The following is a 57,671-nucleotide window of genomic DNA, read 5'->3' on the forward strand; positions in this document are numbered from 1 at the left end:
ATCGACCTATCACATGGTCGGGGCCAGCATGTTCGCCGCGCTGCCCGACGCGCTGGATGCGATGCTGCCGTCGATCCAGGCGGTGCACTGGGGCGCGGTCCACCTCCCCGGCGTGGCGCGGCAGGGGCCGGCCTTCCTCCGCCGCGCCCGCGCCGCCGGGGCGTTCGTGACCTGCGACCTCACCGCCCCGCGCGAAGGGACGATGGAGGATCTCGCCCGCATCCTCCCCTTCGTCGACCTGTTCATGCCCAGCCTCGCCGAGGTGGTCCGGCTGCACGGCGACGACGATCTCCATGCCGCCGCGGCGCGCTTCATGGCGATGGGGGCCGGCGGCTGCGTGTTCAAGCTTGGGGCTCAGGGATCGATCCTGCTGGCGCCGGGACGCGAGGTCAGGATGGCCGCGCTGCCGATCGATCCGGTGGACACCACCACCTGTGGCGATTCGTTCTGCGCCGGCTTCCACGCGGCGCGCCTGAACGGCCTCGACGAGGAGGATTGCCTGCGCTTCGCGACCGCCACCGCGGCGCAGGTGGCGATGGGGGTCGGCACATTGGGCGCGCTGTCCGACTTTGCGGCGACCCGCGCATTGTCCCGCCAGATCGGACCATTGCCCTAGCCCTTCGCTGGGGGATAGGAGCGAGCGGCGAGCCGATCGCCACGGGGAAGAATGCATGGCGCGAAGCAGGACGTCGAAGACCGGCACGGAACAGGATGTGTCGCTCGACACCAAGCTGGCGCCATCGCAGGATCGGTCCAAGGTAACGTTCGAGATCATCCTGAAGGCCGCGGGCGAACTCCTGGGCGAAGTCGGGATCGAACGGCTGTCGACCAACATGATCTGCGAGCGCGCACGGCTGACCCCGCCGGCGCTGTATCGATACTTTCCCAACAAATATGCGATCCTGCGCGAACTGGGCGAGCGGCTGATGAAGGCGGAGGACCGGATCGTCTTCCGCGCGCTCGCCACCCGGCAGGTGGCGCTGGACCAGCCGCTCGACCGTTTGGTGGAACGACGCGCGGAATTGCTGACGAAGGTACGCCGCGTGGCGCGGCGCGTGCCGGGCGGGGAATGGATCCTGCGCGTCATGCGGGCGGTGCCCGTCCTTCAGGAGGTGCGCATCCAATCGACCCGGTCGGTGGCGGACGAGGTCTTCGCGCGGCTGCACGCGGAACATCCCGCGATCGACGAGCGCCGGCTGCGTGTCGCCACGCTGCTCAGCACCGCGCTGGGCTCCGCGGCCAACGACCTCGCCTGGGACGAGCCCGGGATGGAGGCGGAGATCAGCATCGAATTCGCGCGCATGATGGCGCTCTATTATCGCAATCTCGCCGGGATCGCGGTCGAGCAGGTGGTACGCCCCGGCACCACGGACTGACGGGCATTCCCGCTGGCGTGCGCCCGCACCGCCCATGACCGTGACGGCGATGCTCCTGCCGGTCCGGGCGGCGCTGCCGTTCGCCGATCCGGCCGGGATCATGGATTCGCGTTGTTACGCCAGTTCGCTGGCCACCAGAAAGCCGGACGTCCCGCCGAGGCCCGGCCCCGGATGGGTCGACGCGCCGATCTGGTGCAGGTCGCGGATCGGCGTGGTGTGGTTGGCCGGGCTGGCGGCGGGACGCCACAACAGGAACTGATCCAGCCCGCAATCGCCGCCATAGGGGTCGCCGTCGACCAGGTTGATGTTCAACCGCATCAGGTCGGCCGGGCTGATCGCATGGCGCGCGAGGATGCTGGGCCGCAGGTTGGGGATTAGCGCGCACAGGCGATCGACGATGCGATCGGCATAGGCCTCGCGCACCGCGTCGGTCCAGCGGCCATCTTCGGACACGGAGATCTCGCCCAAGGCATCACCGGCGAGGCATCCGTCGCGCGGCAGCTCCTGCAACTGGATCCAGAAGATCCAGCGGCCCGGCGGCGCGCGCGTCGGATCGACCGCGACCGGCTGCGCGACGACGATGCTGGCCTCCGCCGGCAGCAGGCCGCGCTCCGCCTCGTTGACGGCGCGCGACACGCTCTCCAGCCCGGATGCCAGATGCAGCATCGCCACCTCGCGCAGCGCGGGATCGGGCCATTGCGGCGGCTCCGACAGCGCCAGGTGGATCTGCATCTCGCCCCGGCCGTAACGATAGGCGGCAGCGTCGGCGCGCGCCTGCGGCGGCACCGCGGCATCGGCCAGCAGCCGGTCGTAGAGCTGCGTCGGCGTCACCGACGCGACCACCGCGCGGCGCGCGCGGATCGTCTCGCCGCCGGCCAGCACCACGCCCGTGGCACGGCCTTCCTCCACCATGATCCGCTCGACGTCGGCGCCGGTACGGACCGCGCCGCCCTTCTCCGCGATCAGCGCGGTGAATGCTTCGACGATCCGCGCGCTGCCCCCCTCCACCATCGGGCTGCCGACCGCCTCCAGCGAGAAGAGGACGAGCCGGTTCATCAGCGCCGATGCCGGGCTTTCTGGCGCAAGTCCGACGTGCAGTACCCAAGGCGCGAACAGCGCGCGCGAGAGCGGCGACGCGAACTCCGCCGCCAGCCAGTCGCGCGACGAGCGCAGGAGGCCGCCGACCGCGCGCGCCAGCCCCTTCGCGCCGCGCCGCCGCAGCTCGCCGAGCAGCAGCTTCACCGTCGCCCACGACCACAGCCGCCCGCCGAGCAACCCGAACACCAGCGGCGCCAGTTGCTCGACGTCGCGCATCGCGCGGTTATAGGCCGCGCCATCACCCGGCGCAGCGGCCTCCAGCGCGGCGATATTGGCAGCGCGATCGGTGCGGAAGATCAGGCTGGTGCCGTCCGGCCGCAGCACCGCGGTGGGCGTGGCACAATTGCGGAACACCAGCCCGTGACGCGCCAGCTTCGGGCCGAGCTGCGCATAATGCGGCGCGGTGACGAACAGCGGATACAGCGTCGACAGCGTATCGTGGCGGAAACCGGGGAGCGTCAGTTCCTCGGTACGGATACATCCGCCCGCCGTCGCCGCGCGCTCCAGCAGCAGCACCTTGCGCGCGCGCAGCGACAGGAGCGCGCCGCAGACCAGCGCATTGATCCCGCTGCCGATGATGACGACGTCGGCGTCCGCCTGCTCCGCCACCGCGATCAGCCCTGTCCGGCGAGCAGCGGCATCAGCGGCACGCGCCGTTCCGGCCCCAGCATGCCATAGCCGCCATCGACCGCGGTCTCGCTGCCGGTCATGTAGCTGGCGCCATCGGACGCGACGAACGCCACCACGCGCGCGACCTCCGCCGCATCCGCGACGCGACCGATCAGGTTCAGGTCCTTCGACACGCGGTCGGCATGGGCGCGGTCTCCCGCCGTCAGCCCGTCGAACGGATCGGACCAGATATGCCCCAGCGTCACCATGTTCACGCGGATGCCGTCGGCGGCGTAATCCAGCGCCTGCGCCCGGGTCAGATGCGCCAGCGTCGCCTTCGACACGGGATAGGCCCAGCGGCCGACATGCGCGAAGCGGCCGCTGATCGAACCGATATTGACGATGTTGCCGCGCGTCGCGGTCAGATGCGGGCGCGCGATCTCTCCCAGGATCGCCGCCGACACGGCATTGACGTTCAGCGTCTCCAGCCAGGTCGACCGCGGCGTGGCAGGACCGCCGTCACCATAGGAGCAGGCGTTGTTGACGACCACATCGAGCCGTCCGAACGCATCCGTCGCCCGCGCCACCAACGCCGCGAGCGCGGCATCGTCGGTGATGTCGGTCGCCACGAACAGCGCGCCCTCGCCCAGTTCGGCGGCGATCGCGGCGCCCTTCTCCGGGCTGCGCGCGGCGATCACCACCCTGGCGCCATCGGCATGCAGCTGCCGTGTGATCGCGGCCCCGATCGAGGCGGCACCGCCGGTCACAATCGCGACCTTGCCATCGAGCTCAGCCATCGTGTCTCTCCTGTCAGGCGTGGTTGGGAAGGCGGTCGCCGACCGCGGCGGGCGGCGCGGGCAGGATGCCGTGGCGCCGCATCAGGCGCGGCAGCAGCCCGGCGTAATCGGCGGCATCAATCGCGACGAGCCAGTGCTTCAGCCGCGTCGCCAGCGGCAGTTGCAGGTCGATCTCGTCCAGCAGTTCGTCGATATGGTGGATCGAGAAGGGGATGATGTTGGTCCCCTTCGAATGCTTGCCGTCGGTGCGCGCCTCCATCCAGGCGAGGCGCTCGTCGATATAGGCGTTCTGCGCCGCCGCATCCGGCAAGGCGAAGCCACCGCGCAGCAGGTCCGCCAGCCACAGCGCACCGACCTCAGCGTTCAGCTGGCTGAAGAAGGAGGAATTGTAGCCGTTGAACGCCAGTCGCGGCTGCCCGACCGGCATCATCGAGCGATACAGGCGGAAATTGCCGCGCGCATCCGTCACCCGCGCCAGCACGTCGGCGGGCAGGAAGTCGCAGCGCTGGTGCCAGCCGGTGCCGCAGACGATCACGTCGGCGGGCACGACGCTGCCGTCGCTCAACGTCGCCTGACCGGGGCGCAACGACGCGATCTCCCCCTTGTCAAAGCGGATCGACCCGTCCGCCACGCCTTCGTAGAAGCCGTCGGTGACGAGGCTGACGGTGGAGCGCGCGATCGTCTCCAGCTTGCCCTCCGGCTCCAGCCCGACCGACTTCAGCCCCAGCTGGCGGCTGATGACCGATTGCACCGATCCCATCATCGCGTTGCGCACCGGGCGCCCGGGGCCGTGCAGGAACTTCTCGAACCCCTTGATGCGGATATAGGGGAACAGCCCCTCCCCCATCCGTGTCAGGAACAGGTGCTTGAAATTGAGCACCTTCGCCAGCTTCTTCGGGATCTTCCAGATCAGGTGGCGCGCAACGACGCGGGTGGAAGCGGCGACCTGCGCGATCGCCACCGCCGCATCGCAGGAGGATTTTCCATAGCCGATCACCAGCGCGTGGCGCCCGCGGACCAGCTCGATATCGGTAAACTGGCTGGTGTGGAGGATATGGCCGCCGCCGGTGCGAAACGCCTCGCTGCCGCTGAAGGCCGGAACCGCGGGGATCGAGAAGATGCCGTTGCACACGATCAGATAGTCGACACGAACGCTCGCCTGCTCGCCCGTCGCCGTGTCGCGCGTCGCGATCGTCCAGCCGGTCGCATCGGGGGTGGCGGACGTCACCTCCGTATCCAGCCGGATCGCGTCGCGGATGCCGAAATGATCGACATAGGATTCCAGATAGGCCTGCACCTGCGCGCCCGTCGGCCATTCCGGATAGGAGGCGGGCATCGGGAAATCGGCGAAGGCATAGGTTTCGCGCGGATTCTGCGTCGTCAGGCCGGGGTAGCGGCGTGCGGCGGACCAGACGCCGCCGACATCGCCCTCCTTTTCCAGCACGACCACGTCGAAGCCGAACTGGCGCAGCGTCTTGGCGGTGACCAGGCCGGCGAGGCCGGCGCCGACGATACCGATGGTGCGGATCATTGCATGCCTCCCGAAAAGTGGATGATGCGACAGCGTAGAAAGGGTCGGGCGCGGGCCGATATGCAGCCAGCGCGGCGACTGTACGCGCGCTGCGGCGGAGCGCCGGTCATGCCGCCGCCACCGCGCAGGCGAGCGCGGTGCCGTTCTCGTCCGCCAGCGCCGCCTCGCGCAGCGCGGCGATCCGCGACGCCGCGTCGGGATGCCGGAGCGCATCCCGCGCGGCGGCGATCACGATCGCGAAATGCGCCAGACCGCGCTCGAACGTGTCGGAATAACCCTTGATGAGCGACTGGCAGGCGAGGATCTCCACCGCCGCCGCGCGATCCGTCCGCGCCGCCTCGCGCGCCAGCGCCAGCCAGTCGGCGATCCGCGCCTGTTCCTCGGCATAGCGCAGCGTGCCGGCGCGCAACTGGCGCAGCGCCGCCAGCAGCCGCAGCGCGATGAACCAGCGCAGGCCGGTGGTCCGCACATGCCGCCCACGTCGGAACAGCGGCGCCAGCCACCGCGTCAGCCGCGGGCTGGCGAGCACGAAGGCGCCGATCCGGCGCGGCATCGTCTCGCACACCTCCTGCAAGCGCGGGTGCATATATTCGGTGACGGTCAGCAATTGCCCCGGCGCGAGCCGAATCTCGCGCGCGACGCGCGCGCTGCGCGTGGCGCGCACCTTCAGGTCGGCGACGCGGATCGTATCCTCATAGGCCATCCACAGCGCGAGGTGGCGCGCCGCCGCTGCGGTCAGCGCGCCATCCTCCGCGTCGAGCGCGGCGATCTCTTCCAGCCGGTCGAGATAAAGCGCGGCATAAGCGGCGTCCTGATAGTCCATCAGTCGCCGCACGCCCTCGGTCGCCAGCGGATGCGCGGCGTCGGGCAGGCTCGCGGTCAGTCGCTTGTGGAGGGCACGGCCCGCCGCGGTGGTCGGGCCGGCGGGCGATGCCGCCTCCGTGGCGGGCGCCTCCCCCTCCTGCGCGCGGGTGAAGCCCAGGCCGAAGCCCTTGAGGTTCGCCTCCACCGCCTTGCCGCCGTGACGGATCGCGTCCTCGAACGCGCTGTGCGGGAACGGCAAGGCGTCGCTCCCCGCCAGCGCGCCGAGCATGATCGAGCTGATGACACTGCCCGACGCCTGTGCCGCCGCCGCCATGTCGAAGCCGATGAAACGCGCCGCGCGCCGCTCCGCCGCATCCAGGATGCGTGCACTGGCACCGGTGCCGTCGCCCGGCGCCGACTTTTCGGAAATCGCATAGACGCGGTGGGTCGATCCGATCAGCGTGGTGCGATCCGCGCTGACGAAGCCGCGCAGGATCGCCCGCCCCGCCTCCATCAGTTCGGACGCGATGACGATATCGACGTCGCCCGGCACCGGCATCATCGCCAGCACCGGATCGGGCCGGTTGGCGCCGCCACCGCCGGCGCGCACCAGTTCGATGTAATAGACGGTCGATCCGGTGCGCTGCGCGACGCCGGGGACGGAGGTGCCCTGCGCGATATAGCCCTGCGCGCGGGCCACCTCCTGCACCCATTCGGCCAGCACGCCGCCGCCTTCGCCGCCCAGCGCCAGAATGGCGATGGTGATCCGGTCGCGATCGGGCAGGGTCAGTTGCATCAGAAGGCCCTCGCGGCGAGATGACGGGCGTGGCGGCGTTGCAGCCATCCGATCGCGGCTCCGCGCCAGCGCGCGCCCCAGCGTTCCCATCGGCCCGGATTGACGACGACGCTGGCCTTCCAGAACGACGGGCACAGCACCGCGGCATGCGCGACCTCGCCGCAATGGCCGCAGCCGACGCAGCTGTTGTCGATATGCGTCACCGGATGGGTGCGCAGCGGATCGGGGTTCGGCCGGATGCTCAGCGACGGGCAGCCGGACAGGCGGATACAGGCATGGTCGCCAGTGCAGGTATCGGCGTCGACCCCGAACCGTTCGCGCACCACGCGCTGCCCGGCCTTCGCGGCCTTCGCCAGCAGCGGCTTTACGCGGCGCTGCTTGTTGAGCATGCATTCCGATTGCGCGACGATCACCTTCGGCCCCTTCTCGGGGCTGGTCAGCGCCTCCTTCAGCGTGTCGCGCATCCGCGCCACGTCATAGGTATGCGTCAGCGTGCGCGTCCAGCCGACGCCCATGCCGCGCACCGCCTTCTCGATCGGATGATGGGTCGTGCGGATGTCGTTGTCGGCGCGTGAGGAGAGGATGTCTTGCCCGCCGGTCGCGGCCGAATAACCGTTGTCGACGATGATCGTGACGGTCTCGTCCTGGTTGAAGACGGCGTTGCCGATGCCGGACGACAGGCCGTTGTGCCAGAAGCCGCCGTCGCCCATCATCGCGACCGCGCGCTTGCCCGCCCCCTCCCCCACCGGCTTGAACGCGGAGGCGCCGGCGGTCCCCAGTCCATAGCCCATCGTCGTGTTGCCGATGTGGAACGGCGGCAGGATCGAGAACAGATGACAGCCGATATCGGCCGATACGTGCAGATCGCCCAGTTCGCGCTGCACCAGCTTCATCGCGGAAAAGATTGGGCGTTCCGGGCAGCCCGTGCAGAAGCCCGCCGGCCGCGGCGGCACCGCGGCGGCCAGATCGGGTTCCGGCACCGCGGCGAGCGCACGGGCGGGCGCGCGCTCCGGCGCCCAGCTGCGCAGGAAATCAGCCAGCCCCGCGCCGATCACCTGCCCCGAATATTCACCCGCGCGCGGCATCACATCCTTGCCGACGATCCGGGTCGACAGATCGGCACGGCGCAGCAGCGTGTTCAGCTCATGCTCGATGAACTCCGGCTGCCCTTCCTCCAGCACCAGCACCGCTTTCTTGCCGGCGCAGAAGGCGACCACCTCCTCCGGGATCAGCGGATAGACGACGTTGAGGCAATAGACCGGCAGCGTCGCCCCGCCCCAGGCATCGGACAGGCCCGCCAGCTCCAGCGCGCGGTTCAGCGTGTTGAACAGGCCGCCCTGCACGATGATGCCGATGTCGTCGCGTTCGGGGCCGAACCATTCGTTCAGCCGACGATCGCGGACGAAGGTCTGCGCGGCGGGCCAGCGCTTTTCCACCTTCTCGATCTCATGCTGGAAGATCGCGGGCGGCAGGACGATACGGTCGACGTCGCGGCGCGGGTTCGCCGCGGCCTGTCCGACGGTCAGCGACGGGCGACGATTGTCTTTCGCGACGAAGCTGCCGGTGACGTGGCAGCTGCGCACCCGCATCTCGATCATCACCGGCGTGTTCGACGCCTCCGACAGCTCGAACCCGGTCTCCACCATGTCGACGATCGTGGTCAGGTTGGGGCGCGGATCGAGCAGCCACATCTGCGACTTCATCGCGAAGGCATGGGTGCGCTCCTGCATGATCGAGGAGCCTTCGCCATAATCCTCGCCCACGATGATGAGCGCCCCGCCGGTGACGCCACCCGAGGCGAGATTCGACAGCGCATCGGACGCGACATTGGTGCCAACGACCGATTTCCACGCCACCGCGCCACGCAGCGGATAGTTGACGGACGCGGCCAGCATCGCGCCCGCCGCCGCCTCGTTCGCGCTCGATTCGAAATGGACGCCCAGTTCGCGCAGCAGCGGATCGGCATCCGCGAACACGTCCATCAGGTGGCTGATCGGCGACCCCTGATAGCCGCCGACATAGGCCACCCCGGCCTGCAACAGCGCCTTGGTGACGGCGAGGATGCCCTCGCCCTCGAACGTGGCGCCGGCGCCGAGGCGGAGCTTCTCCACCTCCTTCTTGAACGAGCGTTCCGCCATCGCCTTACGCCGCCACGAAAGCGAGGACGCGCAGCGGGCTGCCCGAGCCGCCGCGAATCTTCAGCGGCGCGGCCACGATCACCGCGCCGGTCGGCGGCAAAAGGTCGAGGTTCTCCAGGCATTGCAGGCCATAGCGCCCCGCCCCGTGGAACAGGGTGTGCGCGGGATAAGCAGGGTCCATCAGATGCGCCTGACCCGCATCGGTGCCGATCGTCTCCACCCCGAAGCCGATCACGTCGCGCTGCTCGATCAGGAAGCGCACCGCCTCCGGATCGGGGCCGGGCGTGTGCGCACCGTCCTCGCGCCGGTTGGTATAGGCATCGCCGGTCAGCTTCGACCAGTCGGTGCGCAGCAGCACCCAGCTTTTCGCCGGGATGCGGCCGTGCCGCTCCTCCCACGCCGTGATGAAGGCGACGGTCAACGTGAAATCCGGATCGGCTGCGGCTTCCGCGGATGCGTCGATCACCACCGCAGGGCCGACGAAATCACGCGGCGCGATCGTGTCGACGGTGTTGTCGGGCAGGTCGGCGCCGGTCACCCAATGCACCGGCGCGTCGAAATGCGTGCCGGTATGCTCGCCCGTGGTGAAGTTGTTCCAGTGCCAGGCGACCCCGCGCTCGTCATAGCGCGAGATTTCCTGCCGGCTGAACGGCGCGGTCTGGCCGAACGGCTCCGGCAGGACCAGCACCGGCGTGTCCTCCGACAGCGACTGGGTGAGATCGATGGTGCGGATCGCGCCGTTCGCGACGGCGGCGGCGAAGGCGGAAAGCGTCGCGTGGGTCATGGCAGCCCCTGATGTCCGGATGTCGACTCGGAAGCTGCCGCAATAAACGTGCACATGCAATCAAAAAAGATTGCAGATGCAAGGTTGCGATGACGCCGGACGACCGATAAGCGCAGGGACGCAAGAGGATAGCATCGTGGACCACCGTCTTTTGGGCGATCCGGGCACTCCCGCCTTCCGGGTCGATCTCTACCCCTTTTATCTCGTCAACCGGCTGGCGGGGCGATACAATGCGGTGATCGAGCCGCGGCTGCGCGCGATCGGCCTGGATATCCCCAACTGGCGCGTGCTGATGATCCTGGGCGAACAGTCGCCGCGCGGGGTGCGCGACATCGCCGACGCCGCGGTGATCCCGCTCTCCACGATGACGCGGATCGTGCAGCGCATGGCCGTCGCCGGGCTGGTCGACGCCCGGCCGAGCGAGGAGGATGCGCGCGTCACCTCCGTCGCGCTCAGCCCGCATGGCGAGGCGAAGCTGGCGGAGGCGCGGGAGGCGACCTCGCCGGTCTATACCGATGTCATCCGGGGGTTGTCGGAGCGCGACTTCGATCGGCTGGTCGCGCTCCTCGACCGCCTATACCGCAACCTCGACGGCGTATGACGCCGACGATCGGAGGAACAGCCGACACAGGCTTGCACGGTTGAACCATTTGCTTTAGGCCTAAAGCAAATGGAGGTGCGGTCGATGCGGGTGGCATGTCTGGGCGGCGGTCCTGCGGGGCTCTATTTCGCGATCTCGATGAAGCTGCGCGATCCGGCGCACGACGTCGTCGTGGTGGAACGCAACAAGGCCGGCGATACGTTCGGCTGGGGCGTGGTCTTCTCCGATCAGACGCTGGGCAACCTGCGCGCCAACGATCCCGTCAGCGCCGCGACGATCGAGGCGGAGTTCGCGCATTGGGACGATATCGAGGTGGTCGTCGGCGATCATGTCGAGCGATCGGGCGGGCACGGCTTCATCGGGATCGGGCGCAAGCGCCTGCTCAACATCCTGCAGGACCGCGCCCGCGCGTTGGGCGTGCGGCTGGAATTCGAAACCGAGTTCGACACCGACCTGTCGCGCTGGGCCGACTACGACCTGATCGTCGCGGCGGACGGCATCAACAGCCGCATCCGCACCGCGCATGAGGATCGGTTCGCCGTCGACGTGGATACGCGCGCCAACAAGTTCATCTGGCTGGGCACGCCCAAGCTGTTCGATGCCTTCGCCTTCCTGTTCGAACAGACGCCGGCGGGCTGGATCTGGGCGCATGCCTATCGCTTCGACGAGACGCGCTCCACCTTCATCGTCGAATGTTCGGAGGCGACATGGCGCGGGCTGGGCTTCGACCGGATGGAGCAGGCCGATGCGATCGCGGCCTGCGAACGCATCTTCGCGCGCCACCTGGACGGCGAGCCGCTGCTGACCAACGCCGGACATCTGCGCGGGTCGGCGGCCTGGATCAACTTCCGCCGTATCCTGTGCGAGCGCTGGTCGTTCGACAATGTCGTGCTGCTGGGCGATGCCGCGCATACCGCGCATTTCTCGATCGGATCGGGCACCAAGCTGGCGCTGGAGGATGCAATCAAGCTGGCCGAGGTGATGAGCCGCCCGCATGTCGCGAGCGATCGCGCCGGCATGGCCGCCGCGCTGGCCGAATATCAGGCCGAGCGCCATGTCGAGGTGCTGAAGATCCAGAATTCGGCGCGCAATTCCACCGAATGGTTCGAGACGCTGGACCGTTACATCGGCTTCGCACCGGAACAGTTCGCCTATTCGCTGCTCACCCGCTCGCAGCGCGTCAGCCATGAAAATCTGCGGCTGCGCGACCCGGCGTGGCTGAACGGGATCGAGCGCTGGTTCGGCGCGCGCGCAGGCGCGAACGACGATGCCCCCGCCGCGCCACCGATGTTCGCGCCCTACCGGTTGCGCGGGCTGGCGCTGGCCAATCGCGTCGTCGTCTCCCCGGTGCTGACCTATGCCGCGGGGGCGGACGGCGTGCCGAACGACTTCCACCTCGTCCATTACGGCGCACGCGCCATGGGCGGCGCCGGGCTGGTGGTGACGGAGATGACCGCGATCGCGCCGGACGCGCGCATCACGCCGCATTGCCCCGGACTGTGGAACGACGCGCAGGTCGCCGCCTGGCGCCGGATCGCCGACTTCGTCCACGCCCGCTCCGATGCCGGATTGTGCGTCCAGCTCGGCCATGCCGGCCCGCGCGGTGCGACACAGGCCGGCTTCGTCCGCCCCGACCGCCCGCTGGAGCGCGACGGCTGGCCGCTGCTCGCCGCCTTTGCCCAGCCCTATCTGCCGGACGGACAGGTGCCCGCGGCGATGACGCGTGCCGACATGGACGCGGTGCGCGATGCCTTCGTCACGGCGACGCGGCGCGCGATCGACGCCGGGTTCGACATGATCGAGTTGCAGGCGGGGCACGGCTTCCTGCTATCCAGCTTCCTCACCCCGCTGATGAACCGCCGCCGCGACGATTACGGCGGCACGCTGGAGAACCGCCTGCGCTTCCCGGTCGAGGTGGTCGCCGCAGTGCGCGCCGCCTGGGGCGAGGAGCGCCCGCTGGCGGTCAGGATCTCCGCCACCGACTGGGCCGGGGATGCCGGGGTGACGCCGACGGAAGCCGTCGCCATCGCCGCCGCGCTGCGCGCCACCGGGGCCGATATCATCGACGTCTCGGCGGGCGAGACCGCCCCCGATGCGCGCCCGGTCTATGGCCGCATGTTCCAGACGCCCTTCTCCGACCGGATCCGCAACGAGGGCGGGTGCGCGACGATGGCGGTCGGCAACATCTTCGAGCCGGATCACGTCAATTCGATCCTGGCCGCGGGGCGCGCCGACCTGGTCGCGCTGGGCCGCCCGCACCTGGCCGATCCGGTGTGGACGCTGCGCGCCGCCGCACAGGCCGGCCATGACATCGCCGTCCCGCCCGCCTATGCGCTGGGCCAGGCGCAATGGAAGCGGACGCTGCAGCGCCAGGCGGAAGCGTCGTAACGCCGCCGTCGTTCGGGGACCGGAGAGGGAAGGAAACGCCGCGTGGTCGCACGCATTCGGGAAAAGCACGACGGCGCGCTGGCGGGTCGGATGGACATTCGCGTCCTGCTGCGCCTGCTGAGTTGCTCGATGACGATCGAGAAAAGGCTGCGGCGGCGGTTCATCGACCAGTTCGATACCACGCTGCCGCGGTTCGACGTGCTCGCCGCGCTGGAACGCCAGCCGGAGGGCGTGACGATGAGCGACCTGTCGCGCGCGCTGCTCGTGTCCAACGGCAATGTCACCGCGCTGGTGCGCCAGCTCGAAAGCGATGGCTATGTCAGCAGCCGCGCCGCGCCCGACGATCGGCGCCGCTCGATCGTGGCGCTGACCGAGCGCGGGCGCGATCATTTCGCGGATCTGGCGACGGCGCACCACCAGTGGATCGCCAACATGTTCGCCGGCATGTCGCCGAACGATCTGACCGCGCTGTACGGCCTGCTGGCGACATTGAAGGCATCGATCGGTGCCGAGCATGAGGAATCGGCATGACCTTCGTTTCGTCGCACCCCGTCCGCTTCGCGCATGTCGATGCGGCGGGGATCGTCTTCTACCCGCGCTATTTCGAGCTGTTGAATGCCGCGGTGGAGGATTATTTCGCCACCGTCGTCGGCGTCGATTTCGCGGACATGCACCTGCGCCGCGGGCTGGGCGTGCCGACCGTGAAGCTGTCGACCGAGTTCGTCGCGCCGAGCCGGCTGGGCGACGTGCTGGATTTCGTCATCGAGGTGGTGCGCGTCGGCCGCAGCTCGATGGAGGTCGCGGTGGAAGTCCGCTGCGGCGACCAGACCCGCCTGCGCATCGCGGTCGTGCTGGTCTGCATGGAGCTGGCCACCGGACGATCGACCGCCTGGCCGGCGGACATGCAACCCGTCGCGACCCGATCCGCCGGCGTCCCCGCCGCCGCCTGACCGGCTTTTCCCGCAGCGGCCGGACAGCCGCCGCATCGCGCGCATAGCCGCTGCCGGGCGGCGCACCCACAGCGGACCATCGGGGTGCACGAACGGGTGCTGCCCGCGTCCGGGGAGACTGCGCGCGATGACGTCCACCACAGCACACCGGCTCGTCCCGGCGCTCTGCGTCTATCTGGGCGGGTTCGTCATCGGACTGACGCTCGTCAGCTTTCCCGCCAGCAGCGTGGTGCTGCGCCAGCTGCACCATTTCTCCAGCGAGCAATATGGCGCGATCTATCTGCCGCAGCTGGTCGCCTCCGTGATCGGCGCGCTGGCGGGCGGGGCGCTGGCGCGGCGCGTGTCGTTGCGCGCGATGTTCGCCGTCGCGCTGCTCGCCTTCGCGCTGGCCGCCGCGCTGCTCGCGCTGTCGGCACAGGTGTCGCCGGGGCTGGCGCTCGCGCTCATCATGGCGGGGACGGCCTCGTTCGGGTTCGGCTTCGGGTTCGGCGGCGGGCCGCTCAATGCCTTCGCCGCCTTGCTGTTCCCCCGGCATCAGGGCGCGGCGCTGACCGCACTGCACATGTGCGCGGGCAGCGGCCTGACGGTGGCACCCGTGCTGTTCGCCGCGCTGGCGGGGCATGGCCTGTGGTGGGTCGGCCCGTCCGCACTGGCCGCAACCAGCGGTGCGCTGTTCCTGCTGACCATGACTGCCACCTTCCCCGCCCCGGCGCAGGACGATGCCGCGGCGGCGGATGCCGTTCATCCCGGCCGGACCGCGCTATTCTGGCTCTGCGCGGTCATCGCCATGCTCTATTCGGTGGCGGAAGGGACCTTCTCCAACTGGGCGACTGTCTTCCTGACCGAGGAGCGCGGGCTGTCCGCGGCCGATGCGGCGCTGGCGCTGACCTGCTTCTGGGCCGCGCTGACTGGCGGGCGGCTGATCGCGACGCTGCTGGCGGCACGGCTGACGCCCGCGGTGTTCCTGATCGCGCTGCCCTGCGCGATGGCGGCGGCGTTGCTGTGGCTGCCGGGCATCGCGGACGCTGCGCAGGCCTATGGCGGGTTCGCGGCGGCGGGGCTGGCGTGCTCGGCCTTCTTCCCGATGCTGGTGGCGTTCACCGCCGCACGCGCGCCGCAGGCGATCTCCTGGATCGCCTCCATGCTGACCGCGGCGATGATGGTCGGGGTGGGGCTGGGATCCTATGCGGTCGGCGCGTTGCGCGGCGGGGCGTCGATCGCGTCGCTGTACGGTTATGCCACCGCGGTGCCGGTCGCCTGTCTGCTGTGCGTGGCGCTGGCGGTCGCGCTTAGCCGTCGATCGCCCGCCTGAACCCCGCCGCGAAGGCACACACCTGCGTCGCGATGTCGGCGACCGACGCCCCCTCGGCCGACAATCCCGCGATCCGCTCCACCAGCGCCGACCCGACGATGACCGCATCGGCATGCGGCGCCAGGGCCGCGGCGCTGTCGGGCGTGCGGATGCCGAAGCCGACGCCGACCGGCAGGTCGACCAGCGCCCGGCAGCGCGCCGCCAGACCCGCCACCGCCGCGGCATCGGGTGCACCACCGCCGGTCGGGCCGGCCTGCGCGATGCAGTACGCGAAGCCGCCCACCCCGGCGCACGCCAGCAGCGCGGCGTCCGCCACCTCACCGGGGGGCACCAGCGGCACCAGCACCATGCCGGCGGCCTCCAGCAACGGCAGCAGCGCCCGCGTCTCGCGCAGCGGCCAGTCGGGCACGATCAGCCCGTCGACCCCGGCGGTCGCGAGCGCGGCGACGACCGCCGCGCCACGCGACACGATCGGGTTGGCATAGCCCATCAGCACCACCGGCGTGGTGCCATCGTCGCGGCGGAAGCGGCGGACGACCTCCAGCGTCGCGTCGAGCGATCCGCCGGCATCCAGCGCGCGGCGGTTGGCGCGGCGGATCGCCGGTCCGTCCAGGATCGGATCGCAGAACGGATAGCCCAGCTCGATCAGGTCCGCGCCGCCCTCAACCAGCGCATGCATGGATGCGACCGTGGCGTCCGGCGACGGATCGCCCGCCGCCAGATAGAAGATCAGCGCCGTCTGCCCGGCGGCGTGGCGGGCGGCGAAGCGGCCGGCGATCCGGGTCATGCCCGCTCCTCAAACAAGGCGAGGTCCTTCGCCCCGCCGGCATTGACCACCGCGACCACCGTCGCATCGGGAGGCAACAGCGCAGCGGTGCGCCGCGCCTGCGCCAGCGCAAAGGCCGCCTCGATCGAGATCAGCAGCCCCAGCCGCGTCGCGGCATCGCGCAGGCTGCGCACCGCCGCCGATTCGTCGACCGCGACCGCGGTCACCCGCCCCTGCCGCACCCATGCGGCCAGTTCGGGCGGCGCGGCGGGATAGACCATGCCGGGCGCGAAGGGACGTGCCTCCGGCAACTGGCCGTCCGCGTCCTGCGACACCAGCGTATGCGCGCCGTGCAGCACGCCCGGGCGCCCGTTGGCGAACGCCCCGCCGCCCTCGCCCGGCTCCGCCAGGATCAGGCGCGCGGGCGTGTCCAGAAACGCCGCGAACAGCCCCATGGCGGTGCCCCCGCCATCGAACGACGCCACCGCCGCCGCGGGCGGTCGCCCGCAACGTTCCGCCAAATGCCGGCGCACCTCCTCGCCGATGGCATGGTGGAAATGGCGCACGATCGCCGGATAGGGATGCGGCCCGATCGGCCCGCCGGCGATGTAGAAGCAGCGGTCCGCCTGCCCCATCCAGTGCTGGATCGCGCCGCTCATCGCCTGATGCAACAGGCTGGCGTCGCCGGGGATCGCGACCACGGTCGCGCCCGACGCGCGCATCCGGTCGGCCATCAACGCCTGACGACGCGTCGCGCCATCGGGGATGTAGATCGTCGCCGCCAGTCCCAGCCGCGCGGCGGCGGCGGCGATCGCGACGCCATTGTCGCCCGATCCCGTATCCGCCACCACCGCCTCGAAGCCCATCCGTCGCGCGAGCAGGCATTGCCCCAGCGCGCTGTCGCCGAAGCTGCCGCCCGAACTGGTCAGATCCTCGCGCTTCAGCAACACGGTCGCGCCATCGGCGTCCAGCCGGGCGGTCGTCAGCGGGGTCGGCCGCCCGACATGATCGGCCAGCAGCCGCGCCAGCTCCGCCGCGAAGCCGCGATCCGCCACGGCCGCGCGGAACGCGGCGTCGAGCCGGTCCAGCACCGGCAGCAAGGCGGGGGCGACGAACTGTCCGCCGAACGCCACGTCACCGTCCCCGGCAGAATACCAGCCGTCCGCGGCCGCATCAGACACGATCCCCATGGCGTGGATAGAACAGCATCGCCGGCGCCGTTCCAGCACCGCAGCGCCGCCGCGCCATTCCGCCGCACCCGCGGGACAATGCCCGCCACGCCCGGATAATCAGCGGCGCAGCGTCACCGAGGGAAGTTCGTCGAAGCGTCGCCGGTATTCGGCGGAGAAGCGGCCGAGATGATTGAAGTTCCACTCCAGCGCCAGCTCGCTGACCGTCGTCGGCGCGGTGGCCGCGAGCAGCGCCTCGCGCACCCCCTCCAGCCGGCGGTTGCGGACATAGACCTGTGGCGAAGCGCCGACGAAGCGCTCGAACCCGGTGTACAGCGTGCGCGCGCTGACCGCGCTGGCGGCGATCAGCGCCTCCATCGCGATATCCTCGCGCAGGTTGCGCTCGATGAAATCGAGTGCGCGGCGGACATGGCCTGGCACCGCCGTTGATCCACTCGCGCGACAGGCGTCGGAATAATTGCTCGGCTGACCCAGCAGCAGCAGGGTGATCAGCGCATTCTCGATCTCATCGGAGACGTGGCGCTCCCCGATCATCCCGGCGTCGCCCTCATGCCGGTCGAACAGATAGCCGCACAGGCTGACCAGCGATGCGCCCGGCTCGCTGGAGAGGTCGATCAGCGGATCGAACACCAACGGCTCCGTCAGGGCACGGCCCAGCAGGCGCGATGCCTGCCGCTCGACCGCACGGCGCGCGATCTTCACCATGCGCTGGCCGCAATCCTCCGACCACAGCGACTGGATCCGCTCGGTCGGCGATACGATCGCGGCGGTGCCGACGCGGTTGCGCACCGTGCGCCCGCAATGATCCAGATCGGTCCAGCCCGACAGCGGCAGCTCCAGCATGTAGAAGCTCTCGAACAGGCCGGGATCGATCTCCACCTCCGCGCCATATTGCAAATAGTTGAGCGATATATTCGACAGCAAAGCGCGATGATGGCGCGCGTCGACGCGGTCGCCGCGATGACGGCCGAAGACGCGGTGCTGGCAATAAGAGCCGGACAGATAACGGGAAAATTCCGCGAGATGGCTCGATCGGAATCCCATGTGTCCGCGCAACGGCAATTGCGATTCGTCAATCGACATCAGCACTCCCCCCACCCAGGAGAACGATCCGAAACGACTGTAACATGGATGCCTTTATTTCAAACATAAAATATATCCATGGCGATCAGCGTCGATAGAGATCTTTCAGCAAGTGGTAGGCCGCCTCGTACCGCGCCGTCATCGTGGCATAGCGGGCGGCGCGCGCCGGATCGGGAACGAAGGTCCGGGTAACGTCCACCAGCGCGCGCGACGCCGCAGCGATCGAGGGGAACAGGCCCGCGCCCAACCCCGCCATGATCGCGGCCCCCACCGCCCCGGTGTCGAGGCAGCGGACGCGATGTAGCGATACCCCCAGCACGTCGGCGCGGATCTGCGCCCACAGGTCCGCGCTGTTGCCGGTGCCGCCGATGTAGAGTGCGTCCGGACGGCTGCCGATCGCGGCGCAGCAACGCTCGAAGATCAGCCGGGCGGACACCGCCACCCCCTCCAGCGCGGCCAGCGCGAGGTCGGGCGCGCCATCGGCGGAGGTCATGCCCAGGAAGCTGCCGCGCGCCTGCGCATCCCAATAGGGCGCGCGCTCGCCGGCGAGGTGCGGCAGGAACAGCACGCCCGGCTCCCCCGTGCGATCCGCCCGCGCCGCCACGTCGATCACCCCGGCATGCGGCAGCGACAGCAGGTCGGCCAGCCAGCGCAACGTGTCCCCGCCGCTCTGCGTCGGCCCCGCCTGGACGTGCCAGCCGTCGACCGGCGCGAAGCTGACGATCCCGGGGGCGCCGCCGGGGCGGTCGCCGACCAGCGACACGATCTCCGACGTGCCGCTCATATAGCTGCCCTCGCCCGGCCCCGACACGCCCGAACCGAACAGGCAGCCGAAGGCGTCCATCGTGCCGTTGACCACCATTGCCGAACAGCCCGGCAGGCGCGGATGCGACAGGCGCCCCACCACGCTGCGGTACGACGCGAGCGGCGCCACGCGCTCCGCCGCACCCGGCACCAGCGCGAGCAGCGCGGGGATATAATGCCCTGCCTGATCGACCAGATCGAACGATGCCAGCGGATCGGCGGTCCATTGTCCGGTCAGCTGCCGCAGCAGGAAGTCCTTGGGCGACAGCACCTTGGCCGTGCGTTCCCAGATGTCCGGACGCGCCGCGGCCATCCACGCCATCAGCGGCAGCATGTGCGTCGCGCTGATCGCCATGCCGGACGGCCACCAGCGCGCGCGCGCGTCCGGATCGACCAGCGCGTTCAGCCGCGCCGCCTCGCCTTCGCTACGCCGGTCCTGCCAGGTGATCGCCGGCGCCAGCGCCTGCCCCGCCGCATCGACGAAGGCATAGGTGTTGACCTGGCTGCAAATACCGACCGCGACCAGCGTCGCTGGATCGCGCCCGTCGAGCAGGCGATCGACCACCGTCCAGAACGACGCCAGCCAGTCTGCCGGATCCTGTTCGACGCGGCCATCGGCGTGGCGCATCGTGGGATAGGTGACGCCGTGATGCCCGACCAGCGCGCCGCCGACCTCGAACAGCGCGCCCTTCAGGGAGGTGGTGCCCAGGTCGACGCCCAGGATGTAGCGGGGCTCAGCCATCCATCGCCTCCCGCACGTCGCGCAGGAAGCTGCCGATCGCGTCCGGCCCCTCCAGCGCGCGCCGCATGCACATCGACCCGATCACCACGCCGTCCGCGCCCTGGTCCACCGCCGCGCGCGCCTGTTCCGGCGTGCCGATGCCGAAGCCGGCGAGGATCGGGCGTGCCACTCCCGCATCGCGCAGGGCAGCAACATTGGCACCCAGATCGGGATCGAGCGTCGCGCGCGGCCCGGTGGTGCCTGACGCCGATTGCATCATGACGTAACCGTCCAGCGCGCATGCCGCCGCCGCCTGCGCCGCGGTGAAGCCCATCGGCACCAGCCCGCATCGGCGCACCCCACCCGCTGCGAAGCGATCCGATACGTCCTCTCCCTCCACGATCAGCGCGCCGTTGAGCGCCGCCAGCGTCTCCGCGGCGATGCGTTTGATCGCGAGGTCGCCATAGGCCATGCAGACCCCCGCGGGCCGGTCCGCATCCTCCGCCAGCCAGTCGGCCATGTCCGCCAGCCTCTCGAACGGGTCGACCGGCCCGGCGAGCGCGCGCGCCATCGCGCCGGCGATATCGGGGCCGTCCAGGAAAGGATCCGCCGTCGGCATTCCCAGTTCCAGGATATCGACGCCACCCGCGACGTAGATATCGCGCATCGCATCGTCGAACAGCGGGTCGCCCATCGGGAAGTAGCAGGCGAGCAGCGCCCGCCCCCCCGATGCGCGGTGGGCGATCCGGTCATCGCGCGGCATCGTCAGAAGAACCGCTTCACCGACAGCGACCACTCGCGCGGCCGGCCATAGACGCCCTCGACATAGCCGAAGCCGTTGAACTCGTCGTTGCCGGTCAGCAGATACGCCTTGTTGGCGATGTTCTTGATGCCCGCGCTGACCTGCCAGTCGTGATCCGCCGTGTCGACGATCAGCGCCGCGTTGAACAGGCTGAACCCCGGCTGCGCGATGCGTTCGCTGTTGGCGGCATCGTTATAGACCTTGGAGCGATAGGCCCAGTCGCCCCGCATCGTCAGGTCGCCCATCCGGCCCAGCGGCACGATATAGGACGCCGCCGCCGACAGCGACCATTTGGGCGAATTGACGAAGCGGTTGTTGCGCGTGATCCCCTGCGACGTATCGAAATTGGTCGCGAAATCGGTGTAGCGCGTGTCGAGATACCCCGCCGTGAGGTTCAGCGTCAGCGGCGGCACCGGCTTCGCGGTCAGCTCCGCCTCCGCGCCATAGATGCGCCCCTTGGCCGCATTGCCGGTGCCCGGCGCCACCACGTCGATGATCTTGACCTGGATGTTGCGATATTCCGTGTGGAAGCCAGACAGGTCGAAGCGGACGGTGCCGGTCGGGTTCGACCATTTCACCCCCGCCTCGTACACGTCGGCTTCTTCCGGTTCGAACGATCCCGGCTGCGCACGCGGCGGGAAGACGCGCTGGTTGAACCCGCCCGACTTGAACCCCTGCGAGAAGGACGCATAGGTCATCAGCCGGTCGGTCCACTGATAGTCCACGCCCGCCAGCACGGAGACGTTGTTGAAGCTGCGGCGGAACGTTTGCAGCGGCAGGATGCGCTGCCCGTCGGTGAAGCCCGCGCCGCCGAACAGTGACTGGGTATAGGGGTAGAACAGCACCTGCTGGTCCGGGCGGAACTCCTTGTCTTCCTTCGTATAGCGCAGGCCGCCGGTGACGCGCAGCTTGTCGGTGGCGTGCCACGTCAGGTGCGCGAACGCGGCCTTGCTGGTGGTCTTGGCCGACCCGCCGCTCTTGATCAGCAGGACCGAGGTATAGACGTTGTTGAGGTCGTTGCCGCTTTCGTCGAAATAATAGCCGCCGAGCAGATATTCCAGCTTGCCGTACGCCAGATCGCCGTACAGCTGAAGCTCCTGACTGAACTGGTGGTGGCGGATATCGTCATAGGTTTCGACGATCGTGAACGGCGAATTGTCCGAATCGCGCCCGAACTGGCTGTCGAACTTGCGATAGGCGGTGATCGACTTCACCGTCACCGCATCGCTGACCTCATAGGCGATCGTGCCGGACACGCCCCACAGGTTCAGGTTGGAGATGGCGTTGGGGTTCTTCCCCTGAAACGTCTGGTACGGGCCACCCACCGTGAAGCGCGCGTCGAATGTCGGCAGCCCCAGCGCGGGCGCGACGACGCCATTGTACGGCCCGAACGTGGGGGCGCCGGCGTTCGGATTGAACGTCAGCAGCTTCATCGCCTGCGCCTGTTCGCGGCGGCGGGTGTAGTCGGCCGCGAGGTCGATCGTCAGCCCGTCCGCCGGTTGCCAGCGCGCCGCGACGCGCGCCAGCTGCGCGCTGGTATTGCCCAGCTTCGGTCCGCCCTGGTTGTTGACGAAGCCGTCCTGATTGAGCGTTCCGCCCGACACGCGCAGCGCCAGCGTATCGCTCAACGGCAGGTCGATCACGCCCTTCGCATCGATGCGATCGCGGCTGCCGGTGGTCAGCTGGAGCGAGCCGCCGAGCTTGCCCGTCGGCGGCGCGGAGGTGATGTTGATCGCGCCGCCGATCGTGTTCTTGCCGAACAGCGTGCCCTGCGGCCCGCGCAGCACCTCGACGCGCTGTACGTCGACCAGATCGAGCACGCCGCCGACCGAGCGCGCGATATAGACGCCATCCAGGTACAGGCCGACGCCCGGATCGGTCACCAGCGTGAAATCGGTCTGCCCGATGCCGCGGATGAAGATCGACGCCGCGGTGTTGCTGCCGGACACCGGCGCGGAGGAGTTGAAGACGAGGTTTGGCGTCGAGCCCGCTATCTGCGAGATATTGTCGACCTGCTTCGAGGCGAGGTCGGCGGCGGTGAAGGCGGTGATCGACACCGGCACCTTCTGCAGCGTCTCCTCGCGGCGGCGCGCGGTGACGACGATGTCGCCGACGCCCTGCGCCTCCGTCCGTGCCGCCGGCTCGGGCGCGGCGGGCGCCGCCTCCTGCGCCTGCGCCTGCGCGGGCACCGCCGCGATCGCCGCCAGTCCGGCCCCGCTGGCCAGGAACATCCACCGGCGCACCTGCCGCCGCGTCGCCATCTGCATCACGCTTCTTCCCCCTCATTACGCCGCCGTTGGGCGCGCCATGACAGGATGAAGCCGTGATCGACCCGCGTCGTCTATCCCGCTGGCGCCTGCCCTATCCGGCACATGCAGGCTTCGCGGTGCGCGCGCCGTATCGCACGACGATGCGACATGAAGATGACATGATCGCATGACGCGGCGATGCCCGCCTCCCCCTTCGGGAAAGCGGGCATCCTGTGCCGTGATCCGGCGGCAAGGGCAGTTCCATGCATCAACCCGTCACCCCGGACGTGATCCGGGGTCCCGCTCTTTCTCACTCACGTTGCAGAAGAAGCGGGACCCCGGCTCAGGGCCGGGGTGACGTCGTGAGGCGACGCTTACATCGAATGTGGAGCTATTCGCCCCGGAAACCTGAGTGCCAACGCCGCCTTAGCCGGCGACCACCGGGTGCCGCAGCTTGCCGATGCCGACCACCTCGGCCTCGATCACGTCACCGGGCCACACCCATTCCTGCGGCGTGCGGCCGGCGCCGACCCCCTCCGGAGTACCTGTGGCGATGATGTCGCCCGGCTCCAGCGTGATGCCCTGGCTGATGTCGGCGATCAGTTCGTCGACCTTGAACAGCATGTGGCGGGTGTTGTTGCGCTGCTTCTCCACACCGTTGACCGTCAGCCACAGGTCCAGCGTCTGCGGATCGGGGATCTCGTCCGCGGTGACGATGCATGGCCCCATCGGGCAATAGCCGTCCTGCCCCTTCGAATAGATCCATTGCCCCGCGCGGCGGCAGTCGCGCGCGCTCATGTCGATCAGCGTGATATAGCCGAAGACATGCGCCAGCGCGTCCTCGCGCGCCACGCCGCGCGCAGTGGTGCCGATGATGCACCCCAGTTCCACTTCCCAGTCGAGCTGCTGCGTGATCGCGGCACGGTGGACGATCGGTTCTCCCGGCGCGATCACCGTCGTCGGCGGCTTGGAGAAGATCACCGGCTGGCGCGGCAGGTCGGGCGCGGTGTCGAGCGCGGCGGCGCTTTCCGCGACATGGTCGATATAGTTCAGCCCGATGCCGAACACGTTCTTGCGCGGGCGCGGGATCGGCGCGAGCAGGCGGACGTTGGCGAGCGGCAGCGCGCCGTTCACCGGCCACCGCCCCTTCGCCTCGTCCAGCAGCAGCGCCAGTTCGGCGAGCGCCACCGGCCCCAGATCGATGAAGTCCAGCATCCGCGACGGCAGCGGCACGCCGGCGCGCGCGCCCAGCGTGGCGACGTCGACGACCAGTCCGTCGACGAGCACGCCGAGCCGGCCCTCCGCTTCGACGGAGGCACGATAGGTAACGAGACGCATGGCGATCCTTTCGGAAGTAAGGTCAGTCGGGTCAGGAGAGGACGGGCTGGTGCCCGCCATGGTCGGCCAGCGCTTCGGCCCGGTACAGCCCGAGCGCGCGCATCGTCGGCAGGTCGTGGAACGAAAACAGGCAGGCGTCCTCACGCGCCGACGCATTCACATGTTCGTGCCACATCCAGGACGGCACGACGAAGATGTCACGCTCCTTCCAGTCGAGCCGCTTGCCGCCGACGATCGAATAGCCCGAACCCTTCGCGCATTGATAGACGAAGCTGCCCACCTCGCGATGCGCCTTCGTATGCTCGCCCGGGCGCAGCAATTGCATCGACGCGCCCATCGTCATCATCGGCGCGCCGCCGGTATGGGGATTGACGTAATCCATGTGGACGCCGTCGAACGGCGAGCCGTCCGTCACCGCGGCATAGCGCAGCAACGCCTCATAAGTGGGCGCCCATTCGTACTTCAGCAGCGGCGAATAGCGTTTCGACCATGTCTCGCCCGCCGGCTTCAGCGCGGGATTGCCCCAGGTCGCGGTGGAATCGTCGATCGGATAGCCCACCGCCTGCTGAAGATCGGGGTGTACCTCGTAGAAATTGGCCTCCAGCGCGTTCATCAGCGGGATGTCCAGCCCGTCCTGCCAGATGCAGACGCTGCCCTCCTCCGCCACGCCATGTTCGTGCCAGGTGCCGTTGGGGGTGAGAACGAAGTCGTTGCGCCCCAGCGTCATCTTGTGCCCGTCGACATTGGTGAACGCGCCGCTGCCCTCCATGATGAAGCGCAGTGCGGAGGCGGAATGGCGGTGGCTCGACGCCAGTTCGCCCGGCCCCATCACCTGCAATCCGGTGTAGAGCCAGCCGACCGCCGCGGTCACGTCGCGCCGCCCCGGGTTGGCGAGATAGACGACCCTTCGCCCCGCTTTCTCCGGACTGACGAGGTCGAGCGCGCGCAGCACATGGCTGCGCAGCCGGTCGTATTGCCACACCACCGGCACCGACTCGGATGCCGGCTCCCATGGCTCGATCTTGTTGGCCACCGTCCACAGCGCGCCGGCATGCTGCGCCTCCAGATCGCGGTAGAAATCGACCAGGTCCGCTGTGTCCGCGACGTTCGCGCGGCCGACCACATCCTCGCGAAAAGCATCGTAATTCGGTGTCGCCATGATCGTTCACCTCATCGAATATATTATAGACCTAAAGTATCTTGCGTGCTGCTGTCAATCTGGTGCAGGGATGCCGCGCCGCCCGATGGAGGCGGCACGACGAAGGGTGATCGCTCATGCTGACGCTTCCCCGGTTCACCGCCGCCACGGTGCAGACCGCCCCCGCCTTCCTCGATCCCGCCGCCACCGTGGCCAAGGCCGCGTCGCTGATCCGCGAGGCGGCGGCGAACGGCGCGGAACTGGTCGTGTTCCCGGAGGTGTTCGTCGCCGGCTATCCCTATTGGAGCTGGATCGCCGATCCGGTGGCGTGCAGCCCGTGGTTCGACCGGCTGGTGCGCGCCTCGATCCTGGTGCCCGGGCCGGAGATCGCGCAGCTCTGCGATGCGGCCCGCGGCGCCGGCGTCCATGTCATCATCGGCGTCAACGAACGCAGCCCGGTGTCGCTCGGCACGCTGTACAACACGCTGGTCTTCATCGGCCCCGACGGCACCATCCTGGGCCGCCACCGCAAGCTGGTGCCGACCTGGGCGGAGAAGCTGACCTGGGCGCCGGGCGACGGCGCGGGCCTGAAAGTGTACGACACCGCGATCGGCCGCCTCGGCGGGCTCGCCTGCGGGGAGAACACCAATACGCTCGCGCGCTTCGCGCTGCTGGCGCAGGGCGAGCTGGTCCATGCCGCCAGCTATATCGCGCTGCCGGTCGCCCCGCCCGACTATGACATGGCCGAGGCGATCAAGGTGCGCGCGATGGCGCATTCGTTCGAGGGCAAGGTCTTCACGATCGTCTCCTGCTCGACCGTGTCGGAGGAGATCATCGCCGCGATGGAGCAATTGGTGCCCGACGCGCGCGCGCGGCTGGAACGGCGCAACAGCGCGTTTTCCGGCGTGATCGGCCCGGACGGGCGCGTCGTCGGCACGCCGCTGATCGACGACGAGGGCATCGTCTATGCCGAGATCGATCTGAACCGCTGCATCCAGCCCAAGCAGATGCACGACATCATCGGCCATTATAACCGCTTCGACATCTTCGACCTGCGCGTCGACACCACGCCGCGCCAGCCGGTGACCTTCGCGCCCGCCCCGGCGCCGGCGATCGTGCCCGACGCCGCCGCCGATCCGCTCGCCGCCGCGCCGCTGTGAGGAACCTTCCGACCATGACCGCCCGCCCTTTTCGCATCGGCCAGATCGTGCCGTCCTCCAACACCACGATGGAAACCGAAATCCCCGCCATGCTCCGCGCGCGCGAGGCGATCCTGCCCGAGCGCTTCACCTTCCATTCCAGCCGGATGCGGATGAAGAAGGTGGTCAAGGAGGAGCTGGAGGCGATGGACCGCGACAGCGATCGCTGCGCCACCGAACTCTCCGACGCGCGCGTCGATGTGCTCGGCTATGCCTGTCTGGTCGCGATCATGAGCATGGGGCACGGCTATCACCGCACCTCGGAGGCGCGGCTGCACCAGCGCACGGTCGAGAACGACGCCCCCGCCCCGGTGGTAACGAGCGCGGGCGCGCTGGTGGACGGGCTGCACCGGATCGGCGCGAAGACGATCTCCGTGATCTGCCCCTATATGAAGCCGCTGACGCAATTGGTGGTCGACTACATCGAGCATGAAGGCATCACGGTGCGCGACTTCACCGCACTGGAGATACCGGACAATCTGGCGGTGGGCCGTCACGATCCGGAACGGCTGCTCGACATCTACAAGGGCGTGGATCGCACCGGGATCGACGCCTTCGTCGCCTCCGCCTGCGTGCAGATGCCGTCGCTGCCGGTGATCCAGCGGTTGCAGGATGCCATCGGCGTGCCGGTCGTCTCGGCCGCGGTCTGCACGACGTACCAGATGCTGGATCGTCTCGGCCTGGAACGACGCGTGCCGGATGCCGGCGCATTGCTGGGCGGCGGCTACTGACGCCTGGCCCGGTCGATATCACGCTGATCGCTGCGAGGAAGTGTTCGGCGCGATAGTCGGCGGGAGCAGCGCTGAACACCGGTGCCGCCACCTCGTTCCGCCTAGAAACCGCTGGTCAGTTCGTCGTCGGTCAGGGGATCGTCGAAGGACACGCCGATCTTCGATCCGCGGACCCATTTGACCACGCCCTTCCGCTCGAAGTTCGGCGCGGTCAGCAGCACGCGGGCCGATCCGATCTCCACGCGACAGTCGATCAGCGCGCCGCCGAGCGAGATGTTGAGGATGTGGCAGCGGTTGCCCGCCCCACCGCTGCGGATCGCCGCGACGGAGAAGACCTTCACCCGCGGCGCGCGTCGGCCGTCGATAGCGATCGGTCGAGGGGCCGGTCCGGCGGTCATGGCGCTCATCCCGTCACGCCTTTCAGCAGGCCTTCCAGCTTCTTGGCGGCTTCCTCGGCCTGCTTGCCGGTGTCCTTGACCAGCTGATCAGCGGCCTTGATCGTGTTCTTCAACAAATCGTCGGCGGCCTTCTGCGCATCCTTGGCCGCCTTTTCCTGCTCCTTGGCGGCGGCTTCGGCCGCCTTGGCCGCCGCCTGTTCGGCGTCCTTGGCGGCCTTTTCGGCGTCCTTCGCGGCCTTGTCCTGCGCCGCCTTCTCGGCGTCCTTGATCGCCTTGTCGGCCTCCTGCGCGGCCTTTGCGGCGGCCTGGTCGCGCGCTGCCTTTTCGGCTTCCTTCGCGGCGCGATCGGCGGCGACGCGGGCGGCGTCCTCCGCCGCCTTGTTCGCCTTCTCGGCGGCGTCGGCGGCCTCGCGCGCGGCCTTCTCCGCTTCTTTGGCGGCGTCGCGCGCGGCCTTGTCCGACGCCTCTTTGGCGATACGTTCGCTCTCGCGCGCGGCGGCAGCGGCCTGATCCGCGGCCGTCTTGGCCGCGTCGCGCGCGGCCTTGTCACTGGCGGCGCGCTCGGCCGCCTGCGAGGCGCGCTGCGCATCCTCGGCCGCCTGCGCCGCTTCGCGCGCGGCGCGATCGGCGGCCTCGCGCGTCGCCGCATCGCCGGCGCGCGCCGCCGCCTCGGCGATGCGCGCGGCGGTGTCGGCGGCCTGCCGGGCGAGATCCTGCGCGGCGACCCGCTGCGCCTCCTGGCGCACATGCTCCGCTTCGGCAGCGACGGCCTCTGCGGCAATCCGGTCGGCCTCCGCGGTGCGGGCAGCGGCGGCCGCCGCCGCTTCCTGCGCCTGCGCCGCCTGCTGCGCCGCGAGCGCGGCGGCGGCCTGGGTGCGCGCCTCCGCATCGCGTGCCGCCGCCGCCGCCTGCGCTTCGGCCTGCGCCTGCGCGGCGGCAGTGGCGACACGCTCCGCCTCGGCGTGCGCGGCAGCCTCGGCAGCGTCCGCCGCCGTCTTCGCCGCCTGTGCCGCCGCCGCCGCGCTGGCCGCCTTCGCCGCCTCGCTCTGCTCCTGCGCGGCACGCGCGCGCGCCGCCTCCTCCTCCGCCTTCGCCGCCGCGGCGGCGGCGCTGGCGGACTGGCGCTCCGCCTCCGCCTTGGCGGTACTGGCCGCGAGCGCCGCCGCGTCGGATTTCTCGGCGCCTTCCACCGCGACCGCGGAGGCCGATTTCGCCTCGACGATCCGGCTCGCCGCCTCGACGATCCGCGTGGCCGATCCCGCCGCCTCCGTCGCGCTGCGCGTGGCCGCGCCGACCGCTGCGATCTCGCCGCCCACCGTGCCCGACACCAGCCCCCCGGTTGTCGCGGCGAGCGACACCGACGGGGCATAGACCGCTTCCGTCAGCACCGCCGCCGGCGCCTCCGCCACCGCGTCCGCAGCGGGAGCGGCCGCCTCCGGTTCGACCGATGCGCCTTCCACCGGCACGACCGCAACCGGGTCGGCCGGGGGTGCGGTGCCGGCCGAATCGAGCACCCGCGTGCGCCCCTTATCCTCGACGGTCATGCGCAGCCGGTTGGTCGCGGACACCATCGCGATCGCGCCGGGGGTGACGAGGTCGTGCGCGCCGCCGTCGACCGTGGCGACATCCACCGCACCCTCCAGCACCTGCACAGACGTGCCCTGCGCCGAAACGCCGACGGAGAAGGTCGTGCCCTTCACCACGGCGGCCAGATACGGCGTCTTCACCTCGAAGTGCGGCGTCATCTTCTTCTTGATCATGAAGACGACGTTGCCGAACTCCTCGATCACGCGCGTCACGCCGCTGGCCTGTTCCTCCGCGGGCAGGCGCAGGCGCGAGGCGGGGGCGACCATCATCATCTCGGTCCCGCGCACCAGCACCGCGCGACCGCCGCGCCCGGTGGTGACGACATCGCCCGCCCCCACCGCTGCGCCGCGCGTCGCCACCGCATCGACGCCGGCACGCGCGATCATCACCGGGCCGCTGGCCTCGCTGACGGTCCAGCCGTGTGGCGCGGCGAGCGCGGCGGAGGAGCATCCGGCGGCAAGAAGGGCAAGAAGCGGGCGGCGCATCGGTATCTCCCATGATCGAGGCCGCACGAACCTCGACCGTCCTGCCCGGCATCCACGCTACACTCTTGAGATCGCGTTCGGTTTCTTGGTGAAGACGCGTTAGCCGTGATGCCGCGCCGCCCTAACGAAATGACAAGGTATTGAACGGCAGGACCAAAGGCCGTTGCGCTTGGGGTTTGCTGTTTATGGGTCGCGTACTGGCATTGGCCGTCGCCGTCACGATGGTCGCGGCACCGGACGGCGCGCGGGCGCAAACCGCGCTCGACCGCGCCGACCCGACGCTGATCGAGCGCACCCTGCCCGCGCCCGCCACCCCGGTGCAGAGCGCACCGGTGCCGGTCGCCGCCGATGCGGCCACCGCGCCGGTCGCGGGCGCGGTCACCGGCATCGTCCGCGCGATCGTGGTGGAGGGGCAGGACCGCCTGCCGCCCGCGACCTTCGCCGAGATCATCGCGCGCGCGGTCGGACAGGAGATGAGCCGCGCCGATCTGTCGCGGCTGGCGGGCAGCATCGCCGACACCGCCCGCGCGCGCGGCTATCCCTTTGCCACCGCGACCGTCCCGCCGCAGCGTGTGACCGGCGGCGTGGTGCGCGTCCGGCTCGATCTGGGGCGCGTCGATGCGGTGCGCGTGATCGGCGTGCGCAGCGCCGCCGCCGACCGCCTGTTGTCGCACGCACTGGCGACCGGCCAGCCGGTGCGGCGCGGCGAGCTGGAGCGCGCGCTGCTGCTGGTTGGCGACCTGCCCGGCATGCGCGTTACCGGCAGCCGGCTGGTGCGCCAGGACGGCTTCGGCATCCTGCTCGTCACCGCGGAGCAGGACCGCTTCTCCGCTTATGCCCAGATCGACAATCGCGGCAGCACCGAGGTCGGCCCGGTGCGCTCGACGCTGATGGGGGTGGCGCGCGACACGCTGCGTTCGGGCGACGAGCTGACGCTGATCGCGTCGCAGACGCCGCTGCAACCCTCCGAATTCGTCTTCCTGCGCGCGCGCTACGCGACCCAGATCGGCACCGCGGGCAGCATCGTGTCGCTGTCGGGATCGATCGCGCGGTCGCGTCCCGGGGGCGCGATCGGCGCGCTCGATATCGAGGGGCGCAGCGCCGACCTGGCGGTCGCGTGGCAATATCCGGTCCTGCGCACCCGCACGCGCAGCCTGTGGGCGGGCGCCGAGCTGCGCACGCTGGGCACCGACCAGACGCTGGCGGGGCAGCGGCTGCGGCACGACCGGCTGACGATGCTGACCGGCACGCTGAACGGCGCGGCCCGCGTCGGCGGCGGCACGCTGCGCGGCGAGGTGGCGACCATCGCGGGCCTGCCGGTCGCGGGGGCGACACGCGAGGGCTCGATCCTGGCCTCGCGGCTGGACGGCGATGCGCGCTTCGTCGCCACCACCTATATCGCCGACTGGACCCGTCCGCTGGGCGGCGCTTTCAGCGTCGTCCTCGCGAGTGCCGGGCAGCTCGCCACGCGGCCGTTGCTGGCGACCGCGGAGATCGGTCTCGGCGGCCCCGCCTTCGTCCGCGGCTATGATTATGCCGAACGGACCGGGGACAAGGGTGTGATAGCCTCGGCCGAAGTGCGCGCCGACATCGGCCGGATCGAGGGCAGCGTGGTCGACCGGATGCAGCTCTACGGCTTCGCGGATGGCGGCACCGTCGGCAATCTGCGCGGTGGCGCGGGCGGCGGCACGCTGGCCTCCACCGGCATCGGCACGCGCATCGGCACCGGGCGATTCGACTGGATGGTGGAGATGGCGCTGCCGCTCAACGCCGAACGCTTCGATACCGGCGACCGGCGGCCGCGCTTCTCGCTGCGCGTCGCGCGGGCCTTCTGATGCGGCGCGGCGGCACCTGGCTGATCCTCGCGGTGGTGGCGCTGCTGGGCGCGCTGTCGCTGCTGCCCGCGATCGGCGGCCCGCTCGACCGTGCGCTCGATCCGTTGCGCTACGGCATCCAGCAACATGCCGCGAGCGGCGATGTCGTCATCGTCGAGATGGACGCGCGCAGCGTCGCGGCGATCCGCCGCTGGCCATGGCCACGCGGCCATTATGCCACAGTCGTCGATCGCCTGCGCGCCGCCGGCGCCGCGACGATCGCGTTCGACGTCGACTTCTCCACCCCGTCCGACGCGACGCAGGACGGCCGGCTCGCCACCGCGCTGGCCCGCGCCGACGGCCGCGTCACGCTGCCCACCTTCGCGCAATCGGCCGGCGCGGGCGACCGCCGCAACCTGGACGCGCTGCCGCTGCCTGCGTTCCGCGCGCACAGCAGCCTCACCTCGGTCAGCATCGCGCCCGACGCGGACGGGCTGGTGCGCGCGATGCCGTTCGCCACCGTCACCGCGGGCGTGCCGCGCCCGTCGCTCTCCGCCTATCTCGCGGCGCGTGCCGGCGTCGCCGACACCACCTTCCCGATCGACGTCGCGATCGATCCCGACACCATCCCGCGGCTCAGCTTCGTGGCGGTGGAGCGCGGCGCGTTCGACCCCGCGATCGTGCGCGGGCGCAATATCCTGATCGGCGCCACCGCGATCGAGATGGGCGACCGTTATCCGATCCCGCTGCGCGGCGTGCTCCCGGGCGTCACGATCCAGGCGCTGGCGACCGAGACGCTGCTGGCGGGAACGCCGGTGCGCGGCAGCGCGCTGCTGCCCGTCGCGCTCGCGCTGCTGCTGGCGCTCGCCATCGCGCGGGCGCGTGGCAACGGCCAGGTCGCCGCGCGCTATGCGATCGCGCTGGCGGCACAGGGCGCGATCGTCCTCGCCGCGCAGCACTGGCTCGCCTTGCTCTACCCGCTGGCGCCCGGGCTGGTCATGCTGACCGCCGCCGCCGCGCTCGCCGCGATTCGCAACGTGGCGCGACGCCTGCACGACGGGCGCCTCACCGACGAGGCGACGGGACTGCCCAACCGCCGCGCCTTCGTCGCCTCCGCGCGCGCCGTCGCGGTGGTGCAGATCAGCAACCTCGACACGCTGGCCGCGGTGCTGGGCGGCGACCTGGTCGCGCAGGCGATCGTCCGCACCGCGGAGCGCCTGCGCCTCGGTGCCGAAGCAAACGCCGTCTTCCGCGTCGCCAGCGACCAGCTCGCCTTCGCGCTGCCCGACGACCAGCCGGTCGAGGATATGGCGGCGGCGCTGCGCGCGATCCTGCTGGAGCCGGTCGAGGTCGCCGGCCGCAAGGTGGACGTGGCGGTGGCCGTGGGCATTGCGGAGCGCGGCGACCTGACCGCCGCGGCGCTCGCCGCCGGCACCGCGGCGGGCGAGGGACGGTTCTGGACGCTATCGGCGATCGACCGCACCAGCCTGGAGCGTGAGATCTCGCTCATGGGCGAACTGGACCGCGCGATCGAAGACGGCGAGATTCTGGTCCATTACCAGCCCAAGCTGGCGCTCGCGACCGGTCGCGTCGCCAGCGTCGAGGCGCTGGTGCGTTGGCGCCACCCCGCGCGTGGGCTGGTCCGCCCCGACCTCTTCATCCCGCTCGCCGAGCAGACCGACCGTATCGCGCCGCTGACGCTCCACGTCCTGCGACAGGTGATCCGCGACGTGCGGCGCTGGCGCGATGCGGGGCAGGCGATGACCGCCGCGGTCAATATCTCGGCCCGGCTGCTCACCTCGCCCGCCTTCGCCACCGCGGTCGACGAGATCCTCGACGCCGCGATCGTCCCGGCCGAGGCGCTGATCTTCGAGGTCACCGAATCCGCCGCCATCGCCGATACCGATGCCGCGGTGGCGATGCTGCGTCACTTCCGCGATCGCGGCATCGCCATTTCGATGGACGATTACGGCACCGGCCAGTCGACGCTCAGCTACCTGCGCGAGCTGCCGCTCAGCGAGCTGAAGATCGATCGCAAGTTCGTGCAGTTCGCGCACCAGCGCGAGGATGATGCGACGCTCGTCCGCTCGACGATCGACCTCGCCCATGCGCTCGACCTGCGCGTGGTGGCGGAGGGGATCGAGGATGCCGCCAATCTCGCCTTCCTGAAGGCGTGCGGCTGCGATTATGCGCAGGGCTATTTCGTTGCGCGACCGATGGGGTACGACGATCTGCTGGCGTTCGTGACCTCGGCCGCGCGCCGTGCCGCGTAACGCAGCACCAGCGACCACCCGTTGACGCATCGCAGCAACTGCGCTTATGGGCGCGGCTGCGACAGGTTCCCCGAATGGGGATGAAAAGGGAACGGGGTTGAAGACCCCGGCTGCCCCTGCAACTGTGAACGGCGAGCCACCACGCCAGACGCCATTGGGACCATCGTCCTGAGAAGGCGGCGCGGACGGCATGGACCCGTAAGCCAGGAGACCTGCCCGTCGCGGTCGTTCTTCGACCGGCCAGGGTGCGCCGGACGAACGGGGGTCAACCCGCGAAACGACAAGCCAACCATCCTCCCGCGGGAACACCCGCGCGGAGGTGTCGTGACGTGGGGGAATGATGAAGACCTATCACCTGCTCGCCGGGATCGCGCTGATCGCACCGGCCTATGCACCTGTCGCCGCATCCGCGCAGCAGACGGTCGAGGCGCCCGCGCCCGACGCCGCGGCGATCCCGGACACCGCCGCCACCGGCGACACCGACGCCTCGGCCGCCGGTGCGATCGTCGTCACCGCGACGCGCACGCCGACCAGCATCGATCGCGTGCCCTCGTCGATCACCGTGCTCGACAAGGCGGCGATCGACCGTGCGAGCGACCTGTCGATCGCGGATCTGCTGGTGCGCACGCCCGGCGTCACGCTGTCGCGCAACGGCGGCTATGGCACCGCGACCTCGCTGCGCATCCGCGGTGCGGAGAGCGACCAGACCGTCGTCGTGATCGACGGGGTGAAGCTCAACGATCCGTCCTCCACGGGGGGCGGGTACAATTTCGCCAATCTGCTGACCGGCGACGCCAATCGCGTCGAGGTGCTGCGCGGCCCGCAGTCGACGCTGTGGGGCAGCCAGGCGATCGGCGGCGTCGTCAACATCGTCACCCCGCTGCCCGATCAGGCGCTGGAGGGCAGCCTTGACCTGGAGGGCGGCAGCCGCGACACGGTCAGCGCGCGCGCTGCGATCGGCGGACGCACCGGGCCGCTGGCATGGCGCGTCGGCGGGCAGGCCTTCACCACCCGCGGCATCTCCGCGATCGCCCCCGCGTTCGGCGGGCGCGAGGCGGACGGCTATCGCAACCAGTCGGTCGCGGGTCGTGCGGTGCTGGACCTGGCACCCGGCATCAGCGCCGACGTGCGCGGCTATTATTCCAACGGCCGCGCCGATATCGACGGCTTCTCCGGCGACACGCTGGAATATACGCTGAACCAGGAGTTCATCGGCTATGCCGGGCTGAACGTGGCGCTGCTCGACGGCCGCTTCCGCAACCGCTTCGCCTATGCGTACACCAATACGGACCGCGACAATTACAACCCGACGCGCGCGCGCACCCAGACGTTCGACGCAGGCGGGCGCAATTACCGGCTGGAATATCAGGGCACGCTCGCGATCGTGAAGGGCGTCGACGCGGTGTTCGGCGCGGAGAATGAGGTCAGCCGCTTCCGCAGCGTCTCGCCCCCCGCCAGCCTGTCGGCGGCCATCCCCGCCCCGGCGCAGGGACGCGCGGAGATCACCAGCGTCTATGCGCAGCTGAACGCGGAAGTCGTCACCGGCCTGACGCTGACCGGCGGCGTGCGGCATGACGACCACAATCGCTTCGGCGGGCAGACCCTGTTCTCCGGTGGCGGCGTGTGGGCCTTGCCGACCAACACCGTGATCCGCGCCAGCTATTCGGAAGGGTTCAAGGCTCCGACGCTATACCAGCTCTTCTCCGAATATGGGAACCAGGCGCTGCGCCCGGAGCAGGCCAAGGGCTGGGAAGCCGGCGCGGAGCAGCGCTTCCTCGACGGCGCGGTGGCGCTGGGCGGCACCTATTTCGAACGCCGCACGACCAACCTGATCGACTTCGCTTACTGCCCCTCCACCACCGCGCCGACGCTGTGCGTGATCCCGGGCACGACCACGGCGCGCTTCGGCTATTATGCCAATGTCGCGCGCGCCTTCGCCAAGGGTGTCGAGGCGGTGGGCCGCGTCGCGCTGGGCGAGCGTGTCGCGCTGGACGCGAACTACAGCTGGATCCTGTCGGAGAACCGCTTGCCGGGCGCGTTGCAGCAGCAGTTGCTCCGCCGCCCGCGCCACACCGCCAATGCCGGCGCCAGCTACAGCTTCCCCGACGACGGTCCGTCGTTCGGCGCGGCAGTGCGCTGGGCGGGCGAGAGCTTCGACACCGATACGCTGGGCGCGCGCGCGCGGCTGTCGCCATACACGCTGGTCGACTTGCGCGCGGAGCTGCCGCTGTCGCCGCAGGTGCGGCTGTTCGTCCGGGGCGAGAACGTGTTCGACGAGTCGTACCGCACGATCTTCCGCTACGGCACGCTGGGGCGCAGCATCTATGGCGGTATCCGGGGCCGCTTCTGATGCGCGGCGCCTCGACGCTGTGGATCATGCTGCTGACGCTGGCGAGCACGGTGACGACGCTGCTGCTCGCCTGCGCCACGCCGTTCACCGCGCTCGCCGCGCTGGCGGCGACGCAGATGCGGCTGCGTGATGGCGTGGCGCTGACGCTCGCCGCCTGGGTGGCGAGCCAGGCGGTCGGCTTCTGCGTGCTGGATTATCCGCGCGACGCGGGGACGATCGGCTGGGCGGCGGCGCTGGCGGTGGCGGCGGTTGCCGCGACCGTCGTCGCGCACCGGCTCGACCGGCCGGGCCGCGGCACCGCGGTGCGGTTGGCGCTGGCCTATCTGGTCGCCGCGATCGTGTTCAAGGCGGTGATCCTCGCCGCCTCGTTCGCGCTCGGCGGGGTCGATGTCGCGCTGTCCACTGCGATCAACGCGCGCCAGCTCGTGCGCAACGGCGCGATCCTGGCGGGGCTGTACGCGCTCTACCGGGGGCTGCGGGTGCTGGGCGTCCCCCCTGCCCCGCTGCCGGCGCCGGCATGCTGACGCGCGCGTCGGACGGCGTGGCGGTGGTGGCGTGCAGCACCTGCCGCCACGCCGCCGACGCGCCGGACGAACGCGGCGGCGCGCGGCTGGCCGAGGCGCTGCGCCGGGTGAAGGCGAGCGACCCGGCCTATGACGCGATCGCCGTCGAGCAGATGCCATGCCTGTTCGCCTGCGGCGAGGCGTGCACCGTCCACCTGCGCGCGCCCGGCCGCGTCGGCTACATCCTCGTCCGCTTCGCCCCGGACGAGGAGGCCGCGCGCGCGATCCTCGACTATGCGCGCCACTATGCCGCCAGCGCGGAGGGGCAGGTTCCGTATCGCGACTGGCCGCAGGGCGTGAAGGGCCATTTCCTCGCGCGCGTGCCGCCGGCGGGGTTCGTGGTCGAGTAAGGGCAACCACGCCTCCTCACACACCCCGTCACCCCGGACTTGTTCCGGGGTCCAGGGTTCCGCAAATCGTCAAGCGTGAGGTACGCGGAACCCTGGATGCCGGAACGAGTCCGGCATGACGGATCGCAGGGCGGCAACGGCCCTCCTCAAATACCCGCCCGCGCGATCCGCAGGATCGCCCCCACGTCGAGCGCCGCCTCCAGCCCGGCCGCCAGTTCGTCCAGTGCGGCATCGACCGCCACGTCGTGATCCGGCCCCTGTGCCGCCACCCCGATCCGCGCCAGCCACGCCGCGCGCTGCGCCGCGTCGCCCAGCAGGCCGTGAATATAGCTGCCCGCGACCAGTCCGTCCGCGCTGATCGAGCCGTCGTGCCGGCCGTCGTCCAGCAACGCCAGCGGTCGCGCGGTATCGCGCCCGGTCGTCTGGCCGACATGGATCTCATATCCTTCGAAGCGCGCGCCCAGCGCCTCGCCCGACACGCGCGTCAGCGTCTTGTCCCCGAGCAGCACCGTCTCGACATCCAGCAGCCCCAGCCCTTCGCTGTCGCCCGCCGGTCCCTCGACCCCGTCGGGATCGACGATCCGCCGCCCCAGCATCTGGTAGCCGCCGCACAGCCCCAGCACCGGGCGCCCGCGCCGGACATGCGCGCGGATGTCCACGTCCCACCCTTGCGCCCGCACGAAGTCCAGGTCGGCGCGGGTCGCCTTCGACCCCGCCAGCACGATCATCGCGGCATCGGGGATCGGGCGCCCCGGCGGCACCATCACCAGCTCGACCGACGGCTCCAGCTTCAGCGGGTCGAGATCGTCGAAATTGGCGATTCGCGGCGTGATCGGGCACGCAACGACCCGCCGCCCTTCGCTCGCGGCGGCAGGGCGCTCCAGCACCACCGCATCCTCGCTGGGCAGCCGCCGCGCCGCCGCCAGCCACGGCACGATGCCCAGCGGCTGCCATCCGGTACGCGCCGCGATCGTCGCCACACCTTCGGAAAACAGCGCAGGATCGCCACGGAACTTGTTGATAAGAAAGCCGTGGATCATCGTCGCATCCGCCGCTTCGATGACTGCATGTGTCCCCACCAGCGACGCGATCACCCCGCCGCGATCGATATCGCCCGCCAGGATCACCGGGACCCCCGCGGCGCGCGCAAACCCCATGTTGGCGATGTCGCCGGTGCGCAGGTTCGTCTCCGCCGGCGATCCTGCGCCCTCCACCACGACGATGTCCGCCTCCGCCTCCAGCCGGCGAAAGCTGTCGATCACCTCCGCCAGCAGGCCGTCGCGCCCGGTGCGCCACGCCGCGGCATGGAGCAGCCCGCGCACCCGCCCGCGCACCACCAGCTGCGACGTGCGGTCGCCCTGCGGCTTCAGCAGCACCGGGTTCATGTCGACCGTCGGCGCCACGCGGCACGCGATCGCCTGCGTCGCCTGCGCGCGCCCGATCTCCCCGCCATCGGCGGTGACCGCGGCGTTGTTGCTCATGTTCTGCGGCTTGAACGGACGCACGCGCAGCCCGCGGTTGGCGAGCGCGCGGCACAGCCCCGCCACCAGCACCGACTTGCCCACGTCGGAGCCGGTGCCCTGGATCATCACCGCCACCATGCGACCACCCCCGCCATCACCGCCAGCAGCATGCACGCCCGGCGATAGACCGCCAGCGCCGCGGCGACGTCGCCGGGCATCGCCTCTCGACCGCCGGCGCCGATCCACGGCTTGTCATGCGTGACGTCGTCATAGGCGACCGGCCCCGCCAGCGCGATGCCCAGCGCCCCCGCCATCGCCGCCTCCGGCCAGCCCGCATTGGGCGAGGCATGGCGGCGGCAGTCGCGCCACATCACCCGCCATCCTCCGCCGCCCGCCACGCACAACAGGACGCCGGCGAGGCGCGCCGGAATCAGGTTGGCGGCATCGTCGATCCGCGCCGCGGCCCAGCCGAACGCGCGCCACCGTTCCTCGCGATGCCCGATCAGGCTATCGGCGGTGTTGATCGCCTTATAGGCCCACACCCCCGGCAGCCCCGCGACCAGCAGCCAGAACAAGGGCGCGGCGACGCCGTCGCAGAAGCTTTCCGCCAGGCTTTCGATCGCGGCCCGCGCGACGCCGCGCTCGTCGAGCGCCACGGTGTCGCGCCCCACGATCATCGCCACCGCCGCGCGCGCCGCGGGCAGATCGCCCGCCGCCAACGCCTGCGCGACCGGACGGACGTGATCGTACAGGCTGCGCATCGCCATCGCGGGCCACGCCAGCAGCGCGACGCCCAGCCACGCATATCGCCCCAGCACCAGCCGCATCGCCTGCTCGACCGCCAGCGCCAGCAGCATGACGCCGCCGACCAGCAGCAGCATCGTCAGCACGCCGCACGTTCGCCGCGCCGCTTCCGACCATGACGGCCGGTTCCCGTGCCGCTCCGCCGCGCCGATCACGCGCGCGAACGCCCCCACCGGATGCCCGACGCGCGCATATAGCCACGCCGGCCAGCCGACCGCCGCCTCCACCGCAAGCGCCACCAGCGCGACCGGCTCAGCCACGCGCCAGCGCCCGGTCGAGCCGGTCGAACCCCGTATCATCACCCGGAAGGCCGAACCGCAGCCAGTCGGCGCGGTCCGCAAACGGCCGCGTCAGCACCCCCGCCGCCGCCAGCCGCGCGAAGATCGCACGCGCGTCGTGGTGCGCGACCAGCCGGAACAGCGGACACGCCCCCGTGGCGGCCAGTCCATGCCGCGCCAGCAGCGCATCCAGCCGCGCCGCGCGCGCCGCCAGCGTCACCCGCATCGCCGCGATCCACCGCGCATCCGCATAGGCCGCGGTGCCCCAGGCGATTGCCTGCGCCGACACCGGCCAGTCGCCGAGCAGCGCGCGCAACCGCGCCAGCACCTCCGGCGGCGCCACCACGAACCCCAGCCGCACGCCGGCCAGCCCGAAGAACTTGCCGAACGATCGCAGCACGATCACCCGTGCATCTGCCGCCGCCAGCGGCAGCACGCTCAGCGCGGGTGTCGCGTCCACGAACGCTTCGTCCACCACCAGCCAGCGGTCCGGCGCCATCGCCAGCAGCGCGTCGGGCGCGATCTCACGGCCGTCCGGGTTGTTGGGATTGGCCAGCAGCAGCGTCGCGCCCTCGCCCGTTGGCGCATCGGCCACCGCGCGATGCGTGCCATAGCCCGGCCCCGGCGCGACGATCGGCCGCGGCACCCCCATCGCGCCCAGGAGCCGCAGCGCGATCTCGCTTCCCGGCACCGCCGCCACGCGTTCCGCCGCCACGCCGAAGGCGCACGCCGCCGCCGCCTCCAGCCCGGCCAGCGCCTCGCGCGAGGGCAGCGGCGCGGCATCGACCGCCAGCGCCGGCGCAGGCTGCCACGGCATCGGGTTGATCCCGGTCGACAGGTCGAGCCACGGTCGCGGTGCATCGGGCCAGGCGCGCATCGCCGCATCGATCCGCCCGCCATGTCCCAGGAAATCCGCGATCATCCCGCGGCCATCGCCGCCAATCGCCGCCACCGCAAGGGCGTTGACCGCGCACCGCCGCGCTGCCACCCCGAGCGTCATGCGAACCGAAGCCGAACACGCCGCCCGCATGGCGAAGAAGAAGGTGGCGCAGGACCGCCTCGTCGCCAGCCGCACCGGAGAAAAGGGGCTGGTGATCGTCCACACCGGCAAGGGCAAGGGGAAGACCACCGCCGCGCTCGGCATGGTGGTTCGCGCCATCGGCCACGGCATGAGGGTAGGCGTCATCCAGTTCGTGAAAGGTGCGATGACCACCGGAGAAGCGGCTGTTTTCGCGCACTTTCCCAATGTAGAGTTCAAGCCGATGGGCGAAGGCTTTACCTGGGACACGCAGGATCGCGCGCGCGACATCGCTGTGGCGCGCGCGGCGTGGGAGGAGGTGAAGCGAATGCTTGCCGACGACAGCTACGACATGGTCGTCGCCGACGAGCTCAACATCGTCCTGCGCTACGATTATCTGCCGCTGGACGAGGTGCTCGACGCGATCGCGGTCAAGCCGGCGATGACCCATTTCGTGGTAACAGGCCGCAACGCCCCCGACGCGCTGATCGCCGCCGCCGATCTGGTGACCGAGATGGAGCAGGTGAAACACCCCTTCCGCGAACAGGGCATCAAGGCGCAGAAGGGGGTGGAGTTCTAAGACCGCCGCATCATCCTTCCCGCTTTCGCAATGTCTCTACAAAATCGCGCCTGTTCCCCGGCGAAGGCCGGGGTCCAGTCGCGAGCGATTTCAGCATTTCTCGAGCCGGCCGTTACTGGACCCCGGCCTTCGCCGGGGAACAGAAGATGTTGATCCAGCCGAGACGCCCCTAACCGAACATCCGCGCCAGGCTGCGCTCCAGCATCACGAACTGCCACAGCGTCCGCCCATGTTCCTCGCGCCCGCTGCGATGCGCCTCGGCCAGTCGCGCCACGCGGTCGAGGTCGAACCACCCCGTCTCCGCCAGCACCCGCGAGCGCGCCAGCCCCGCCGCTTCCTCGGCCAGCGTATTGCGGAACCATGCCGACACCGGCGTGACGAATCCCATCTTGGTCCGGTGCAGGATCGTCTCGGGCAGGTGCCGCCGCATCGCCTGTTTCATCAGCCACTTACCCCGCCCTGCTCGCAACCGGAGCGAAGATGGCAATGTCGCCGCGAATTCGACCAGCCGATGGTCCAGCAGCGGCTCGCGCGCCTCCAGCCCCACCGCCATGCTGGTGCGATCGGTCTTGGTCAGGATGTCACCCGGCAGCCAGATCGTCAGATCGGCATATTGCGCGCGGTCCAGCGCCTCGCGCGCAGGCGCGGCGCGCATCGCGGCGATATAGCGATCCTCCGCACGATGCCCGCCCAGCGCGCGCCGCCCCTCAACGGAAAACAGCTGCGCGCGCATCGCCGGCGACGTCATGCCGACCGCACGCGCATAGGCTTCGTCGCCCTCGCCCGCGAGCGCGAGCAGCGTCGTCTTCGCGCGCAACGGGCGCGGCGCCCAGTCCGCCTTGGGCCACGCCCGCCCCAGTCCACCGAACAGCGGCGCACGCCACCCGCCGGGCAGCAGCCCGCGCACTCGCTCCTCCGCGGCATGGAAGCGATGCCGGCGATAGCCCGCGAACGCTTCGTCCGCGCCATCGCCCGACAGTGCCACCGTCACCTGCTCGCGCGCCAGCGCCGCCGCCTGATAGGTCGCCAGCGCGGAGGCATCCGCGAACGGTTCGTCGAACGCCGCCACCAGCGTCGGCAGCAGCGCGATATCGTTCGCGCGCACCACCCGCTCGTGGTGATCGGTGGCGAAGCGCCGCGCGACCTCCGCGGCATAGGCGCGCTCGTCATGCCCCGCCTCGTCGAACCCAATGGTGCAGGTGGTGACCGCGCGCGGGCTCGCCTCCGCCATCAGCGCAACGACGGTGGAACTGTCGACCCCGCCGGACAGGAATGCCCCTAGCGGCACGTCCGCCACCATCCGCGAGCGCACCGCCTCGCGCAGCAGCGCCAGCGCCTCTTCCTCCAGCGCCGCCGCCGATCCGCGCGCGCGTTCGGCGAACGACACCTCCCACCAGCGCCGCGGCGCGGGCACCGGCTTGCCGCGCTCCACCAGCAGGAAATGTCCGGCGGGCAGCTTGCGCACGCCGGCCAGCAGGCACGCGTCGTCGGGGACATAGCCGTAGGCGAGATAATCCTCGACCGCGCGCACATCGGGCACCCGGCGCAGCAGCGGATGCGCCATCACCCCCTTCAGCTCCGATGCGAAGGCGAGCGCGCCATCCGCCAGTTCGACATAATGAAGCGGCTTCACCCCCAGCCGGTCGCGCGCCAGAAACAGCGTCTGCGTGTGCGCATCGTGGATCGCAAACGCGAACATGCCCACCAGCCGGTCGAGCAGCGCCGGCCCCCAGGCGGCATAGCCCTGGAGCAACACCTCGGTATCGCCCTCCGACGCGAAGACGTGTCCACGGGCGACAAGTTCACGCCGCAACTCGCCGTAATTGTACACTTCTCCGTTGAAGACGATGGTATAGCGCGCGTCGGCACTGGCCATCGGCTGCGGCGATCCGGCGACGTCGATCACCGACAGCCGGCGATGCGCCAGCCCGACGCCCGGCGCGGTCCACACGCCCGCGCCGTCCGGGCCGCGATGCGCCATCGCCTCCGCCATCGCGCGCACGCGCGCCGGCTCCACCGGCTTGGGGGTGGCGGGGTAGAACAGCCCCGCGATGCCGCACATCTCAGTAGGCCCGCGCGACGATCCCGTCGATCGCGCGATCGAGCGGCCCCAGCGACGCGCGCAGGCGCCGGATCGCCGCGACCGCATCCTGCCCCGGGGTCGCGATCGCCGACAGGTGCAGCGCCACCGCGGTCTGCGTGCCCCCCGCCAGCCGGTCCTTCATCGTCGCATATTTCACGGTGGCATCGTCTCCGGTCAGCGTGTCGCCGACGCGATACCATGTCACGACGACGCGCTCCACGGTCGTGCCGTCCTTCTCCTGCGCGACGATCCGCATCGCGCGACCGCCGTCGATCTCGGGCAGGTCGGCGATGCGGATCCAGCGATCCGCCTGCCGCAGGGCACCGGTGCCGAACGCCGCCAGCTTGCGCCCCTCGCCCTGCCCGGCAAAGGCGGCGAGCGCCATGTCGACCGCCTCGCCCTGCGCATCGGCATAGCGGCCGAACAATTGGTGATCCGCCCCCGGATGCCATGGCGACCACGATGCGTGCGCCGCGACCGGCACCCGCTGCCATCCCCGCGATCGTCGGCAGGTCGATCCGGTGCGGCAGCGGCCGCGCGCGCGCCGCGATCGCCGCGCTCCACGCCGGCGCCACCGCCGCGCCCGCCACCGCCAGCATGCCGGCGGCGAGCGGCGCCAGCATCCAGCGCGGCCGCGCCTGCAACGCCGCCGGATCGAACGCCGCGGCATCGGGCGCACGGTCGAACCAGCGCCACGCCGCCGCCATCAGCGCCGCCATGACGGCGGCGAAGAAGAGCCAGCCATAGACGATATGGTCCAGTCCCGTCGCCGCCTCGACACTGGTCCAATGCGCGGCATAGATCGTCCCGAACGCGCGCACCCCGTTGGCGAGCACCGGCACCACCAGCGCCGCCGCCATGAAGATCGCGCGTCGCCGCCACCCGCGAAAGCACAGATGCGCGACCAGCACGCCGTAAGCGAGCATCGCGATGACGAACTTGGCGCCCGAACATGCCTCCGCCACCTCGAAATAATAGCGGCCGGCATGGATCAGCACCCCGTCGACGCTGGCGGGTACGCCGGCCAGATGCAGCAGCGGCATCACCATCGCCACCGTCACCCGTTGCAGCGGCGGCTCCAGCTCCGCACCGAACGGCACCGCGAACCACGCATAGGCAAGCGGAAACAGCAGACCACGCGCCACGTTCGGTCCCAGGGTCGCGACGACGGCACCCTCCAGCATCGCCATCAGCGCCCATTGCCGCACCAGCGCGACCTCGCCCGCATCCCCCAGCAGCCACGCGAACGCGCCGAGTGCGACGATCGCCAGCCCCGGCGCCCAGCCGACCGGGGTCAGCCGTGCCAGCTCGCCACGCCGGCTCCACACCAGCCAGCCGACCACCGGCAGGATGAACAGGCAGTGGCCATAGGTGGTGCTGGTCCACCAGATCCGCGCCATCGCGGCCGCATCGCCGCGGAACAGCAGGATCAGCGCGCACCATGTCCCCGCCAGCGCGATCAGCGGCGCGGGCCACGCGCCCTCGCGGCGCAGCACCAGCGCGGTCATGCCGCCACCCGCCGTGCGCCATCCAGCCGCATCAGCGCGTCGAGCGGCGCCAGGCACGCGTCCCAGTCGTAGCGCGCCAGCACCCCGCGCGCGCGCCGCCTGCCCCAGCCGCATCGCCGCCTCCCGATCGGACAGCAGGGCGACCACCGCCTCCGCGTCATCGGCGACGCGGATCGTGCCGCCATGATCGATCCCCTCCGCCGCCGCGGCCGAAGCCACGACGGGGCGTGCCATCGCCATCGCCTCCAGCACCTTGTTCTGCACGCCGCGCGCCAGCATCAGCGGCGCCACCACCACGTCGGCCGCCGCCAGCCAGCCGCGCACGTCGGGCACCTCGCCCGTCACCAGCACCGCGTCGCCCGCCAGCGCGCGTACCGCGGCGGTCGGCGCGCGTCCCACGATCGCGAACCGCACGCCCGGATGCGCCGCGCGCACCCGCGGCAGCACGTCGCGCGCGAACGCGACCACCGCGTCCACATTGGGGCGATAGTCCATCTGCCCGGTGAAGACGATCAGCCGCCCCTGCCCCAACACCGGCACGAACGCGGCGCCGGGATCGAACCGCGCGGCGTCGATCCCGTTCTCCAGCACCCGCGCGCCGGGCACCAGCGCCGCCTCCGCCGCGCTGACGAACAGGCTGGCGTGGACGCGCGCCGTCACGACTTGCTCCCATCGCGCCAGCAAGCGGGCCTCGCGCGCCATCATCCAGCGCATCGGGCCGCGCGAATCGCGCGCATACGCGGCGAATTTGGCCGAATCGGCGTCGACGAAGTCCATCACGGCGCGCACGCCCGGCAGGTACGGTGCCATCTGCCCCGAAAAGGCATAGGCCGTCGCGACCGGATGGCGCGCCATGACGTCGCGCACCGCAGCATGGACGCGCGCATCGTCGAACGCGGTGAGCGAGACCGCGCGTCCGCTCGCCAGCGCCTCGAGTGCGGCACGCACCCGGCCCTTCTCGCGCGGCACGATCGTCGACGATGCCAGCATCGCGGCGAACGCCGGCGGGACCTCGCGGTCGCGGGGATCGTCCGCGAACGCCACCAGATGCACGCGCGCCCGCGCCGCGAGATGCGACAGGACGTGGAAACTGCGGATCTTGTCGCCGCGATCGGGCGGAAACGGCGCGCGATGCGCCAGGAACAGGATGTCGCTCACCCCCGTTCCCTCACCCCAGACCCCGGCTGATCCACGGCCCAAGCGTGTTCGCCACCGGCAGCGGCAGCCGGCGCCACGCCGCCACCATCCGCGCATAGCGGGGGTCGAGCGGGTTGACGACGCGCGGCGCGCCCGCATTCCACGTCGCATAGCACAGCGGCACGCCGGCGAAGCCCCAGTTCTTCTTGAACGCCGCCGCGCCGGTCCCTGCCTTCGACCGGCCGAAATCGAACCGCGTGCAGCCCAGCGCGCGCGCATGCCGCATCAGCGCGAAATACATCAGCTCGTTGGCGCGCAGGCGCCGCGCGTCCTGCGTGCCCCCGCCCCAGAAGGGATAGACGGTGCCGCCATGATACAGGCTCAGCACGCTCGCCACCGCGACCCCGCGGTGCCGCACCGTCAACACGTCGGCGTCCATCGTCTCCAGCACCTCCCGCATCAGCGCGCGCGGGAAGACGGGGGTGCCCAGATTGCGCACCGACTCGGCATAGACGCCGTAATGTTCCTCCGCCGCGCGCCGGTCGCGGCCGGTCACCACCTCCAGCCCGTCCGCCGCCAGCGCCTTGCGCACCTCGGCACGCTGCTTGCGCGGGATAGCCGCCAATTGTTCCGCATCATCCGCGGCCAAGGCGCGCGAGAAGCCGAGATAGGTGGTGTCGTCGATGCTCCACCCACCCAGCGGCGCGCCGCCGCGCAGCTCGACCGTCGGCAGCCCCAGCCGGATCGCCAGCCCGATCGCCGCCGCCGACAGCGATGCCGCGCCACCGCCCAGCACCCCGCCATCGACCGCGAAGCCCGCCGACACCAGCGCCCGCCCGAACAGCGGCGACCGCATCTCGGTCAGCGGCAGCACGCCGGTGATCGATCCGTCGGCGCGCTCCGCCACCAGCCAGTGCGCGCGCTGCCCGCACGCACGCTCGACCGCGGCGCTCCATGCCGGCAGATGGAAGGGCGTGGCGTCGTCGCGGCCCTGGACGAAGGCGGCGATAGCGCGCGCGTCGGCCCGGGTCGCCTCGCGCACGCGGCGTGTGTCGGTCATGGCGCCAGCCCCGCGACGATCGCGTCGGTCCGCCCCCAGCGATGCCGCGCGAGCAGCCCCGCCAGCTTCGGCGCCATGGCCTCGATCCGCGAATAATGGCGCAACCGCGACCGCAGCGGCGCGTGGCGGACGCGCGGCTGGCCGGGATCGACCTCCCACGGATGGAAATAGAACACGCCCGGCTGCCCCGCGGCATGTGCCTGGCGTAGCGCCAGATCGGTCAGCCCGGCCGGCAGCAGGCGGAAGAACCCGCCCCCGGTGGCGACCTGTCGCCCCGCGACGCGTGCGACGCTGACCGGCAATTCGACCAGTGCGGAATCATGCCGCGGCCGCCACGCGAAGCGCGGTGCGTGGCGCCAGCCGTAATGGTCGTGCCGCACCGGCGCCACGCTGGAGGAATAGGCATAGCCCGCCTCCGCCAGCACGTCGTGCGCCCAGGGCGTGCGGGCGTCGATCGAGAAGCTGGGCGCGCGATAGCCGGTAACACGGACCCCGCCGGCATCCTCCAGCGCGGCACGCGCCTGCGCCAGATCGGTGCGGAAGGCGTCCGGCCCTAGGGTGAAAACGCGGCGATGATCCCAGCCATGGCTCGCCAGTTCGTGCCCGCCCGCGACAATCCGCCGGATCAGCGCCGGCTGCCGCGCCGCCACCCAGCCGAGCGTGAAGAAGGTGGCACGCACCCTCGCGGCGGCGAACAGGTCCAGCACGCGCGCCGTATTGTCCGCGACGCGCGACTCCAGCGTCGCCCAATCGGCACGGTCAATCGTGTGCTCGAACGCGCCGACCTGGAACCATTCCTCGACGTCGACCGACATCGCGTTGACGATCGGCAGCGCGGTGGCCGTATCGACGGGGATCGCGGCGTGGAACATCAGGCCGCGCCCTTCAGCGCCTCCAGCCGTTCGGCATCGCCCTCCACCCAGTCGACCAGCAGCGTCAGCACGCGGCGCAGCGCCGCATCCTGTTCCGCGATCCGCGCCTCCAGCTGCGCGACGCGCTCGGCCAGCGCCGCATCGGACGGCTCGGGCGAGGGCGGCACGATCGACATCACCGGCGCGGCACGCGGCGGCGCGACCGGGTCGGGCTCGGGCGCCGCTTCGGCCTCTGCCGCCGGCGGCGCCACGGTCACCGGCGCGGTCAGGTCACGGTTCTGGTCCGCCTCCACCGCCGCGATCAGCGCCGCGTCGATCGTCTCCATCCCGCTCATCGAGACATGCAGCAGCACCCGCGTCATCAACTGGTTCAACCGCCGCGGCACGCCGCCGCTCGCCGCATGCAGCGCGGCGAAGGCATCGTCCGCGAACGCCGGGCGCCCGGTCCACCCAGCCACCATCAGGCGATGACCGACATAGGCGTCGACCTCGTCCGCGCCCATCGGCTCCAGATGATGGACCGCGATCACGCGCTGGCGCAATTGCTCCAGCCGGTCGGATCCGTTCAGCCGCTCGCGGAACTCCGGCTGTCCCAGCAGGAAGATCTGGAGCATCGCATGCCCGCCCGCCTGGAAGTTGGAGAGCATGCGCAGCTCCTCCAGCGCGGAATGCGGCAGCGCCTGCGCCTCGTCGACGATCAGCAGGGTGCGACGCCCGCTGCGCGCGACCGCGTGCAGCCCGCGCTCGATCAGCAGCAGCAGTTCCGCCTTGGTCTTGCCCGACGCGTCGACGCCCAGCCCCGCCGCGACGATGCGCAGCAGATCGTCATGCTCGACCTGCGTCGACACGATCGTGATGACATTCAGGCTCGCCGCGTCGATCTGCGACGTCAGGTGCCCCATCAGCGTGGTCTTGCCCGCGCCGATCTCACCGGTGATGACGATGAAGCCCTCGCCCTGCGCCAGGCCATAGCCCAGATAGACCATCGCCTTGCGGTGGGTGGCGGTGTCGAACCAGAAACGCGGGTCCGGCGTCAGCTGGAACGGCCGGTCGGTCAGCCCGAAGTGAGCGTCGTACATCACGGTCCCCGTCAGAAAGTGTAGCGCGCGCCGAGCAGCGCCTGCGCCGACCATTGCGCGTCCAGTCCCGGCTGGTCGAAGCCATAGACCCCGATCGACGCCAGCGTGCCTAGCCGCCCGAAGCGGTGCGAATAGGTGCCGTTGGCGCCATAACCCCATATGTCGCCGCCGCTGCCGGGGTTCAGCCCCGACACGCCGCTGGCGTACCAATTGGCGAACACGCTGGCGTCCACCGCCGACACCCGCGACAGGTCGCGCGACCAGAAGGCCTGTGCATAGGCGCTCTGGTCCTCGATCCCGGTCACCGTCACGCCGGGTGCGGCGCGCACGCCGTACAGGCGGCGGTTGGCATAGCCCGCACCGATGCCGTAGCGCGTGCGTCCGCGCCCGACGCTCAACACCGCGTCCACGCCGCGCGCGCGGTAGCTGGCGGTAGAGATCGACTGGAACACGTCGTTCAGGCATCCGCCCGCGCCGCCCCCGGCGCCGGCGTCCTGCCCCGGTCGCGCGCCGAAGACGCAGCCCGCGAACTGCTGCCCGAACGGATCCGGCCGCGTGTCGAACGCGGTCGGGAGGTCGGCGAGGCCATCGCGCAGCTGGCGCCCGAACGTCTCGACGCCGTCATAGACGATCACGCCCAGCGCCGCGTCGCGCGCCATCGCCCAGTTGAGCGACCCGAAATAGGTTTCGCCGCCATAGCGCCACCCGGCATTGGCCTGTAGCTCCAGCCGCGACGACGGGCGCCAGATGACCCCGGCGTCATAGATCAGCCCGTCGGTCTGGTAGGCGATCCGCACCGGGCTGGCCGGATCGGTCACGAACCGCCCGTTGCCGTCGCGCACTGGATTGCCGGTGGCGTCGGTGAGCGCGTCGCGCTGCTTGACCGCGATCTTCTCATACCCCGCACCGGCGCGCACCGCGACCGTGCGCGACAGCGGCATCACCACGTCGCCGCGTGCGTATTTGCCGTCATAACTCTGGTCGAGCTGGCCCGCGTCCTCACGCTCCCATGCCCCGCTCAGCGTCACGCCGAACGGCGCCACGCGCCCCACCGGCACGCCGACGCTGGCGGTCGCCAGATGGCTGCGCGAGGTGTCGAAATAATCGAGCGGCGCCTGTCCCGGCAGCGTGGAGGGAATGTTCGGCACCTCCACCTTGGTATAGCCGAAGCGATAGGCCCCGCTGACGTCGAGCGGCCCGGCCTGCGTCGCGACGGTCGGCCCGGCATAGAGCGAATAGACCTGCGCCACATTGGCGACATTGCCCACCAGATTGCCCGGCGCCGCGCCGCGGATATCGCTGCGCGTCCGCGTCGCTATCGCACCGCCCTCCAGCGTCAGCGCCGGGGTGACCTGCACCGAGGCGAGCGCCAGCCCGCTATGCACATCCTGATCCGCCACCGGCTCCTGCCAGTCGATGCGGCGTTCGTAGCGATAGCTGACCTGCGCCTGCGTCCGCCTGGTGCTGACGCCCGCATCCACCCCGACCGCCGCCTGCGTATAGGTCAGCACGTCGCCACCATTGGTCAGGTCCGCCGCCGCGGCCTGGCTCAGCTCGATATAGGGCTGAACATAGCGCTGCGGCTCCGCGCCGGCGGGCGCGGCGGTCAGCGCGAGGATGCTCACACCCAGAAACGCCGCGCGCATCATTCGCCCTGCCCGTAATAGCTGCCGAACCGCCCCCGTCCCGGCTCATAGGCGACCGCGTTCAGCACCAGATGGATCTCGTCGCAGCCGTCGAGCAGCTGGACCGCGGCATGGACGTCCGCCTCCGTGGTGCGATCGGCGCGCACCACCAGCATCACCTGCCCCACCAGCAGCGCCAGCACGCTGGCGGGCGAGGCGGCGAGCGTCGGCGGCGTATCGAACACGATGATCCGCGCCGGGTTCGCCTCCAGCAGCCGGTCGAGCACGCGCGCGGTGCGCGCCGACGCCAGCAGCTCGGTATCCGAATGGCTGCGCTTGCCCGCCGGCAGCAGCGACAGCTGCGGCACGTCGGTGCGGATGATGCACGTCTCCGGATCGATCGCGGGATCGGCCAGCACGTCGAGCAGCCCCGGCGAATCCTCGGGCGTATGCGTCAGCCCCAGCGACGCCATGATGTCGGGCTTGGCGAAATCGGCGTCGACCAGCACGATCTCGACATCGCGTTCCGCCGCCAGGCTGATCGCGAGGTTGATCGCGCAAAAGGTCTTGCCCTCGCCCGGCTTGCCCGATCCGACCAGGATCGTGCGCGCGCGCCGCTCGGTGTCCGGTGCCTTCTCCAGCCCGTCCGAAATGGCGCGCGCGGTCAGCAGCAGCTGACGCTTCACCAGCCGGAACTCCTCCGCCAGCGCACCGACCGGCGCGCCGGGGACCAGCATCCCCTTCTCCGCCAGCATCGTGCGATCGATCGCCGCGATACCGGGCAAGGGGCCGTCCCATGGCTCCATGCCGTCATCGTCGCTGTCGGACAGGAACTCCGCCGGGATGGCGGCGAGCGTGTTCTCCTCGTGCTCCTGCGAAGGCAGGAGCCCAGGGTTGTCGTCCACAACGACTGTTGTCGCACCTGGCTCTGGGTTCCGGCGTTCGCCGGAACACGGAACCTCCGCCACCACGGCGCGCTCCCACGGCAGCGGCTGAGCGGCACGCGCCGTCAGATGCGCGCCGAAGTCGTACACGCGCGCCGCGCGCTCGATCAGCGATTCCTGCGCCGTCATGCCGCCAGCCCCCGCTGAAGCATCTCCACCCCCAATAGCGCGACATAGGCGACCGCCAGCCCGCCGACCCCGCCCGCGAACCACTTCAGCCTCCGGGCGCGCATCTCTTCCTGATGCCGCGTCACCATCTCGCCGATCGATCCGATCACGCTGATCCCGGCGACCTTTTCAAGCCGCTGCGCGGTGGCGAAGGTCGACTGTACCTGCGCGAACGCGAACGCCGCGCCGACCCCCGCCAGCAACCCCGCGACCAGCACGCCGGTCAGCAGCAGCGGGCGGTTGGGCGCGGTCGGCGTGCGCGGCAGCGTCGGGGGATCGATCACGCTGAACTTCACCGCATCGGTCTGCGTCTGCGCGTTGCTGCGCAGCTTCACCTGCTCGCGCTGTGCGAGAAGCTGATCGTACTGGCCCTTCAGCACGTCATAATTGCGGTCGATCTCGCCCTGTTCGGCGGCCACCGCGGGATCCTCGGTCAGCTTGGAATTGAGCAGGTCCAGATCGCCCTGCAACTGCCGCTTGCGCATCTGGAGTGCGGCGACATTGGCCTGCTTGTCCGCCGCCATCGCCTGTAGCGACAGATAGGTCGGGTTGGGCACCGATCCGTCTGCACCGGCCCCCATCGGCTCGCCGCGCGCCGCCGCCTGCGCCGCCGCCAGCTGCTGCTTCAGCGCGATCACGTCGGGATGGCTGTCGGTGAAGCCGCGTCCGCGCGCATCCGCCAACTGGCCCTGGATCGCCGCCAGCCGCGCGCGCGCCGGGCCGACGCCGGGTGCGATCCCGCCGCCACCCGCGACCGTGCGCGGCGTGCCCGCCATCTGCCCCGCGACCGCCGCAAGCCCCGATTGCGCCGCCGCGAGGTCACCGTCGACCTGGCTCATCTGCGAACGCGCCGCGCCGATCCGGTCGCTGACCGTGCCGGTGCCGGGCAACGCGCCCAGATAGCGGTTCTGGAAATCGGCGCGCTTGCCCTCCGCGTCCTGCAACTTGCGCCCGAGGTCCTCCAACTGCCCGTCGAGGAAGGTCAGCGTCTGGCTGTTCTGGTTGCGGTCGTCGGACAGATTGGTCTCGACGAAGATGTCGATCAGCTTCTGCGTGATCGCCGCGGCCAGCTTCGGCGTGGCGGCGGTGGTCGTGATCTCGAACAGATTGTCCTGCTGCGCGACGATCTTGATCGCCTGTTGCAGCCCCGCGATCCGGTCCGACACGTCGCGGTCGCTGGCGATCGTCTGCGCCAGGTCGGTGCCCCGCACCACCTTCTCCAGATTGACCGCGCTGGTCAGCGTCTGGCGCACCGTATCGACGTCGCGCGCATTGTCGTTGGCGGCGTTGGGGTCCGTTGCGGTGGGCAGGACGGTGCGCATCTGGACGAAGACGCGGGCGCGCGAGTCATATTTGCTCGGCACCTGGCTGACCACCAGCCAGCCGAGCAGGCACACCCCCCACGCCACCGCCAGCCCCAGCCAGCGGCGCGTCCAGATCGTGTGCAGCGCGACGCGCACCTCTTCGAACAGGCCATTCACGGCTTAGAACATGCTCTCGGGGATGATGATGACGTCGCCCGGTTCCAGCCGGACGTTGGCGGACGGATCGCCGTCCTTCAGCAACCTGTTGATGCGCAGGCCGTATTCGCGCTGCTTTCCGGTCGCCCGGTCGTAGCGGATCAGCCGCGCCTTGTTGCCGGCGGCGTATTCCCCAAGCCCGCCCACCGCGATCATCGCATCCAGCAGCGTCATGTTGGCGCGATACGGCAGGCTGGCGGGCTTCTGCGTCGCGCCAACGATGCGCACCTGCTGGCTGTACGTGCCGCTGAACCCGTCGACGATGACGGAGACGATCGGGTCCTTGATATATTCGCTCAGCGCCAGCTTCATGTCGGCGGCCAGCATCGCGGGCGTCTTGCCCACCGCGGGCATGTCCGCGATCAGCGGCGTGGTGATGCGGCCGTCGGGGCGCACCTGCACCTTCGCCGACAGCTCCGGGTTGCGCCACACGAAGATCTGGAGCTGATCAAGCGGGCCGATGACATATTCCTCGCCCGGCGTCTCGCGTGTGGCGACGAAGGTGGCGGGCGGCAGCTCGGGACGCGCGCCCGATCCGGCGCAGGCGGTCAGCGTGGTCGATGCCATCAGCGTGGCGGTCAACGCCCTGGAAACCCTCGCGATACGCATCCCAACCTCCGAGCGACCCGCACAGCCACGGTCAGCGTCGGCTATGCGGGGAAGAGGTGAAGATTGCGTTTAGGGTTTGGAGGGGAGCCAAGCCGTGCTCCTGCGCACGCAGGAGCCCAGAGTCCCACGAACCAACTGGCGTTGCTCTGCTTGACCCTGGGTTCCGGCGTGCGTCGGAACACGCGCCGCGGTCAGCCCAGCACCACCTCCGCCGGCACCGGATGCCCCAGGAACGCCGCCGGGCTGGCGCTCAACCCATAGGCGCCGGCGATGAACACCGCGACCAGTTCCCCCTCGGCCACCGGCGGCAGCGCGACGCGGTCCGCCAGCCGGTCGAGCGGGGTACACAGGCAGCCGACGACCGATGCCTCGTCGGTCGCCTCCTCCCCCATCCGCCCCGCCGCCGCGACCGGATAGTTTCGCCGCACCACCGTGCCGAAATTGCCGCTGGCCGCCAGCTGGTGATGCAGCCCGCCGTCCACCACCACGAACGTCTCGCCGCGGCTTTCCTTGCGATCGACGACGCGGGTCAGATACACGCCCGCCTCGCCCACCAGCCAGCGCCCCAGTTCGATCGCATAGGCCGTCCCCGCCGCGGTCAGCGGCGAGGCCGCCAGCGCCTGCGACAGCGCGGCGCCGATCCGCTCGACGTCCAGCGCGCGATCGCCTGCGAAATGCGGGATGCCGAACCCGCCGCCCAGATTGACCCTGGGCGGCACCTGCCCGCTCTCGTCCGCCAGCCGCGCCGCCAGCGCCAGCGTCGCGGCCTGCGTCTCCACCAGCGCCTCGGCATCCAGCGCCTGGCTGCCCGCGAAGATATGGAACCCGCGCCAGTCCGCACCGCCCGCGACGATCGCCCGTACCAGTTCCGGCACTCGTTCCGCATCGACCCCGAACGGCGAGGCGCGGCCACCCATCTTCATCCCCGACCCGCGCAGCTCCAGATCGGGGTTCACCCGCACCGCCAGCCGCGGCGCGATGCCCAGCCGCTCGGCCGTAGCCAGCGCGCGCCGCACCTCGCCCGCCGATTCGGCGTTCAGCGTCGCCCCGGCGCGGATCGCCGCGTCCAGTTCCTCGTCGCGCTTCCCCGGCCCCGCGAAGCTGATCGCGCGCGCGGGCTTGACCGCCAGCGCCTTCGCCAGTTCGCCGGCGGATGCGACGTCCAGCCCGTCGACCAGCGGCGCAATCCCTGCGATCACCGCAGGATGCGGGTTCGCCTTCACCGCATAATGCAGCGCCACCGCGGACGGCATCGCGGCGCGGAACCGTGCCACCCGCGCCGCGACGATCGCCAAGTCATAGACGAACAGCGGCGAGCCATGCGCCCCCACCAGCGCGTCGGCGCGCTGCCCGCCGATCGCCAGCATCCCGGTCTGTTCGGCGAATTCCGGCGGGATCGGCCCGATCGGCTTCATGCACCCTGCTCCTTCACCGCCGCCGCGACGCGCGCGCGGTCCAGCTTTCCATTGGGATTGCGCGGCAGCTCGTCATGCCAGTCGATCCGCGCCGGCTGCATATAGGCGGGCAGATCGCGCTTCAGCCGTTCGCGCAACGCCGCCTCGCCGCTGGCCGCGCCGCGCACCACCAGCACGATCGCCTGCCCCAGCCGCGCGTCGGGCACGCCGACCGCCACCGCCTCGCGCGCCTCCGCGCCGGCGGTGGCGGCTTCCTCCACTTCCTGCGGGCTGATGCGATGCCCGGCCGACTTGATCATCTCGTCGTCGCGCCCCACGAACCGCAACAGCCCCGCCGCATCCGCCACCACCGTATCGCCAGACCACACAGCCATCCCGCCGTGGGTGGAGAAAGCGGGCGCCGGCCGGAACCGCAGCGCGGTCCGCCCGGCATCGCGCCAATAGCCCTGCGCGACCAGCGGCCCGGCATGGACCAGCTCGCCCGGCTCCCCCGCGGCCGCCCGCGTGCCGTCGGCGCGTACCACCAGCACCTCGGCAAAGGGGATCGCCCGCCCGATCGAATCTGGATGCGCATCGACCAGCTCCGGCGCCAGATAGGTCGAGCGAAACGCCTCGGTCAGTCCGTACATCGGGAACAGCCGCGCCTGCGGAAAGCGCGCGCGCAATGCGCGCACCATCGCGGGTGTCAGTGCGCCGCCCGAATTGGTCAGCCGCCGCAGCCGCGCCGCGGTGGCATCGGGCCAGTCGCTCTCCAGCAACTGCGTCCACAATGGCGGCACGCCCGCCAGCGTGGTCGCAGCCACGCGCTCCACACCCTTGATGACGTCGCGCGGGGTCAGATAGTCGAGCGGCGCCACCGCCGCGCCCGCGACCCAGGCGGAGAACAGCTGGTTCTGCCCATAATCGAACCCCAGCGGCAGCACGCCGAGCACGCGATCCTCCGGCGTCACCGCGAGATAATGCGCCACGCTGACCGCCCCCAGCCACAGATTGGCGTGGCTCAGCATCACGCCCTTGGGCCGCCCGGTCGATCCGGACGTATAGAGGATCGCCGCCAGCGCGCCCGTATCGGCATCCGACCGCGGCAACGGATCGCCCTCGCCCGCCTCGACCGCGATCGTGCAGCCGGCCGGAACGTCGCCCTCCTCCAGCGTCGCGGCGCGCGCGGCCTGCGTCAGCAGCAGCGATGCGGCGCTGTCGGCGAGAATATGCGCTACCTGTGCCCGCTTCAGCACCGGATTGACCGGGACATGGACCAGCCCCGCGCGCGCCGCCGCCAGCGGCATCAGGCACGCGTCGCGCGTCTTGGGCAGCCACGTCGCCACCCGCGCCCCCGGCTCCAGCCGCATCGCGGCGAGCCAGCCGGCCAGCCGCGCCACCCGCGCCTCCACTTCGGCGACCGTCGCAATCGCCTCGCGCCCGATCAGCGCCGGCGCGTCCGGCGCGCCGCGCAGGACATGATCGATCGGCAAGGGTCGAGGATCGGGCAATTCCATGACGTTTCCCATAGCGCCAAGCCGTTGCGGATTTCATCCCCTGCGCCTAGTCCGTTCGCAACTGCGGCAAGAACAGCAACAACGATACTAGGAGGAAGCGTGGTTCCTGAGCGGATGGGCGAGGTGGAAGAGACCGTGCGCGCGGTGTTGCGCGACGTGCTGGGGCTGTCCGACGATCGCGTCGCGGCCTTTCGCGCGGACACCGAATTGTTCGGCGCCCTGCCCGAGCTCGATTCGATGGCGGTCGCGGGCGTCCTGACCGAGCTGGAGGATCGCCTGGGCATCGTCATCGAGGATGACGAGGTCGATGGCGAGATGCTGGAGACGTTCGGCGCGCTCAGCCGCTTCGCCGCCGAACGCGCGCTCGTCTGACCACGCGGGTCGTCCGTTTCGATGATGGCGGGAGATGGGGCGAGGCGATGCTGCGCCTCGGCCCCGATCGCGGGCCGTGCGTGCTCGCCGTGCCCGCCCTGTTCGAGGAAGCGAACCGCACCCGCACGCTGCTGGTGGCGACGCTGCGCGCGCTCGCCGCGCGTGGTATCGCCGGTGCGCTGCCCGATCTGCCAGGGCAGAACGACAGCCTGCTGCCGACGGTCGCGGCGCGCCTGCCGGCGTGGCGCGACGCGCTGGCCGCTGCCGCGGCGACCCTGCCGGGGCCGGTCCATATCGTCGCGATTCGCGGCGGCGCGCTGCTGGACGGCGCGGTGGACGCCGCATCGCGCTGGTATCTCGCGCCGCTGTCCGGCGCGACGCAGGTGCGCGAACTGGAGCGGATCCGCCACCTCGGCGGCGGTGACGATTATGCCGGCAATGCGCTCCACCCCGATCTGATCGCCGCGCTCGCCGCCGCGGAGCCGAGCGTCGCGGAACCGCTGCGGGTCGTCCGGCTGACCGGTGACCCTCGCCCCGCCGACCGGCTGATCGCCGCCTCGCCGCCATGGCGCACCGTCGAGCCGCAGACGGACCTCGCGCTGGCTTCGCTGCTGG

At 70.7% G+C, this 57,671-nt stretch carries 47 protein-coding genes, 1 pseudogene and 1 riboswitch (2 of these 49 cut by a window edge); of the genes and pseudogenes, 17 read left to right on the top strand and 31 right to left on the bottom strand.

Annotation, left to right across the window (positions count from 1 at the left end):
• On the top strand, positions 1-616 hold the 3' portion of the coding sequence (locus tag PGN14_RS11210; RefSeq protein WP_335299595.1) for a carbohydrate kinase family protein. Its footprint begins 326 nt before the window's first position; only the last 616 of its 942 coding nucleotides appear in the window; the start codon falls outside the window, past its left edge; the stop codon is at positions 614-616.
• 55 nt (positions 617-671) lie between these two features.
• Complete coding sequence (locus tag PGN14_RS11215; RefSeq protein WP_335299596.1) at positions 672-1,376, top strand: TetR/AcrR family transcriptional regulator; 705 nt, start codon at positions 672-674, stop codon at positions 1,374-1,376.
• Between the two features lie 114 nt (positions 1,377-1,490).
• Here PGN14_RS11215 and PGN14_RS11220 read toward each other — a convergent pair whose 3' ends face one another.
• From PGN14_RS11220 to PGN14_RS11245, 6 genes are all read right to left on the bottom strand, one after another.
• Entirely contained in the window at positions 1,491-3,083 is a 1,593-nt protein-coding gene (locus PGN14_RS11220) for a phytoene desaturase family protein (protein ID WP_335299597.1), read from the bottom strand.
• Positions 3,084-3,088: 5 nt separating this feature from the next.
• On the bottom strand, positions 3,089-3,880 hold the full coding sequence (locus tag PGN14_RS11225) for an SDR family oxidoreductase (protein ID WP_335299598.1): 792 nt from the start codon (positions 3,878-3,880) through the stop codon (positions 3,089-3,091).
• A 13-nt stretch (positions 3,881-3,893) separates the two neighbouring features.
• Positions 3,894-5,411, bottom strand: coding sequence for a flavin-containing monooxygenase (locus tag PGN14_RS11230; protein ID WP_335299599.1), 1,518 nt, complete (start codon positions 5,409-5,411; stop codon positions 3,894-3,896).
• Between the two features lie 106 nt (positions 5,412-5,517).
• Complete coding sequence (locus PGN14_RS11235) at positions 5,518-7,011, bottom strand: indolepyruvate oxidoreductase subunit beta family protein (RefSeq protein ID WP_335299600.1); 1,494 nt, start codon at positions 7,009-7,011, stop codon at positions 5,518-5,520.
• Positions 7,011-9,149, bottom strand: a complete 2,139-nt coding sequence (locus PGN14_RS11240) for an indolepyruvate ferredoxin oxidoreductase subunit alpha (RefSeq protein WP_335299601.1) — start codon at positions 9,147-9,149, stop codon at positions 7,011-7,013. The genes PGN14_RS11235 and PGN14_RS11240 overlap by 1 nt, the downstream gene beginning before the upstream one ends.
• 4 nt (positions 9,150-9,153) lie before the next feature.
• On the bottom strand, positions 9,154-9,933 hold the full coding sequence (locus PGN14_RS11245; RefSeq protein WP_335299602.1) for a cyclase family protein: 780 nt from the start codon (positions 9,931-9,933) through the stop codon (positions 9,154-9,156).
• A gap of 136 nt (positions 9,934-10,069) precedes the next feature.
• On the opposite strand from PGN14_RS11245, the gene PGN14_RS11250 reads away from it, so the two are divergent.
• From PGN14_RS11250 to PGN14_RS11270, 5 genes are all read left to right on the top strand, one after another.
• Positions 10,070-10,534, top strand: a complete 465-nt coding sequence (locus tag PGN14_RS11250) for a MarR family winged helix-turn-helix transcriptional regulator (protein ID WP_335299603.1) — start codon at positions 10,070-10,072, stop codon at positions 10,532-10,534.
• Between the two features lie 84 nt (positions 10,535-10,618).
• Complete coding sequence (locus PGN14_RS11255) at positions 10,619-12,922, top strand: bifunctional salicylyl-CoA 5-hydroxylase/oxidoreductase (RefSeq protein WP_335299605.1); 2,304 nt, start codon at positions 10,619-10,621, stop codon at positions 12,920-12,922.
• A 42-nt stretch (positions 12,923-12,964) separates the two neighbouring features.
• Positions 12,965-13,453: a MarR family winged helix-turn-helix transcriptional regulator gene (locus tag PGN14_RS11260; RefSeq protein WP_335299606.1), complete on the top strand. Its 489-nt coding sequence runs from the start codon at positions 12,965-12,967 to the stop codon at positions 13,451-13,453.
• Positions 13,450-13,872 carry an acyl-CoA thioesterase gene (locus tag PGN14_RS11265; RefSeq protein WP_335299607.1) on the top strand — a complete coding sequence of 141 codons (423 nt, stop codon included), beginning with the start codon at positions 13,450-13,452 and terminating at the stop codon, positions 13,870-13,872. The genes PGN14_RS11260 and PGN14_RS11265 overlap by 4 nt, the downstream gene beginning before the upstream one ends.
• 127 nt (positions 13,873-13,999) lie before the next feature.
• Positions 14,000-15,184 carry an MFS transporter gene (locus PGN14_RS11270; RefSeq protein ID WP_335299608.1) on the top strand — a complete coding sequence of 395 codons (1,185 nt, stop codon included), beginning with the start codon at positions 14,000-14,002 and terminating at the stop codon, positions 15,182-15,184.
• Here PGN14_RS11270 and trpA read toward each other — a convergent pair.
• The 8 genes from trpA to PGN14_RS11310 form a co-directional block, all read right to left on the bottom strand.
• Complete coding sequence (gene trpA / locus PGN14_RS11275) at positions 15,162-15,971, bottom strand: tryptophan synthase subunit alpha (RefSeq protein WP_335299609.1); 810 nt, start codon at positions 15,969-15,971, stop codon at positions 15,162-15,164. The two genes, PGN14_RS11270 and trpA, sit on opposite strands and share 23 nt — an antisense overlap.
• Complete coding sequence (locus PGN14_RS11280; protein WP_335299610.1) at positions 15,968-17,131, bottom strand: pyridoxal-phosphate dependent enzyme; 1,164 nt, start codon at positions 17,129-17,131, stop codon at positions 15,968-15,970. Before PGN14_RS11280 ends, trpA begins: the two co-directional genes overlap by 4 nt.
• Positions 17,132-17,239: 108 nt before the next feature.
• Positions 17,240-18,223, bottom strand: coding sequence for an AraC family transcriptional regulator (locus PGN14_RS11285; protein ID WP_335299611.1), 984 nt, complete (start codon positions 18,221-18,223; stop codon positions 17,240-17,242).
• A gap of 85 nt (positions 18,224-18,308) precedes the next feature.
• Positions 18,309-19,769 carry a xylulokinase gene (locus PGN14_RS11290; RefSeq protein ID WP_335299612.1) on the bottom strand — a complete coding sequence of 487 codons (1,461 nt, stop codon included), beginning with the start codon at positions 19,767-19,769 and terminating at the stop codon, positions 18,309-18,311.
• Positions 19,762-20,511, bottom strand: a complete 750-nt coding sequence (locus PGN14_RS11295; protein ID WP_335299613.1) for a tryptophan synthase subunit alpha — start codon at positions 20,509-20,511, stop codon at positions 19,762-19,764. The genes PGN14_RS11290 and PGN14_RS11295 overlap by 8 nt, the downstream gene beginning before the upstream one ends.
• A gap of 2 nt (positions 20,512-20,513) precedes the next feature.
• Positions 20,514-22,817: a TonB-dependent receptor gene (locus PGN14_RS11300; protein ID WP_335299614.1), complete on the bottom strand. Its 2,304-nt coding sequence runs from the start codon at positions 22,815-22,817 to the stop codon at positions 20,514-20,516.
• Between the two features lie 408 nt (positions 22,818-23,225).
• Positions 23,226-24,137 carry a fumarylacetoacetate hydrolase family protein gene (locus tag PGN14_RS11305; RefSeq protein ID WP_335299615.1) on the bottom strand — a complete coding sequence of 304 codons (912 nt, stop codon included), beginning with the start codon at positions 24,135-24,137 and terminating at the stop codon, positions 23,226-23,228.
• Positions 24,138-24,168: 31 nt separating this feature from the next.
• Positions 24,169-25,296 carry a cupin domain-containing protein gene (locus tag PGN14_RS11310; protein WP_335299616.1) on the bottom strand — a complete coding sequence of 376 codons (1,128 nt, stop codon included), beginning with the start codon at positions 25,294-25,296 and terminating at the stop codon, positions 24,169-24,171.
• A 116-nt stretch (positions 25,297-25,412) separates the two neighbouring features.
• Here PGN14_RS11310 and PGN14_RS11315 point away from each other — a divergent pair, with 116 nt between their 5' ends.
• The gene (locus PGN14_RS11315; RefSeq protein WP_335299617.1) at positions 25,413-26,435 is read left to right on the top strand and encodes a carbon-nitrogen hydrolase family protein; all 1,023 of its coding nucleotides are present in this window, start codon (positions 25,413-25,415) and stop codon (positions 26,433-26,435) included.
• Positions 26,436-26,449: 14 nt separating this feature from the next.
• Entirely contained in the window at positions 26,450-27,205 is a 756-nt protein-coding gene (locus tag PGN14_RS11320; RefSeq protein ID WP_335299618.1) for a maleate cis-trans isomerase family protein, read from the top strand.
• Between the two features lie 101 nt (positions 27,206-27,306).
• On the opposite strand, the gene PGN14_RS11325 is transcribed toward PGN14_RS11320, so the two are convergent.
• The gene (locus PGN14_RS11325; protein ID WP_335299619.1) at positions 27,307-27,603 is read right to left on the bottom strand and encodes a PilZ domain-containing protein; all 297 of its coding nucleotides are present in this window, start codon (positions 27,601-27,603) and stop codon (positions 27,307-27,309) included.
• A 5-nt stretch (positions 27,604-27,608) separates the two neighbouring features.
• The gene (locus tag PGN14_RS11330) at positions 27,609-29,675 is read right to left on the bottom strand and encodes a FecR family protein (RefSeq protein ID WP_335299620.1); all 2,067 of its coding nucleotides are present in this window, start codon (positions 29,673-29,675) and stop codon (positions 27,609-27,611) included.
• Between the two features lie 185 nt (positions 29,676-29,860).
• Between PGN14_RS11330 and PGN14_RS11335 the strand changes: the two genes are divergently transcribed.
• The 5 genes from PGN14_RS11335 to PGN14_RS11355 all read left to right on the top strand — a co-directional run bounded on the left by PGN14_RS11335 (position 29,861) and on the right by PGN14_RS11355 (position 37,025).
• Complete coding sequence (locus PGN14_RS11335) at positions 29,861-31,510, top strand: ShlB/FhaC/HecB family hemolysin secretion/activation protein (RefSeq protein WP_335299621.1); 1,650 nt, start codon at positions 29,861-29,863, stop codon at positions 31,508-31,510.
• Positions 31,510-33,762: a putative bifunctional diguanylate cyclase/phosphodiesterase gene (locus PGN14_RS11340; protein WP_335299622.1), complete on the top strand. Its 2,253-nt coding sequence runs from the start codon at positions 31,510-31,512 to the stop codon at positions 33,760-33,762. The genes PGN14_RS11335 and PGN14_RS11340 overlap by 1 nt, the downstream gene beginning before the upstream one ends.
• Positions 33,763-33,808: 46 nt before the next feature.
• Positions 33,809-33,996: riboswitch (cobalamin riboswitch) on the top strand.
• Between the two features lie 106 nt (positions 33,997-34,102).
• Positions 34,103-36,112 (top strand): TonB-dependent receptor plug domain-containing protein, encoded by a 2,010-nt coding sequence (locus tag PGN14_RS11345; RefSeq protein WP_443019507.1) that lies wholly within the window; start codon positions 34,103-34,105, stop codon positions 36,110-36,112.
• Positions 36,112-36,636, top strand: a complete 525-nt coding sequence (locus PGN14_RS11350; protein WP_335299624.1) for a hypothetical protein — start codon at positions 36,112-36,114, stop codon at positions 36,634-36,636. Before PGN14_RS11345 ends, PGN14_RS11350 begins: the two co-directional genes overlap by 1 nt.
• Positions 36,630-37,025: a DUF1636 domain-containing protein gene (locus PGN14_RS11355; protein ID WP_335299625.1), complete on the top strand. Its 396-nt coding sequence runs from the start codon at positions 36,630-36,632 to the stop codon at positions 37,023-37,025. The genes PGN14_RS11350 and PGN14_RS11355 overlap by 7 nt, the downstream gene beginning before the upstream one ends.
• A 146-nt stretch (positions 37,026-37,171) precedes the next feature.
• On the opposite strand, the gene PGN14_RS11360 is transcribed toward PGN14_RS11355, so the two are convergent.
• From PGN14_RS11360 to PGN14_RS11370, 3 genes are read right to left on the bottom strand one after another with little or no spacing between them, the layout of a single operon-like run.
• A complete protein-coding gene (locus PGN14_RS11360; RefSeq protein ID WP_335299626.1) occupies positions 37,172-38,626 on the bottom strand; it encodes a cobyric acid synthase in 1,455 nt (484 codons plus the stop codon).
• Positions 38,614-39,552 carry an adenosylcobinamide-phosphate synthase CbiB gene (cbiB, locus tag PGN14_RS11365; protein ID WP_335299627.1) on the bottom strand — a complete coding sequence of 313 codons (939 nt, stop codon included), beginning with the start codon at positions 39,550-39,552 and terminating at the stop codon, positions 38,614-38,616. The genes PGN14_RS11360 and cbiB overlap by 13 nt, the downstream gene beginning before the upstream one ends.
• Entirely contained in the window at positions 39,545-40,558 is a 1,014-nt protein-coding gene (locus PGN14_RS11370) for an aminotransferase class I/II-fold pyridoxal phosphate-dependent enzyme (RefSeq protein ID WP_335299628.1), read from the bottom strand. The genes cbiB and PGN14_RS11370 overlap by 8 nt, the downstream gene beginning before the upstream one ends.
• A 10-nt stretch (positions 40,559-40,568) precedes the next feature.
• On the opposite strand from PGN14_RS11370, the gene cobO reads away from it, so the two are divergent.
• Complete coding sequence (gene cobO, locus PGN14_RS11375) at positions 40,569-41,168, top strand: cob(I)yrinic acid a,c-diamide adenosyltransferase (protein WP_335299630.1); 600 nt, start codon at positions 40,569-40,571, stop codon at positions 41,166-41,168.
• A 169-nt stretch (positions 41,169-41,337) separates the two neighbouring features.
• Here the strand turns inward: cobO and PGN14_RS11380 are convergent, their stop codons facing one another.
• The 12 genes and pseudogenes from PGN14_RS11380 to PGN14_RS11435 form a co-directional block, all read right to left on the bottom strand.
• A complete protein-coding gene (locus PGN14_RS11380; RefSeq protein ID WP_335299631.1) occupies positions 41,338-43,230 on the bottom strand; it encodes an XrtA/PEP-CTERM system amidotransferase in 1,893 nt (630 codons plus the stop codon).
• A 1-nt stretch (position 43,231) separates the two neighbouring features.
• Positions 43,232-43,921: an exosortase C-terminal domain/associated protein EpsI gene (locus tag PGN14_RS11385; RefSeq protein ID WP_335299787.1), complete on the bottom strand. Its 690-nt coding sequence runs from the start codon at positions 43,919-43,921 to the stop codon at positions 43,232-43,234.
• A 70-nt stretch (positions 43,922-43,991) separates the two neighbouring features.
• Positions 43,992-46,013 (bottom strand): annotated as a pseudogene (xrtA, locus tag PGN14_RS11390) (exosortase A); the annotation flags it as partial.
• Positions 45,928-46,956 (bottom strand): FemAB family XrtA/PEP-CTERM system-associated protein, encoded by a 1,029-nt coding sequence (locus PGN14_RS11395; RefSeq protein ID WP_335299632.1) that lies wholly within the window; start codon positions 46,954-46,956, stop codon positions 45,928-45,930. The gene PGN14_RS11395 and the pseudogene xrtA, both read right to left, overlap by 86 nt.
• Entirely contained in the window at positions 46,953-47,828 is an 876-nt protein-coding gene (locus PGN14_RS11400; RefSeq protein ID WP_335299633.1) for an XrtA system polysaccharide deacetylase, read from the bottom strand. Before PGN14_RS11400 ends, PGN14_RS11395 begins: the two co-directional genes overlap by 4 nt.
• The gene (locus PGN14_RS11405) at positions 47,828-48,907 is read right to left on the bottom strand and encodes an ExeA family protein (RefSeq protein ID WP_335299634.1); all 1,080 of its coding nucleotides are present in this window, start codon (positions 48,905-48,907) and stop codon (positions 47,828-47,830) included. The genes PGN14_RS11400 and PGN14_RS11405 overlap by 1 nt, the downstream gene beginning before the upstream one ends.
• Before the next feature lie 11 nt (positions 48,908-48,918).
• Complete coding sequence (locus PGN14_RS11410; RefSeq protein ID WP_335299635.1) at positions 48,919-50,556, bottom strand: hypothetical protein; 1,638 nt, start codon at positions 50,554-50,556, stop codon at positions 48,919-48,921.
• Complete coding sequence (locus PGN14_RS11415) at positions 50,553-51,605, bottom strand: AAA family ATPase (RefSeq protein WP_335299636.1); 1,053 nt, start codon at positions 51,603-51,605, stop codon at positions 50,553-50,555. Before PGN14_RS11415 ends, PGN14_RS11410 begins: the two co-directional genes overlap by 4 nt.
• Complete coding sequence (locus tag PGN14_RS11420) at positions 51,602-53,125, bottom strand: XrtA system polysaccharide chain length determinant (protein ID WP_335299637.1); 1,524 nt, start codon at positions 53,123-53,125, stop codon at positions 51,602-51,604. The genes PGN14_RS11415 and PGN14_RS11420 overlap by 4 nt, the downstream gene beginning before the upstream one ends.
• Positions 53,126-53,128: 3 nt before the next feature.
• A complete protein-coding gene (locus tag PGN14_RS11425) occupies positions 53,129-53,731 on the bottom strand; it encodes an XrtA/PEP-CTERM system exopolysaccharide export protein (RefSeq protein ID WP_443019508.1) in 603 nt (200 codons plus the stop codon).
• 233 nt (positions 53,732-53,964) lie between these two features.
• A complete protein-coding gene (locus PGN14_RS11430; RefSeq protein WP_335299639.1) occupies positions 53,965-55,188 on the bottom strand; it encodes a pyridoxal-dependent decarboxylase, exosortase A system-associated in 1,224 nt (407 codons plus the stop codon).
• Positions 55,185-56,684, bottom strand: coding sequence for an AMP-binding protein (locus PGN14_RS11435; RefSeq protein ID WP_335299640.1), 1,500 nt, complete (start codon positions 56,682-56,684; stop codon positions 55,185-55,187). The genes PGN14_RS11430 and PGN14_RS11435 overlap by 4 nt, the downstream gene beginning before the upstream one ends.
• A 114-nt stretch (positions 56,685-56,798) precedes the next feature.
• On the opposite strand from PGN14_RS11435, the gene PGN14_RS11440 reads away from it, so the two are divergent.
• Positions 56,799-57,056, top strand: a complete 258-nt coding sequence (locus PGN14_RS11440) for an acyl carrier protein (RefSeq protein ID WP_335299788.1) — start codon at positions 56,799-56,801, stop codon at positions 57,054-57,056.
• Positions 57,057-57,103: 47 nt separating this feature from the next.
• Positions 57,104-57,671 carry the 5' portion of a hypothetical protein gene (locus PGN14_RS11445; RefSeq protein WP_335299641.1) on the top strand. Its footprint extends 29 nt past the window's final position, so only the first 568 of its 597 coding nucleotides appear in the window; the start codon lies at positions 57,104-57,106; its stop codon lies off the right edge, out of view.

This window comes from Sphingomonas adhaesiva (genome assembly GCF_036946305.1).
Taxonomy (GTDB): domain Bacteria; phylum Pseudomonadota; class Alphaproteobacteria; order Sphingomonadales; family Sphingomonadaceae; genus Sphingomonas; species Sphingomonas adhaesiva_B.

Excerpts from the sequence above, each read along its gene's own strand:
- PGN14_RS11330 (WP_335299620.1), bottom strand. The coding sequence starts at position 29,675 with ATGCGCCGCCCGCTTCTTGCCCTTCTTGCCGCCGGATGCTCCTCCGCC.
- PGN14_RS11245 (WP_335299602.1), bottom strand. The coding sequence starts at position 9,933 with ATGACCCACGCGACGCTTTCCGCCTTCGCCGCCGCCGTCGCGAACGGC.
- cobO (WP_335299630.1), top strand. The coding sequence starts at position 40,569 with ATGCGAACCGAAGCCGAACACGCCGCCCGCATGGCGAAGAAGAAGGTG.
- PGN14_RS11430 (WP_335299639.1), bottom strand. The coding sequence starts at position 55,188 with ATGAAGCCGATCGGGCCGATCCCGCCGGAATTCGCCGAACAGACCGGG.
- PGN14_RS11270 (WP_335299608.1), top strand. The coding sequence starts at position 14,000 with ATGACGTCCACCACAGCACACCGGCTCGTCCCGGCGCTCTGCGTCTAT.
- PGN14_RS11410 (WP_335299635.1), bottom strand. The coding sequence starts at position 50,556 with ATGATGCGCGCGGCGTTTCTGGGTGTGAGCATCCTCGCGCTGACCGCC.
- PGN14_RS11310 (WP_335299616.1), bottom strand. The coding sequence starts at position 25,296 with ATGGCGACACCGAATTACGATGCTTTTCGCGAGGATGTGGTCGGCCGC.
- PGN14_RS11435 (WP_335299640.1), bottom strand. The coding sequence starts at position 56,684 with ATGGAATTGCCCGATCCTCGACCCTTGCCGATCGATCATGTCCTGCGC.
- PGN14_RS11290 (WP_335299612.1), bottom strand. The coding sequence starts at position 19,769 with ATGGCTGAGCCCCGCTACATCCTGGGCGTCGACCTGGGCACCACCTCC.
- PGN14_RS11240 (WP_335299601.1), bottom strand. The coding sequence starts at position 9,149 with ATGGCGGAACGCTCGTTCAAGAAGGAGGTGGAGAAGCTCCGCCTCGGC.
- PGN14_RS11425 (WP_443019508.1), bottom strand. The coding sequence starts at position 53,731 with ATGGCATCGACCACGCTGACCGCCTGCGCCGGATCGGGCGCGCGTCCC.
- PGN14_RS11380 (WP_335299631.1), bottom strand. The coding sequence starts at position 43,230 with ATGTGCGGCATCGCGGGGCTGTTCTACCCCGCCACCCCCAAGCCGGTG.
- PGN14_RS11385 (WP_335299787.1), bottom strand. The coding sequence starts at position 43,921 with ATGCCGCGGCGTTCGATCCGGCGGCGTTGCAGGCGCGGCCGCGCTGGA.
- PGN14_RS11235 (WP_335299600.1), bottom strand. The coding sequence starts at position 7,011 with ATGCAACTGACCCTGCCCGATCGCGACCGGATCACCATCGCCATTCTG.
- PGN14_RS11345 (WP_443019507.1), top strand. The coding sequence starts at position 34,103 with ATGAAGACCTATCACCTGCTCGCCGGGATCGCGCTGATCGCACCGGCC.
- PGN14_RS11230 (WP_335299599.1), bottom strand. The coding sequence starts at position 5,411 with ATGATCCGCACCATCGGTATCGTCGGCGCCGGCCTCGCCGGCCTGGTC.
- PGN14_RS11305 (WP_335299615.1), bottom strand. The coding sequence starts at position 24,137 with ATGCGTCTCGTTACCTATCGTGCCTCCGTCGAAGCGGAGGGCCGGCTC.
- PGN14_RS11325 (WP_335299619.1), bottom strand. The coding sequence starts at position 27,603 with ATGACCGCCGGACCGGCCCCTCGACCGATCGCTATCGACGGCCGACGC.
- PGN14_RS11340 (WP_335299622.1), top strand. The coding sequence starts at position 31,510 with ATGCGGCGCGGCGGCACCTGGCTGATCCTCGCGGTGGTGGCGCTGCTG.
- PGN14_RS11315 (WP_335299617.1), top strand. The coding sequence starts at position 25,413 with ATGCTGACGCTTCCCCGGTTCACCGCCGCCACGGTGCAGACCGCCCCC.
- PGN14_RS11300 (WP_335299614.1), bottom strand. The coding sequence starts at position 22,817 with ATGCAGATGGCGACGCGGCGGCAGGTGCGCCGGTGGATGTTCCTGGCC.
- PGN14_RS11415 (WP_335299636.1), bottom strand. The coding sequence starts at position 51,605 with ATGACGGCGCAGGAATCGCTGATCGAGCGCGCGGCGCGCGTGTACGAC.
- trpA (WP_335299609.1), bottom strand. The coding sequence starts at position 15,971 with ATGACCCGGATCGCCGGCCGCTTCGCCGCCCGCCACGCCGCCGGGCAG.
- PGN14_RS11215 (WP_335299596.1), top strand. The coding sequence starts at position 672 with ATGGCGCGAAGCAGGACGTCGAAGACCGGCACGGAACAGGATGTGTCG.
- PGN14_RS11405 (WP_335299634.1), bottom strand. The coding sequence starts at position 48,907 with ATGTACGACGCTCACTTCGGGCTGACCGACCGGCCGTTCCAGCTGACG.
- PGN14_RS11400 (WP_335299633.1), bottom strand. The coding sequence starts at position 47,828 with ATGTTCCACGCCGCGATCCCCGTCGATACGGCCACCGCGCTGCCGATC.
- PGN14_RS11285 (WP_335299611.1), bottom strand. The coding sequence starts at position 18,223 with ATGTCGATTGACGAATCGCAATTGCCGTTGCGCGGACACATGGGATTC.
- PGN14_RS11335 (WP_335299621.1), top strand. The coding sequence starts at position 29,861 with ATGGGTCGCGTACTGGCATTGGCCGTCGCCGTCACGATGGTCGCGGCA.
- PGN14_RS11320 (WP_335299618.1), top strand. The coding sequence starts at position 26,450 with ATGACCGCCCGCCCTTTTCGCATCGGCCAGATCGTGCCGTCCTCCAAC.
- PGN14_RS11355 (WP_335299625.1), top strand. The coding sequence starts at position 36,630 with ATGCTGACGCGCGCGTCGGACGGCGTGGCGGTGGTGGCGTGCAGCACC.
- PGN14_RS11360 (WP_335299626.1), bottom strand. The coding sequence starts at position 38,626 with ATGGTGGCGGTGATGATCCAGGGCACCGGCTCCGACGTGGGCAAGTCG.
- PGN14_RS11350 (WP_335299624.1), top strand. The coding sequence starts at position 36,112 with ATGCGCGGCGCCTCGACGCTGTGGATCATGCTGCTGACGCTGGCGAGC.
- PGN14_RS11265 (WP_335299607.1), top strand. The coding sequence starts at position 13,450 with ATGACCTTCGTTTCGTCGCACCCCGTCCGCTTCGCGCATGTCGATGCG.
- PGN14_RS11295 (WP_335299613.1), bottom strand. The coding sequence starts at position 20,511 with ATGCCGCGCGATGACCGGATCGCCCACCGCGCATCGGGGGGGCGGGCG.
- PGN14_RS11255 (WP_335299605.1), top strand. The coding sequence starts at position 10,619 with ATGCGGGTGGCATGTCTGGGCGGCGGTCCTGCGGGGCTCTATTTCGCG.
- PGN14_RS11225 (WP_335299598.1), bottom strand. The coding sequence starts at position 3,880 with ATGGCTGAGCTCGATGGCAAGGTCGCGATTGTGACCGGCGGTGCCGCC.
- PGN14_RS11440 (WP_335299788.1), top strand. The coding sequence starts at position 56,799 with ATGGGCGAGGTGGAAGAGACCGTGCGCGCGGTGTTGCGCGACGTGCTG.
- PGN14_RS11395 (WP_335299632.1), bottom strand. The coding sequence starts at position 46,956 with ATGACCGACACACGCCGCGTGCGCGAGGCGACCCGGGCCGACGCGCGC.